The following is a 56352-nucleotide window of genomic DNA, read 5'->3' as shown; positions in this document are numbered from 1 at the left end:
ACGATCGTCAAGCACCTGGTCGCCGCCGCCCGCAAGCACGGCGCCGCCACGGTCGCCCACGGCTGCACCGGCAAGGGCAACGACCAGGTCCGCTTCGAGGCCGGCATCGCCGCCCTCGCCCCCGACCTCACCTGCATCGCCCCGGTCCGCGACTACGCGATGACCCGGGACAGGGCCATCGCCTTCTGCGAGGCCAAGCGCCTCCCGATCGCGACCACCAAGAAGTCCCCGTACTCCATCGACCAGAACGTCTTCGGCCGCGCCGTCGAGACCGGCTTCCTGGAAGACATCTGGAACGGCCCGATCGAGGACATCTACGAGTACACGCAGAACCCGGCCACCCCGCGCGAGGCCGACGAGGTGGTCATCACCTTCGAGGCGGGCGCCCCGGTCGCGATCGACGGCAGAGCGGTCACCGTCCTCCAGGCGATCCAGGAGCTCAACGAGCGCGCCGGAGCCCAGGGCGTCGGCCGCATCGACATGGTCGAGGACCGTCTCGTCGGCATCAAGTCCCGCGAGGTGTACGAGGCCCCCGGCGCGATCGCCCTCATCACGGCCCACCAGGAGCTGGAGAACGTCACCGTCGAGCGCGAACTCGCCCGCTACAAGCGGCAGGTGGAGCAGCGCTGGGGCGAACTCGTCTACGACGGCCAGTGGTTCTCCCCGCTCAAGCGCGCCCTGGACGGCTTCGTCGACGAGGCGAACCGGCATGTCACCGGCGACATCCGGATGACCCTGCACGGCGGCCGCGCGGTGGTCACCGGCCGCCGCTCCGACGCCTCCCTCTACGACTTCAACCTCGCCACCTACGACACCGGCGACTCGTTCGACCAGGCCGCGGCCAAGGGCTTCATCGACATCTACAGCCTGTCGTCGAAGATCGCCGCACAGCGCCAACTGCGGGCATAGCCCGACGTGACCCGTCCTGAGCAGTAACGTGACGACCGCCTCCCCGTTCATGGCCGGGGAGGCGGTGCCACATCCGTATCTCTTCTAGGAGCAACGCAAGTGAGCAGCAACAGCGGTGACGTACGGCTCTGGGGCGGCCGTTTCGCCGACGGTCCCGCCGAGGCCCTGGCGAAGCTGTCCGCGTCCGTCCACTTCGACTGGCGGCTCGCGCCCTACGACATCGCCGGCTCGCGTGCCCACGCACGCGTGCTGCACAAGGCGGGCCTGCTCACCGCGGACGAACTCCAGCGCATGATCGCCGGCCTCGACCAGCTGGAGGCCGATGTCGCCGACGGCTCCTTCGTGGGCACGATCGCCGACGAGGACGTGCACACCGCCCTGGAGCGCGGCCTCCTGGAGCGCCTCGGCCCCGACCTCGGCGGCAAGCTGCGCGCCGGCCGCTCCCGCAACGACCAGGTGGCGACCCTCTTCCGGATGTACCTCCGGGACCACGCCCGCGTCATCGGCGGTCTGATCGCCGACCTCCAGGACGCCCTGATCGGCCTCGCCGAGGCCCACCCGGACGTGGCGATGCCCGGGCGTACCCACCTCCAGCACGCCCAGCCGGTCCTGTTCGCCCACCATGTCCTGGCCCATGTCCAGTCCCTGTCCCGGGACGCGGAGCGGCTGCGCCAGTGGGACGAGCGCACGGCCGTCTCCCCGTACGGCTCCGGCGCGCTCGCGGGCTCCTCCCTCGGCCTGGACCCGGAGGCGGTGGCGAAGGACCTCGGCTTCGAGCACGGCAGTGTCGGCAACTCCATCGACGGCACGGCCTCCCGCGACTTCGTCGCCGAGTTCGCCTTCATCACCGCGATGATCGGCGTGAACCTCTCCCGGATCGCCGAGGAGGTCATCATCTGGAACACGAAGGAGTTCTCCTTCGTGACCCTGCACGACGCGTTCTCCACCGGCTCGTCGATCATGCCCCAGAAGAAGAACCCCGACATCGCGGAGCTGGCGCGCGGCAAGAGCGGCCGCCTGATCGGCAACCTCACCGGCCTGATGGCCACCCTCAAGGCGCTGCCCCTCGCCTACAACCGCGACCTCCAGGAGGACAAGGAGCCCGTCTTCGACTCCTGCGACCAGCTGGAGGTCCTGCTCCCCGCCTTCACCGGCATGATGGCCACCCTCACCGTCAACCGCGAGCGCATGGAGGAACTGGCCCCGGCCGGCTTCTCCCTCGCCACCGACATCGCCGAGTGGCTGGTCAAGCAGGGCGTACCCTTCCGGGTCGCCCACGAGGTGGCCGGCGAGTGCGTGAAGGCGGCGGAGGCCGAGGGCAAGGAGCTCGACGAGCTGACCGACGACCAGTTCGCGAAGATCAGCGCCCACCTGACCCCCGAGGTCCGCTCGGTCCTCAACGTCCCCGGCGCCCTCGCCTCCCGCGACGGCAGGGGCGGCACGGCCCCGAGCGCGGTGGCGGTCCAGCTGGCGGAGATCAGGACGAACGTGGCCCGGCAGCACGAGTGGGCCGACGCGAAGAAGTAGCACTTCCCGGCGCCCCCCCCGAGAGGTCGCTCCGCAAGAAGCAGGACCTTTCCGCGTCCCTGTGACGGCACTCCGCGCCGTGGTCGTCCGCCGCGCCGTCGTGGCCGGTCGCGCGGTTCCCCGCGCCCCTTCAGGGCGTGCCCGAAAGGGGCGCGGGGAACCGCGCGGGCAACCCCCACTCACCCGCACTCGCCGACGTACCGCACCCCCCGAGCTGAACGGCGAACCAAAGGCCATCGCGGGTTACGTTGGTCAACAGCCCGACGCAGCCGACCCCAACGGAGCCCGCGATGCCCTTCGCCCGCCTGGCGACCGCGACCACACCGACCTCCCACATCGGCCTCGGCCTCGCCGCAGTCGCCCGCCCCGGCTACATCAACCTCGGCCGCGAGACCGACCTCGGCGCGGACCGCAGCGTCGACGCCCTGCGCACCCGCACCCACGAACTCCTCGACGCCGCCTACGCCCAGGGCGTCCGCTACGTCGACGTGGCCCGCTCCTACGGCCGCTCCGAGGAGTTCCTCGCCGACTGGCTGACCGCCCGCCCCGACGCCGCCGACGTGGTCGTCGGCAGCAAGTGGGGCTACACGTACACCGCCGGCTGGTCCGCGGACGCGGCGACGCACGAGGTCAAGGACCACGGCGTCCAGACCTACGACCGGCAGCGCGCCGAGACCGCCGAACTCCTCGGCGACCGGCTCGACCTCTACCAGATCCACTCGGTGACCCCGGACAGTCCCGCCCTCACCGACAGGGAACTCCACGCCCGGCTCGCGGCGTCGGCGGCCACCGGCCTCACCGTCGGGTTCTCCACCAGCGGCCCCGCCCAGGCCGACGCCATCCGCGCCGCCCTCACGGTCACGGTCGACGGCGAGCCCCTCTTCCGTACCGTCCAGTCGACGTACAACGCCCTGGAGACCTCGGCCGGACCGGCCCTCGCCGAGGCGCACGACGCCGGACTGACGGTGATCGTGAAGGAGGGCATGGCCAACGGCCGGCTGGCCGCCCCGCACGCCCCTGCCGTCCTGAAGGACGTCGCCGAGGAGACCGGCCTGGGCGCCGACGCCGTCGCCCTCGCGATCGTCCTGCGCGAGCCCTGGGCCGGAGTGGTCCTCTCCGGCGCGGCCACCCTCGGCCAGCTCGCCTCGAACCTGCACGCCGCGGTGGTCGATCTCGACGACGACCAGCTCTCCCGCCTCGCCACCCTGGCCGAGGACCCGCGCGCCTACTGGGAGCGACGCGGACAGCTGCCCTGGCACTGAGGCCACCGGCACCGAGGCACCGACACGAGCGGTCGGCACCGGGCGGCCGGCACCGGGCGGTCGGCGCTCCGCGGGCCCACCCGACTGAGTCATCCATGCCCGCTGTGAGACAAAGATGTCTCACATGGGCTACTCTTGTCTCATGGCCCTCGATCGCGACCACGTCCTGCGCAGCGCAGCCACCCTGCTGACCCGTAAGTCCACCGCGACCATGGACGAGGTCGCCAGGGCCGCCGGAATCAGCCGGGCCACCCTGCACCGCCACTTCGCGGGCCGCGACGCGCTCGTCCGCGCGCTGGAGGCGCTCGGCATCGAGGAGTGCGAGGCGGCCCTGGACGCGGCCCGCCTGGACGAGGGCCCCGCGACCGACGCCGTACACCGCCTGGTCCGCGAGATCGAACCGGCCGCGGGCCTGCTCGCCTTCCTCTACACCGAGAACCAGCTGTTCGAGGGCGAGGTGCAGAACCAGGGCTGGACCCGGCTCGACGACCGCATCGCGGCCCTCTTCCGGCGCGGCCAGCAGACCGGCGAGTTCCGTATCGACCTGACGCCGGCCTGGCTCACCGAGGCGCTGTACGGCCTGCTGGCCTCCGCCGCCTGGGCGGTCTCCGAAGGCCGGGTCGCCCGCAAGGACTTCACCCACATGATCGTCGAGCTGTTGCTCGGCGGCGCACGACGAAGAGAGGAATCATGACCAGCACCGTGCAGCCGGCGCGCGTGGCGGAGGCGGAGGAGAGGCGGCCGGGCCGCTGGCTCGCGCTCTCCGCTCTCGTGCTCGCCGTGCTGCTGGTGGCCGTGGACGCGACCGTCCTCGGCCTCGCGACCCCCTACATCAGCGAGGACCTCGACCCCTCCGGCACCCAGCTGCTCTGGATCGGCGACGTCTACTCGTTCGTCATCGCGGGCCTGTTGGTGTCCATGGGCAGCCTCGGCGACCGCATCGGCCGCAAGCGGATCCTGCTCGTCGGCGCCACGGCGTTCGGCGCGATATCCGTCCTGAACGCGTACGCGACGACCCCCGGAATGCTGATCGCGGCCCGCGCCCTGCTGGGTGTCGCGGGCGCGACCCTGATGCCCGCGACCCTCGCCCTGATCCGCAACCTCTTCCACGACCCGCGCGAGCGCAGCCTCGCCGTCGGCATCTGGGGCGCGGCGGCCTCGGCCGGTACGGCCGTCGGCCCGATCGTGGGCGGTTTCCTGCTCGAACACTTCTGGTGGGGCTCGGTCTTCCTGATCAACCTGCCGGTGATGGTGGTCCTGGTCGTCGTCGGAAGCAGGACGCTCCCCGAGTCCCGCAACCCCGACCCGGGCCCCTGGGACCTGGTCAGCGTCGTGCTGTCACTGGTCGGCATGATCGCCGTCGTGTACGCGGTGAAGGAGGCCGCGACCCACGGCCTCACCGGCGTGACCGCGGTCACGGCGGTGCTCGGCAGCGCGGCCCTGTGGGGCTTCGTCCACCGTCAGCTCACCATGCCCAGGCCCCTGTTGGACATGCGGCTGTTCCGCAACCGCGGCTTCAGCGGCGCGGTGCTGGCCGACCTGCTGACCGTGCTCGGCATGTCCGGCCTGGTGTTCTTCCTCTCCCAGTACCTGCAACTGGTCCAGGGCAGGCGCCCGTTCGAGGCGGGTCTCGCCGAACTCCCGGCCGCGGTCGGCGCGGTGGCGGCGGGCCTGGTGGCCGGCCGGACGGCCCGCCGCCACTCGGTACGGGCGGTGGTCTCCGGCGGTCTGGCGGCGGTCGGCGTCGCCCTCGCGGCCCTGACCACCCTCGCGCAGTCCACCGGATACCCGGTCCTCGGCGCCGCGCTCCTGGTGGTCGGCGTCGGCGCGGGCTTCTCGTTCACCGTCACGGCGGACGTCATCCTCTCCAGCGTCCCCAAGGACCAGGCCGGCGCCGCCTCGGCGGTCTCCGAGACGGCGTACGAACTGGGCGCGGCGCTCGGCATCGCCCTGCTCGGCTCGATCGTGACGGGTGTCTACCGCGGCTTCCCGGCCCCGCCGGGCACCCCGGCCGCCGCCCACGAGTCCCTGGGCGCGGCACTGGAGGCCTCCAAGACCATGCCCACCCCCACCGCGACTGACATGCTGACCGCAGCCCGAGACTCCTTCGTCCATGGCCTCCACCTGGCCTCAGGCGCAGGCGCCGCGGTCCTCCTGGCAACAGCAGTGGCGGCGTGGTTCCTGCTCAAGGGACAGAAACTGGAAAGCGCCGCGTAGGCGCAACCCCTTGGGGGCGCGGGGAACTGCGCGACCAGCCCCCACCCACCCGCGCCCGAAAACCCACCGAACCCCTCAGAACATCACTTCTTATAGCCCAGCACCGTCATCATCCCGCTCTCCGAGTGGTACTGGTTGTGGCAGTGCAGCATCCACAACCCGGGGTTGTCGGCGTCGAAGTCGAGCACCAGCTTGCGATGGGGCAGCACGATCGTGGTGTCCTTGCGGGCCCCCGCCGAGCTGATCCCGTCGACCGCGAACGTGTGCCCGTGCAGGTGCATCGGATGCCACATGTCCGTCGCGTTGATGAGGGTCAGCCGGACCCGCTCACCGGCCCGCACCGCATGCCGCTCCCGCACGTCGTACAGCTTGTGGTCGAACCCCCAGTCGTACTTCTGCATCGTCCCCGTGATCCTGATCCGCAGATCGCGGTCGGGGTGCCGGTCGTCCAGGGCGACGGACTCGGCCGGCACCAGGCGGCGGGCCGGTACGATCTCGCGGTCCAGTTCGGCAGGCCGCACATCCGGCGCGGGAAGGTTTCTGCCCTTGTCGGTGCGGAGGATCGCGACCGCCTTGCCCTTCTTGCCCTCGGCGAGCGCGACGAGCGGGAAGACGCCGTCCTTGGCGGTGACGAGGACGTCGTACCGCTCGGCCATCCCGACGAGCAGCGCGTCGGTCCTCTTGTGCTGCACGGGATAGCCGTCGGTGTGGGTGACGGTCAGGGCGTGGCCGCCGAGCGCGACCCGGAAGGCCGTCTCGGAGCCCGCGTTGATGATGCGGATGCGGATCCGGTCGCCGGGGCGGCAGCGGAAGACGGAGGGGTCGGTACGCAGGCGCCCGTTGGCCAGGTAGTGCGGGTAGGCGACGTTGCCGCCCTCGCCGTGGAGCATGCTGCTGTGCGAGTTGCGCAGCACCCGGTCGGGGCCCGTCGGCTTCTTGGACCTGGACTTGGAGGGTGACGGGGACGCGTGTGCGGACGGGTGCGCGGACGGGTGCACGGACGGGTGCGCCGATCCGTGGGCGCTCGGGCTGCTGCGGCCGGGGCCCATGCCCATACCCATGTCCATGTCCATGGACCCGCCCGGTTTGAGCTGGTCGAGCACCTGCTCCGGGTTGGAACCGTCGATGTCGTCGACCCAGTCGTCCAGGACGACGATCCATTCCTGGTCGTAGGAGAGCGGCTCCTTCGGGTCGTCGACGACGAACGGCGCGTACAGGGCCCGGTCGGGCTGCATGCCGACGTGCGAGTGGAGCAGATACGTGCCCGGGTGGGAGGCGACGAACCGGTAGATGAAGTCCGTCCCCGGCGCGATGGGCGACTGGGTCAGGTCCGGAACGCCGTCCATGTCGCAGCGCAGCCGTACCCCGTGGGCGTGCAGTGTGGTCTTCTCGGGCAACTGGTTGGAGAGGGTCAGGCTGAGGACGTCACCGGCGGTGACGCGCACCAGCGGCCCCGGCACCGACTCGTTGTACGCCCAGCTGTGGACCGACCGTCCGCCCAGGTCCAGCATGCTCCTGGCCGCCGTGAACCTGATCATGCGGACAGGGCCGGACCCGCGCTTCCGCTCGGCCGCGAGCACCTCTGGGTCCGACGGGTTGACGAACCCCCTGGGCCCCTGCGGGACGAACGCCGCGGTGCCGGCCGTGTGCTGCGGTCCGGAACTGGGTTCGGAGCCGGAGTCGGAACATGCCGCAAGGAGCCCCGCCCCGGCGGCGGCGAACGGAGCGCGGAGCAGGGTACGCCGAGAAGGTTTCTGCATATCTGAATAAGACATGCTGTCTGCTCATATGGCCGGTAAATGCGGATGAATGACCGAAGTGTCGGGGCAGATTCCACCGGCAGGCGGACGCCGGACGGATGTCCGGCAGATGGCAGACAGAAGGGCACGGACCACCGGTCCGTGCCCGTCCGCCGAAAGAGTGTCAGCCGGTCCTCGTCGTCAGCCGGTCCTCGCCGTCAGGCGGCCTTCGCCTTCGTGGCGTACATGTCCACGTACTCCTGCCCGGACAGCCGCATCACCTCGGCCATCACCGAGTCGGTCACGGCCCGCAGCACATAGCGGTCCCGGTCCATCCCCTCGTACCGGGAGAACTCCATGGCCTCGCCGAACCGGACGGTGACCTTGCCGGGCCGCGGGATGCCCGCGCCGCCCGGCTGCAGCTTGTCCGTGCCGATCATCGCGAACGGCACCACCGGCGCGCCCGTCATCAGCGTCAGCCGCGCGATGCCGGTACGGCCCCGGTAGAGCCGGCCGTCGGGGGAGCGCGTGCCCTCCGGGTAGATCCCGAAGACCCTGCCCTCGTCCAGGACCCGCTTGCCGGTCATCAGCGCGGCGACCCCGCCGCTCGCGCCGTCCCGGTCCACCGGGATCATGCCGACGCCGGTGAAGAACCAGGCCATCAGCCGGCCCTTGAAGCCCTTCCCGGTGACGTACTCGTCCTTGCCGATGAAGAACACCTGCCGCTTGCTCACGAGCGGCAGGATCATCGAGTCGATGAACGTCAGGTGGTTGCCGGCGAGGATGACCGGACCGTCCCCCGGGATGTGCTCCACGCCCTCCACCTGCGGGCGGAACATCAGGCGCATGATCGGTCCGAGCACTGCCTTGATGAGCGCGAAGCGGGACAACGGGTCCTCCGATGTCGAGGGGCGGTATGAGTCTGTGCAGGTGAGGACATTACTCGCGGCTCGGTGGGAAGCGCACATCGAGTACGGCCGGTTCACCGAGGTCTTACGTACTGTTGACGCTGGTTTACCTGCGGTGACATTCCGGGGGCGGGCCGTAACCCGCCCGCGACGATGTGACGGAAGTCGCCGACGGACCCTCGTCGCCCGCCGTCCAGCAGCCATGCGGCGTCACCCGGCCGTTGGGCCGACGGTCTCCCCTCGGTCACGTCCGCAGCCCTACGATCAGCCGGCATCGAAGGGCGAAGGTCAGGAGAGCGCTCATGAACACGCACGACTCGGACGGGCGGACACAGCCGAACGGCACGACCGGACGGCGGGCGCTGCTCGGCGCCGCGGTGCTCGGCGCGGGCGGCGCGGTCCTCGGGCTGCCCGGCGCGGCCAGAGCGGCCGAGGCGAAGCCGGCCGGCCACGGCGGCGGCCTGAAGAGCCTGCCGAAGCCGACGATCATCGGCCACCGGGGCTCCAGCGGCTACCGCCCGGAGCACACCTTCGGCTCCTACGACCTGGCCCTGGACCTCGGCGCCGACGTCGTCGAGGCCGGCGACCTCGTCCCCACCAAGGACGGTCACCTGGTCTGCCGCCACGAGCCGGAGATCGGCGGCACCACGAACGTCGCCGACCACCCCGAGTTCGCCGACCGCAGGGCCACCAAGACGCTGGACGGCGTGCCCACCACCGGCTGGTTCACCGAGGACTTCACGCTCGCCGAGCTGAAGACGCTGCGCGCGGTCGAGCGCATCCCGGCCAACCGCCCGCACAACACGCTCTACAACGGCCGCTGGGAGATCCCCACCTTCGAGGAAGTCCTCAAGTGGCAGGACGAGCAGACCCGCAGGCGCGGCAAGCAGGTCTGGATCTACCCCGAGACCAAGCACCCCACCTACTTCCGCCGCCTGGGCCTCGGCCTTGAGGAGCGGGTCGCCAAGCTGCTGCGCAAGTACGGCAAGGACAAGCGGAACTCGCCGGTCATCCTGCAGTCCTTCGAGCCGAGCAGCATCCAGCGACTGAACACGCTGGTCGACAACCCGCTGGTGGTCCTGCTCTCCGGCGCGACCACCCAGCCCTACGACTTCGTCGCGACGGGCGACCCGCGCACGGTCGCCGACCTGATCACCCCGAAGGGCCTGCGGGAGATCGCCGGTTACGCGCAGGGCATCGGCCCGACCGTCGACCTGATCATCCCGAAGGACGCGAGCGGCAACCTCACCACGCCGAGCACGCTGGTCGCGGACGCCCACAAGGTGGGCCTGGTCCTGCACCCCTACACCATGCGCAACGAGAACCCCTTCCTGCCGCCGGCCTACCGCAACGGCACGGACCCGGACGCCTACGGCAACGTCTTCCCGGTGTTCCAGAAGTACTTCGAGACCGGCATCGACGGCGTCTTCACCGACAACGCCGACACCGCGCTGCTGGCCCGCGCCGACTTCGTCAACGGCTGAGCCACCGCACCCCGTTCGGGGTGTCTCCCGGCCGCCCCGGCAACCTCTGCCGGGGCGGCCGCGTCGTTCCGCACATGACGAACGACCTGGTCGCCGCCCTGCGTCCGCTGCTCACCGCGGAGGCCGCCGCGGAGGCGCATGCCTGCGGAAGCGACCCCCGCGACCTGGAGCAGACCGTGTGGCTGCGCCTTCTGGAGCACCTGGAGACCCACGGCCCGCCCCTGGCCCCCGAGGACTGGCTGCGCCGTGCGGTGCGCGCCGAGTCCCGCCGCACCCGACGCACCGCCCGCCGGGAACGCCCCTACACCGCCGACCCGGCCGACCCCTCCACCGCCACCCCCGAACAGCGCGTCCTCACCACCGCGCGCCACCGTGCCCTGCGCGAGGCGGTGGCCCGGCTGCCCGGCCGCTGCCCCCGTCTCCTCCAGGCCCTGCTCTCCCCGAAGGACCTGACATACCGGGAGATCGCGGGGGAGTTGGGTATCTCACAAGGCAGTCTCGGACCGGAACGTTCCAGATGTCTGGGTTGTCTGCGCCGATTGTTGACGCCGGAGGTTGCGCCCCGCGAAGCGCGGGGATAGGAGTGAGGACAACACGTGATCAGGTGAGCGGGAGGCGTGCGCACATGGGCATGAGCGTGACCATCTCGGTGGCGACCGAGCAGGATGCAGAGCAGATCTTCAGGCTCCAGTACCTGTGCTTCCAGAGCGAAGCGGCGCTGTACGGCAACTACCGCATCGACCCGCTCGTCCAGAGCCTCGACTCGGTCCGCCAGGAGCTCGCCGCCGACTGCGTCTTCGTCGCCCGCCTCGGCGAGGAGGTCGTCGGCTCGGTCCGCGGCTCGGTCACCGAGGACGGCGCCGCCGCCATCGGCAAGCTCTGCGTCCACCCCCGCCTCCAGGGCCACGGCATCGGCGCGAGGCTGCTCCGCGCGGCCGAGGAGGCCCTGGCCGAACAGCGCGGCGCCAAGAAGTTCCGTCTCTTCACCGGCCACCGCAGCGAGGGCAACCTCCGCCTCTACCGCCGGGTCGGCTACGAAACGGTAGGCACGTCAAAGGGCGCCGACGGCGTCCCGATGATCGTCCTGGAAAAGCCGGCCAGTACGTACGCGACAACGGCCTAGCTTTTCAACGCCCCCTGCCGAAGCGCCCCGCAAGGGGCGCGGGGAACTGCGCGACCAGCCACAACGCACCGTCAGCCGCGCACGTTCCTCAAGAGGCTGCCCCCTTGGCACCCTTCCGCAACCAGTACAACGCGGAAACCGGCAGCAGCACAGGGATGAACACGTACCCCATCCCGTAGTCCGACCACACGGTCGCGTCCGGGAACGCGGAAGAGTCCACGAGGGTCCACGTACCCACGATCAGCACCCCGGCGAGCTCGGCGGCGCAGCACACCTGCGCCACCCTGCGCGCGGTCTCACCGCCCCGCACCAGCGTGTACGTGATGAACGCGTACACCACCCCCGCCACCGCCGACAGCGAGTACGCGAGCGGCGCCCGGTCGAACTCCGTCGCGATCTGGTACGCGGACCGCGACACCGCCCCGACGACCATCACGCCGTAGAACCACACCAGCAGCGTCCCCGGCCCACTGGTCAGCCGCTTCGGCCTTTCTTCCACGGCCGTCATCTCACCCTCCCCAGATGTCATAGAGCCGCACCTCCAGCACGGCCAGCACCACACCGCCCGCGGCGACCGTCACGGAACCCCACCGCGTGCGCTCGGCGAGCGACATGAACCCCGCGGCCGGGACGCACGCGAACGCCCCCAGCAGATAGGCGACGAAGATCGTCGTCCCCTGGTCCGGCTTCTCGCCCCGCGCCAGCAGCACGATCCCGGCGATCAGCTGGATCAACGCCAGCACCGACACCACGGCCATCCCGATGAAGTGCCAGTCCTTCGTCGGCTGGTCCCGGTACGCGGCCCAGCCGCACCACGCGGCGAGCAGCAGCGCGGCGACTCCGGTCACCAGCAGCAGGGCATTGAGCATGCGGCGACCTTATTACGGCCGAAACGGCCCGACGCCGTCGCCCCTGCCGTACACCGTAGGGTCCAGACCATGACGATCCACGCACAAGCCCTTCTGTTCGACAATGACGGCACCCTGGTCTCCTCCCTCGAATCCGTCGAGCGCTGCTGGACCCTCTGGGCGGCGGAGTACGGCGTCACCGAGGAGTTCGCCCGAGTCGAACTGCACGGACGGCCCGCCGCGGACATCGTCGCCGATCTGCTTCCGGCGGCCCTGGTGCCGGCGGCGGTCGCCCGGGTCGAGCAGCTGGAGGTGGAGGACGTCCCCGACGACGGCGTCCACCTGCTCCCCGGCACCGCCGCCTTCCTCGCCGCCCTGCCCGCCGACCGCTGGGCCGTCGTCACCTCCGCCACCCGCCGCCTCGCCGAGGCCCGCCTGGAAGCGGTCGGGATCCGGCCGAAGACGCTGGTGTGCGCCGACGACATCACCCGCGGCAAGCCCGACCCCGAGCCCTACCTCCTCGCCGCCCGGCAGCTGGGCGTCGATCCGGCGCACTGCGTGGTCTTCGAGGACGCCCCCGCCGGGCTCCAGGCGGGCCGTGCGGCCGGCATGACCACCGTGGCGTTGGCCACAACCCACCAGGCCCACGAGCTGGACGCGGACCTCGTGGTGAAGGACCTCTCGGCCTTGTCCGCGCTGGTCACCGACCGCGGCGTCCAGATATCGACCCGCGGCTGAAAGGTGTCCGCCGCTGTCCGGCATGCGGACAGCGGCGGCCTGTCAGGACCGTAGGTCTGGTTTACTGATCGCATGACCACGACGAGCGACCGCACCCCTGCGACCGAGGCGACCATGACGCCCGGTGCTCGTTGTATGTGTCGAATGTGCGCCTTCTAGAGGGCCCCCGCACCACCCCAGAGCTCGCGCCCCGAAGCGAGACCGGTGGCATGTCCGTACGGCGCGACGACGCGCGTGCGTGACGCAAGCCGCCCCCCCCGCGCACATGTTCTCCCCGGTTCAGCGCCCTTGCGAGAACCGTGCCGCGTCCCTGAACGAACGCACCCGTGCGCCCGGGCACACCCACGCCCGCGCACTCGACAGTGACGGAAACCCACGTGATCACCACAACGGGCCTGACCAAGGTCTACCGCTCGCGCGGCCGAGAGGTCACCGCCCTCGACGGCGTCGATCTCCATGTCCGCGAAGGCGAGGTGTACGGCGTCATCGGCCAGTCCGGCGCCGGCAAGTCCTCGCTCATCCGCTGCGTCAACCTGCTGGAGCGCCCCACCGCCGGCACCGTGACCGTCGACGGCCGGGACCTCACCGCCCTCGCCGGGCGCGGATCCCGGGCCGGCCGGGAACTGCGGCAGGCGCGCAGCCGGATCGGCATGGTCTTCCAGCACTTCAACCTGCTGTCCTCCCGGACCGTCCAGGACAATGTCGAGCTGCCGCTGGAAATCCTCGGAAAGTCGGGGAAGGAACGTTCCCGCAAGGCAGTTGAGCTGCTCGACCTGGTCGGGCTCGCCGACAAGGCGAAGGCCTACCCGGCCCAGCTCTCCGGCGGTCAGAAGCAGCGCGTCGGCATCGCCCGCGCCCTCGCCGGCGACCCCAGGGTGCTGCTCTCCGACGAGGCCACCAGCGCCCTCGACCCGGAGACCACCCGCTCCATCCTCCAGCTGCTGCGCGACCTGAACCGGCAGCTGGGCCTGACCGTGCTGCTCATCACGCACGAGATGGACGTCGTGAAGACGATCTGCGACTCGGCCGCGCTGATGGAGCAGGGGCGGATCGTCGAACACGGCACCGTCAGCGAGCTGCTCGCGACCCCGGGCTCCGCACTGGCCGCCGCGCTCTTCCCGGTCGGCGGCGAGGCCTCCGGCGACGACCGTACCGTCCTCGACGTCACCTTCCACGGCGAGTCCGCCACCCAGCCGGTCATCTCGCAGCTCTCCCGCACCTACAACATCGACATATCGATCCTCGGCGCCGCCATCGACACCGTCGGCGGCCTCCAGATCGGCCGGATGCGCATCGAACTGCCCGGCCGCTACGAGGACAACGTGGTGCCCATCGGCTTCCTGCGCGAGCAGGGCCTCCAGATCGACGTACTGGGCCGGGAGGCCCTGCTGGTGAAGGACGGTGCCCGGTGACCTGGTCCGAGATGCAGCCGCTGCTGTCCCAGGCGTGTTGGGACACGCTCTACATGGTCGGCTGGTCCACGCTGATCGCCGTCCTCGGCGGCCTTCCGCTCGGTGTCCTGCTGGTCCTCACCGACCGGGGCGGCCTGCTCCAGAACGTGCTGGCCAACAAGGTCATCGGGCAGATCGTGAACATCGCCCGCTCGATGCCCTTCATCATCCTGATGGTCGCGCTGATGAACTTCACCCGCTGGATCACCGGGACCACCATCGGCCGCGAGGCCGCCATCGTGCCGCTCGCGATCGGCGCCATTCCCTTCTTCGCCCGCCTGGTCGAGACGGCTGTCCGCGAAGTGGACGGCGGGCTGGTCGAGGCCGTGCAGTCGATGGGCGGCAACACCTGGACCGTCGTCCGCAAGGTTCTCGTACCCGAGTCGCTGCCCTCGCTCATCTCCTCCACCACGACCACGATCGTCGCGCTCATCGGCTACTCCGCCATGGCCGGCACGGTCGGCGCCGGCGGACTCGGCGACATCGCCATCCGCTACGGCTACCAGCGGTTCGAGACCGAGCTGATGTGGATCACGGTCGCCATCCTCGCGGTCGTCATCTCGCTCATCCAGTTCGCCGGCGACTACGCGGCCCGCACGCTGCACCGCCGTGGCGGCCACTCCGGCCCGGTCCCCAAGCTGCGGCTGCTCAAGGCGTCCGCCGCGACGAGCGACACCGTCTGAGCCACCCTCCCCAGAACTCCCCGCACCACCCACCGCGGGGTCGCTCCACCCTTAAGGAAAGGCACTTTTCGTGCGTAACACCGTAAAGCTCACCGCCGCTGTCCTCGCCGCCGGAGCCCTCACCTTCGGGCTCACCGCCTGCGGCTCGGACAAGGACTCCGCCTCCGGCTCCTCCGACTACAGCGGACCGCTGGTCGTCGCCGCGAGCCCGACCCCGCACGCCGAGATCCTCGACTACATCAAGGACAACCTGGCGAAGAAGGCCGGACTCGACCTGGAGGTCAAGGAGTTCACCGACTACATCACGCCGAACACGGCGACCGAGGACGGCTCGGTGGACGCCAACTACTTCCAGAACAAGCCGTACCTCGACGACTTCAACAAGAAGCGCGGCACCCACATCGTGCCCGTCGTCACGGTGCACCTGGAGCCGCTCGGTCTCTACTCCCACAAGGTCAAGAGCGTCGACGCGCTGAAGAGCGGCGCGACGGTCGCCGTCCCCAACGACGCCGTGAACGAGGCCCGCGCCCTCAAGCTGCTCGCCGCCAACGGGCTCATCACCCTCAAGGCCGACGCCGGCAGCGAGGCGACCCCGCAGGACATCGCCAAGAACCCCAAGAACCTCCGGTTCAAGGAGGTCGAGGCGGCCCAGACCGCGCGCTCCCTGGACGACGTGGACGCCGCGGTGATCAACGGCAACTACGCCATCTCGGCCGGCATCAAGCCCGCGAAGGACGCCCTCGTCCTGGAGTCCGCGAAGAACAGCCCGTACGGCAACTTCCTCGCGGTGAAGAAGGGCAACGAGAAGGACCCGCGGGTGAAGAAGCTCGCCAAGCTCCTCACCTCGCCCGAGGTGAAGAAGTTCATCGAGGACAAGTACCAGGGCTCGGTCATCCCGTCCTTCTGACGGCCCCGCCCCTCCCTTGGGCGGCACGTATACGGCGTATCGCCACGCACGGGGTCCACTCGGTCACCACGGGTGGACCCCGTCGTGCGGTTCGGTGGTTTCATGCTGCATGCTGGGCAGTTCGCAGGCCCGGCAGGTTCGGGCCTGAAGGATTTCCGAAGGTTACGGAGCGGCGCATGACTAGCACCTTCCCCAACATCTCCATCAGCACGGAGCGGTTGGTGCTGCGTGCCCTCGACGAGGACGACGTGCCCGCACTGGCCGAGATGATGAACGACGAGCAGGTGGGAGCCTGGACCGGCGTCCCCCAGCCGTACGGCGAGGACCGCGCCCGGCGCTGGATCACCGAGTACGCGCCGTCCGAACGGCTCGCCGGCCGGGGCCTGGACCTCGCGGTCACCGAGTTCCTCACCCAGCGCCTGGTCGGTGTCATCCAGCTCGCCAGGACCAACTGGTACATCAGGTCGACCGAGTTGTCGTACATCATCGCCCCCTGGGCACGCGGAGAGGGCTACGCCTCCGAGGCGGCGCTCGCCACCGCCCAATGGCTCTTCGGCGACCAGAAGTTCGAGCGCATCGAGCTGCGCACCGCCGCCGACAACACCGCCGCCCAGCAGGTGGCCCAGAAGATCGGCTGTATCAGCGAGGGCGTGCTGCGCAACGCCTGCATAGTCCACGTCCGCACCGAGGACGGCACCTGGGCGGACATGCGGACCGACTACATCGTGTGGAGTCTGCTCCCGGAGGATCTGGAGGGCGCGGGCGGGGAACTCGCCGGCGACGACGGCTTCACCTCCTGGAACTGACGGCGACGGGACGCGTCCCGGCACCCGCCGGACAGCTCCACCGGGTACCCTCACGGAGCCCGCCCCCGGGCCCCGACCCTGACGACCTGCGAAAACCCTGGAGACTGAGGACGATGGCCGACCGGGTCACGGTGATCGGCTGGGACGGCTCGCCCCTGACCGCCGCGGCACGCGGCGCGCTCGGCGCCGCCACCCTCGTCGCGGGCGCGGCCCACCATCTCGACCTTCCCGAGGTGCCGCCCCGCGCCGAACGCATCCGCCTCGGCAGCGTCGCCCTCGCCGCCCGTCGCATCACCGGCCACCGCGGTACCGCCGTGGTGCTCGCCGACGGCGACCCCGGCTTCTTCGGCGTGGTGCGGACCCTGCGCGCCCCGGAGTTCGGTCTGGAGGTCGAGGTCGTGCCCGCCGTCTCCTCGGTGGCCGCCGCCTTCGCCCGAGCCGGCATGCCCTGGGACGACGCACAGGTGGTCGTGGCACACCGGCGCACCCTGCGACGCGCGGTGAATGTGTGCCGCGCCCACACCAAGGTCGCCGTCCTGACCTCACCGGGCGCCGGCCCCGCCGAACTCGGCCTGCTTCTGGAGGGGGTCCCGCGCACCTTCGTCATCTGCGAGGAACTCGGCACCGACCGCGAACAGGTCTCCGTGGTCACCTCCGACAAGGCCCCCGACCACACCTGGCGCGACCCCAACGTCGTCATCGTCATCGGAGGACCGGCCGGACCGGTGGCCGCGGGCGAGGGCGGCGGCTGGATCGCCGGCCGGGATCCGGCGGCCGGCCCGCGCGGCTGGGTGCGGCCCGACACGGAGTACGGCGAGGGAGCCGCGCTCGGCGAAGGGGAGACGGAGCTGCTACGCGCCGCCCAACTCGCCCGCCTGGGGCCCCGGATGGGGGACCTGGTCTGGGACATCGGCTGCGGCAGCGGCGCGTTCGCCACCGAGGCCGCGCGCGCCGGCGCCGCCGTCCTCGCCGTCGACCGGGATCTCGCGGCCTGCGTCCGCAGCGAGGCGGCCGGCCGCAGGTTCGGGGTGCAGCTCCACATCGTGCACGGCAGCGCCCCGCACGTGCTGGAGAACCTGCCCGAGCCCGATGTCGTCCGGGTCGGCGGCGGGGGAGCCGCGGTGGTCTCCGCGGTCGCCGACCGCCGGCCGCAGCGCATCGTCACGCACGCCGCCACCCGGGACGCGGCGGAACTCATCGGCCGCGACCTGACCGAGCACGGATACGACGTCGAGTGCGCCCTGCTGCAGTCCGTCGAACTCGACACCAGGGCCTGGACGGAGACCGAGCGGAACGTCGCGTTCCTGCTCAGCGGCGTTCTACCTGAGCGCGCCCCGTGATCCTGTTGTCATACTGCGCGCGGTAGGCTGGCCGATCGCTGCACTGCACCGGTGGCCCGGACATTCGTTCGTCAATGTCCGGAAAACACGCCCCTTTTGGAGCGGGTGTGGTACGGCAGAACCGGGGACGCGCAACGTGGCGCAGTCCACAGCGGGCTGTCGCGGATCACGCTGTCGCGACGGTCGAACGGCCGGGACAATGCCACTGAATGGCTTTGTCGCCTTTTCCGGCGGGTCGTTCGTGCCGCTGGGCGTGCACGCTCGTTCTTCACTGCGGGACGGTCGGTGCGCCGTCCCGGGCGAGCTGGTCGTGGAAGGCACTAACCGATGGGCGAGGGGTACGCATGACGGACACCGGCCAGGTCCCGGGCGAGGGACTGCCGGAGAGCGCAGGCATGGTGGAGCAGCCGGGCGTTCCCGCGCACGGCGCGTACACCTACCTCTCCGAGTCTCCTGCCGAGGACGAGGACCTGCTCCTTCCCGGCGCCCAGGGTGCCTGGGGCAACGAAGTGCCGCCGCCGGCCCCGGAGCCGGTCGTCGAGACCGTTCACGAGCCCGGCCCGCACGAGACGGACGGCCGGGACAGCGGCTCGGTGGACCTCACCGCCGTCCGGCTGCCCAGCTCGGTACCGGCGTCCCCGATCCTCTCCGTGCCGCACGACCCGGCGGCCGCCCCGGCGCCGCGCCGACCGCTGCACCTCGGGCCGCCGATCCCGGACTCCTCCACCAGCATGGTCCGCTCCCTCGCCGACCGCGGCCCGGCCGGTGCGCCGGTACGGCAGCCGGGTCCGCCGACGGCCGGTCCCGAGTACCTCGACGTCCAGCCGCTGCACGAGGCCGTACCGCAGTCCGCCGCGCCCTGGGGTGCGCCGCAGAGCGTGCCGCAGACGGCACCGCAGGCCGTTCCGGTGGCCCAGGTGGTCGCACAGGCCCCGGCTGCCGAAACGGTTGTTCCGGTTTCGGAGACGGTTGCCGTCGCGGCTTCCGCTGCCCCTGCCCCTGTCGCTGTTCCGGAGCCGCAGCTCGCGGTCGGCCACGAGTTCCACACGCCCGAGCCGTCCGGCGCCGCCCAGGCGGCCGTCGCCCGGCTCGTCACCGCGGCCGTGGTCACGGATGTCGCGCCGGAGCCGCAGGCACCGGCGGCCGGCGTCGCCGTGCGGCCCGAGAACGCGTACGGTCCGCAGGGCGCGGCCCGGCCGGTCGAGGCGGGCGTTCCCGCGCCGGCGGCCGAGCCCGGGGGCGACCTGGGGCCCGAGGGCCCGGTGGCGCCGCAGGTCGCGCAGGACGCACAGCTGTCGGACGCCCCCCCGGCGCCGCGGTTCCCGGAGGTCGCGCAGGGGCCGGAGGCGGTACAGGTTCCCGGCGCCGACCCGGCACCCGGTGGGCCTGTCGAACCCGAGGCCGCGCCCGTGGTGGCGGAGGCCGGTCAGCAGTTCGCCGTACCGGAGTCGGCCGCCGCCGAGGCGATGCCGACCGGGCCGGGGCAGCAGGCGCAGCCAGTCGTGCCGGAGCAGCACGCCGTGCCGCCGGCCGTCGTGCCAGAGCAGGTCACGGAGACCGTCGCCGCCGAGTCCGGCCCGGCACCGGAAGCGGTCGTACCGGAAGCGGCTGTACCGGAAGCGGTTGTGCCGGAATCCGTCGTACCAGAAGCGGTCGCACACGAAGTCACCGCACCGGAAACCGTCCTGCCCGAGTCCGTCCTGCCCGAGTCCGTCCTGTCCGAGTCCGTCGTGGCCGGGGCCGTTCCGGTCCTGGAGGCCGTCGTGGCCGGGTCCGCCCAGCCGGTGCCCGCCGTGCCGCCCGTGCCGGTGCGGCCCGAGGAGGCTGCCGCCGAGGAGTCCGCCCCGGCCGCCCCCGTGCCCGTCGCCGCCGAGTTGCCGCAGCTCCCCCAGCCGCCGGAGCCCCTCGCCCCGGCCGCACCGGAGGCCGAGCAGGTCGCCCCGGCCGTCCCGGCAGCCCAGGCCGAGGTCCCCGCCCCGGCCGCCGTCCCCTTGGCCGAGACCCCCCAGGCACAGTCCGCCCAGCTGGTCGAGGTCCCCCTCGCCGGTCCGCAGACCCAGGGCACCGCGCCCGCCCCCGCCGCCGAGGAGACCCCGGCGGTCCCGGAGCCCCTGGCGGCGGCCACCGTCCCGGCGGAACCCGCGCCGGAGCAGCCCCTGGGCGAGTTCGTCCCCGTCGACGGCCAGCTGCCGACCACCCCGCACCTCGCCCCCACCCCGCCCCACCCGCTGGTCCTCCCCGCGCAGGACCAGGGCGGCGAGCCGTCGCCCGAGCAGGCGGCGACGGTCCCCGGGCCCCGCGAGGCCGAACCCGCTCCGCTGCCGGAGCACCCCGACGTCGTACAGCAAGCGGAGGACCTGGACACCAGGGCCGCCGACCAGGAAGAGAGCACGGCCCCCGTGGCAGAAGCACGTCAGTCCACCGGCCCGGCCGCGCCCGCCTACGACGACGCCGAACGCGAGGCCGTCCTCAAGGTCATGCGCGAACGCCGTGACATCCGCAACGGCTTCCGCAGCGACCCCATCCCGCACGAGGTGCTGCTGCGCGTCCTGGAGGCCGCCCACACCGCGCCCTCCGTCGGCCACTCCCAGCCCTGGGACTTCGTCGTCATCCGCTCGGCCGACACCCGCCGCTCGATGCACGAACTGGCCATGCGCCAGCGCGACGCCTACGCCAAGTCCCTCCCCAAGGGCCGCGCGAAGCAGTTCAAGGAACTGAAGATCGAGGCCATCCTCGACACCCCGGTGAACATCGTCGTCACCGCCGACCCGACCCGCGGCGGCCGCCACACCCTCGGCCGGCACACCCAGCCGCAGATGGCGCCCTACTCCGCAGCGCTCGCCGTCGAGAACCTCTGGCTCGCCGCCCGCGCCGAGGGCCTCGGCGTCGGCTGGGTCAGCTTCTTCGACGAGCGCGAGATGGTCCGCGCGCTGGGGCTGCCCGAGCATCTCGAAGTCATCGCGTACCTGTGCGTGGGCTACGTCGACGAGTTCCCGGACGAGCCCGAGCTGATGCAGGCCGGCTGGTCCAAGCGCCGCCCGCTGTCCTGGGTGGTCCACGAGGAGACGTACGGTCGTCGCGCGCTGCCCGGCGAGGACCCGCACGACCTGCTCGCCGAGACCGTCGCCAGCGTCCGTCCGCTGGACGCCAAGGCGCTCGGCGAGGCCTGGGAGCGGCAGAAGCGGATGACCAAGCCGGCCGGTGCGCTCGGCATGCTGGAGATCATCTCCGCCCAGCTGTCCGGACTGTCCCGGCAGTGCCCGCCGCCGATCCCGGAGCCCGCGGCGGTCGCGATCTTCGCCGGTGACCACGGGGTGCACGCCCAGGGCGTCACGCCGTGGCCGCAGGAGGTCACCGCCCAGATGGTGGCCAACTTCCTCGGCGGCGGAGCGGTCTGCAACGCGTTCGCCGGCCAGGTGGGCGCCGAGGTGTGCGTGGTGGACGTCGGTGTCGCGTCCGAGCTGCCGGCCACGCCGGGGCTGCTGCCGCGCAAGGTCCGCGCGGGCACGTCCGACATGACGACGGGCGCCGCGATGACCCGCGAGGAGGCCAAGCAGGCCATCGAGGTGGGCATCGAGACGGCCAGGGACCTGGTGGCCGCGGGCAACAAGGCGCTGCTCACCGGTGAGATGGGCATCGCGAACACGACCGCGTCCGCCGCGTTGATCTCCGTCTTCACGGGCGCCGACCCCGCCGAGGTCACCGGCCGCGGCACCGGCATCAACGACGAGACCCTCGCCCGCAAGACCGAGGTGGTCCGCCGCGCCCTGGAACTCCACCAGCCGGACCCGGCCGACCCGATCGGCGTCCTCGCCGCGGTCGGCGGCTTCGAACACGCGGCGATGGTGGGCCTGTTGCTGGGCGGCGCGTCCCTGCGTACGCCGGTGATCCTCGACGGCGTCAGCGCGGGCGCCGCCGCCCTCGTGGCCCGCGCGATCGCCCCCGAGGTCCTGGCCGCCTGCATCGCCGGCCACCGCAGCGCGGAACCGGGCCACGTGGCAGCCCTGAACAAGCTGGGCCTGCGCCCCCTGGTCGACCTGGACCTGCGTCTGGGCGAGGGCACGGGCGCGCTGCTGGCGCTCCCGCTGGTCCAGAGCACGGCGAGGGCGATGCACGAGGTGGCGACGTTCGACTCGGCGGGCGTGACGGAGAAGTAGGGACCGCGTCCCGCGTTCCCGCAGCGGCCGGCTGGTCGTTGCCTGCGGGCTGCGGGCTGCGGGCTGCGGGCTGCGGGCTGCGGGCTGCGGGCTGCGGGCTGCGGGCTGCGGGCTGCGGGCTGCGGGCTGCGGGCTGCGGGACGGCCGACCGGGTTCCTGTTCGGCCGACCGGTGGTTGCCGGCCGCGGTCCGCCGCGCCGGGTTTCCCTCTGGCCGACCCAGCGGTTGTGGGCAGGCGTTCCGCACGGCGGAACGGGTGGGCACAACCACCCGCAGCCGCGCACCCGGCACGCGATGCCCAGCCCCCGGACACCTGAGCCGCCCAAAACCCCCGCCCCGTAAAATCTGCACGTCAGGGCTACCCCACCGCCGCCGAAAGAGGAGCCGCACCTCATGGCCGAACACCCCGCCTACCCCGTAGGCCTCCGCCTCTCAGGCCGCCGCGTGGTCGTCCTCGGCGGTGGCCAGGTGGCCCAGCGCCGTCTCCCGGCTCTCATCGCAGCGGGCGCCGACATCACCCTCGTATCGCCGGAAGCCACCCCCTCCGTCGAGGCGATGGCCGACGCCGGCGAGATCACCTGGGCCCGGCGCCCCTACCAGGACGGCGACCTCGCCGAGGCCTGGTACGCCCTCATCGCCACCAGCGACCCCGCCGCCAACACCGCTGCCTCCGCGGAAGCGGACCGGCATCGGGTCTGGTGCGTGCGTTCCGACGACGCCGACCAGGCCACCGCCTGGACCCCGGCGACCGGCCACAGCGAGGGCGTCACGGTCGCGGTCCTCACCACGGACGCGCGCGGCCGCGACCCCCGCCACACCGCCGCCATCCGGGACGCGGTCGTCGAGGGACTGCGCGACGGCACCCTCGTCGCCCCCCACCACCGCACCCGCGCCCCCGGCGTCGCCCTGGTCGGCGGCGGACCCGGCGACCCCGACCTCATCACGGTCCGCGGCCGCCGGCTGCTCGCCGCGGCCGACGTCGTCATCGCCGACCGCCTCGGCCCCCGCGACCTCCTCGCCGAACTCCCGCCGCACGTCGAGGTGATCGACGCGGCGAAGATCCCGTACGGCAGGTACATGGCCCAGGAGGCCATCAACAACGCCCTCATCGAGCATGCCAAGCAGGGCAAGTCGGTCGTACGGCTGAAGGGCGGCGACCCCTACGTCTTCGGCCGGGGCATGGAGGAGGTCCAGGCGCTCGCCGAGGCCGGGATCCCGTGCACGGTCGTCCCCGGTATCTCCAGCTCGATCTCCGTGCCGTCCGCCGCCGGCATCCCGGTCACCCACCGGGGCGTCGCACACGAGTTCACGGTGGTCAGCGGACACGTCGCGCCGGACGACGAGCGGTCGCTGGCCGACTGGCCGTCCCTCGCGAAGCTGACCGGGACGCTCGTCGTCCTCATGGGCGTCGACAAGATCGGGAAGATCGCCGAGACGCTCGTCGCGCACGGCAAGTCCCCGGACACCCCTGTCGCGCTCGTCCAGGAAGGCACGACGGCCGCGCAGCGCCGGGTCGACGCGACCCTCGCCACGGTCGCGGAGGTCGTCCGCGCCGAGGAGGTGAAACCCCCGGCGGTCATCGTGATCGGCGCGGTCGTGAACGTCGGCCCGAGCCCGGCGGCCTGAAAGGGCACCCACGCGGGCACTGACGTAACCCCGGGTAACACAACCCGTCCCAGACCATTGGCACCCCACCCAGGACAAGGCAGTATCACCCTGTGGCCGATCTCATCACCGTTGAGGATCCCGACGACCCGCGCCTCCGTGACTACACGGGCCTGACCGACGTCGAGTTGCGCCGCAAGCGCGAACCGGCCGAGGGCCTGTTCATCGCCGAGGGCGAGAAGGTCATCCGCAGGGCGAAGGACGCGGGCTACGAGATGCGTTCCATGCTGCTGTCCGCCAAGTGGGTCGACGTCATGCGCGACGTCATCGACGAACTCCCGGCGCCCGTCTACGCGGTCAGCCCGGAGCTCGCCGAGAAGGTCACCGGCTACCACGTGCACCGTGGCGCGCTCGCCTCCATGCAGCGCAAACCGCTGCCGACGGCGACCGACCTGCTGCGCACCGCCCGCCGGGTCGTCGTCATGGAGTCGGTCAACGACCACACCAACATCGGCGCGATCTTCCGCTCGGCGGCCGCCCTCGGCATGGACGCGGTACTGCTCTCCCCGGACTGTGCCGACCCGCTCTACCGCCGCAGCGTGAAGGTCTCGATGGGCGCGGTCTTCTCCGTGCCGTACGCCCGGCTCGACACCTGGCCCAAGGGCCTGGACTCGGTCCGCGAGGCCGGGTTCACGCTGCTCGCCCTCACCCCGGACGAGAAGGCCCGCAGCCTGGACGAGGCCGCCCCGCACCGGATGGACAGGGTCGCCCTGATGCTCGGCGCGGAGGGCGACGGACTCTCCACCCAGGCCCTGGTCGCCGCCGACGAATGGGTGCGCATCCCGATGTCCCACGGCGTCGACTCCCTCAACGTGGGCGCGGCCGCCGCGGTCGCCTTCTACGCGGTGACCGCCGGCCGCCCGGAGAACTGACCGTGCGGGACGCGATCGTCGCCGTCCTGCGGCGCGGCGACCCGCCGTCCTGCGGCGCGGCGACCGGCTGCTGGTCATCCGGCGCGGACCGGCGACCCCGGCCCCGACCAGGACGTGGTCCCGGACCCCGGCGAGGCCGCCGGCTTCCGCTGGGTCACGGCGGCGGAGTTCCTCGCCCTGACCCCGGTCTTCGACCGCGACCGGGAGTTCTTCGAGCGCGTCCTGCCCGGCCTGGGCCGGCGCGCTACTCCCTGAGGGCCGGCGCGGACTTCGCCGGTACGCCACCGCCGGGCACGCCCATCCCGTGCGCGGGCCCGGAACAGCCCTGGGCCAGCGCGATGCCGAGCGCCACCAGCAGGGTCACCACGACGAACACGAACAGCCGCTGGCGCAGCAGCCGCGGATTGGCCGGCCGCCGTCCGGTACCGGTGGGGCGCGGTGCCGGCCGCCCGCCACCACCACGCGACGTGGACCGGCTCCCGGTTCCGGGCCGGGTGCCGTTGCCGCGCGGAGCGGGCGTGGGACGCGAGCCGTTCGGCCGCGACGGCACCCCGCCGGTCGGGCGCGGGCCGCTGCCGCCGCGTGCGGGGGCGCCGCCCCGCACCGGCGTGCCCGGCGAGGACTGCGTCCGGCGCTGGGTGCGCTGCGGCTCCGGGTAGGTCTCGGTGAGCCGCCCGGTGGGCCGGTCCGCCTCCGAGGCACGCGGCGCGGGCGGCCGTACGTCGGCCAGGCCCTGGGCCTCGCGTGCGGCGATCTCCTTCAGCCGCAGCGACAGCTGGAGCGTGCTCGGCCGCTCCTCGGGGTCCTTGGCCAGGCAGGCCCGCACCAGCGGTGCGAGTGCGTCCGGCACCCCCTGCAGATGGGGCTCCTCGTGGACGACCCGGTAGAGCATCACCTCGGAACTGCCGTGCCCGAAGGGCGAGTCGCCGGTCGAGGAGTAGGCGAGGGTCGCGCCGAGCGAGAAGACGTCCGTGGCGGGGGTCACGGCCGCCCCGCGCACCTGCTCGGGCGCGAGGAACCCGGGGGAGCCGACCGCGGTACCGACGTGGGTGAGGGTGGAGGCCCCGGTGGCCCAGGCGATGCCGAAGTCGATGATCCGCGGCCCCTTCGGGGACAGCAGGATGTTGGACGGCTTGAGGTCCCGGTGCACGACCCCGGCCTCGTGCACGGCGACCAGGCCCTCGGACAGCGCCGCCCCGACCGCCGCCGCCTCGGCCGCGCCGAGCGGGCCCTCGTCGGCGACCTTGTCGTGCAGCGAGGGGCCGGGCACGTACTGGGTGGCGAACCACGGCCGCTCGGCGTCCAGATCCGCCGCGACCAGCCGTGCCGTGCAACCGCCCCTGATCCGCCGGGCCGCCGAGACCTCGCGGGCGAACCGGGACCGGAACTCCTGGTCCTCCGCCAGATCGGGCCGGATCACCTTCAGCGCGACCCGCTGCCCCTTCTTGTCGGAGCCGAGGTAGACCACGCCCATGCCGCCGGCGCCGAGCCTTCTGTGAAGCCTGAACGAGCCGACGACGCGCGGGTCCTCGCGCCTCAGGCGCATCATCGCCATGTTCATCCCCGCTGCCCGGTCCGTTTGACGTGGCACAGCTTACGTTTACCGGGCCGCCCGTGCGCAGAGGCCGCGCCCTCTCGGATCGATGGATTGTCAGTGCCGGGTGCGAGACTTGAGAAGTGGTCAGGAAGGCGCCGTTATCGGCTCCTTTGAGCATCTGTCTGCTCCAACAAGCCGTCACAGAAGGGGGATTGATGCTGTGAAGGGTGACCGCGTGGAGATAGTCGTCGACGCCGGCGACACGACCCGTACCTACGAGGTGGTGGCGAGCAGGGCGGGCCGCCGGGTGGAGACAGCGGTACGACGAGGGGTGGTGGAAGTGAGCGAAGTCACGCGAAACGGCAGCGTCGTCCGTACCGCCCGCTTCATGGCGACCCGGGTCCTGGCCCTCGTCGAGCAGCCGGTGCCCCGCGAGGACAGCTCGGAAAAACCGGGAAGGACCGGGCACCCCCTCCGGGAAGACCCCGAGGGGTAGGACCAGACGTAGGACCCGTCTCCACCCAGGGGAGTAGACCGCAGGTCACGGCTCATCCTCTCGGAGGCCCGTGATTCGGTACGAGGGCATGACGTCCGCGAGCCGCCCCGCGCCTAGATTTGAGGTCAAGCGGCGGGTGCAGCACTCGTCCCCCGAGGTCAGACACCCGCCGCTGCCAACGACAACTGAGCACGGTCAGGAGAGGGACCATGGCCCTTACGGCACAGCGGACACACACCACCCGCCCCCGCCGACAGGGCCGTCGCCACCCGCTGGTGGCGACACTGATGGCCCTTCCCCTGGCGGCCCTGCTCCTCCTCGTCTTCGACGGCTGGGAGACAGTGGCCACACAGGCGTCGTCCGTGGGAGTGATGCTGGGGCGCTGAGCGGCGACCCCAGGCCCGGAAGAGCGGTCCGGGCGGGGACATCCACCCATGAAACCCCGTGGGGACGGGGGTGCGGCGGACGGCAAAATGCCGGCGCAGCTGGGGAGCTGCGCCGGCATTGCTCTTTTCCCGGACGGCGGTCGCTTTTCCTCTGCCGACCGGCGGGGGCTGATCGCGCAGTTCCCCGTGCCCCTACGGGGCGCTACTCAGCTGCGGGCAGGCGTGCCGCAGGGCGGCACGGGTGGGCGCAGCGGCACCCCGCGAGCGCGGGCGAGTGAAACGCCGGTACCCCGGCCCCGTCCCGGTCGCGTGTGAACCCCGGTCCACCGCACCCACGTACCCTCACCGCAGCACAGCCGCACCTCCCGGGGGACCCCATGACCGCAGACGTAGTACCCCAACTGACCGCCAGGGTCACCGCCGCCGCCCACCCCGACGCGGCCCCCTGCCACGGCACCTGCGGCACCGCCACCCTCGCCCACCGCCCCGACACCACGGTCCTGCGCCACGCGGACACCGTCGCGAAGGCCCACGCCCCCGGCACCGACTCCACCGCCCTCACCCGCCGCCTGGCCATCGCCGCCCGACTCCCCGACGTCTTCCTCCCGCCCCTCACCCCGGCCCCCGCCGCCTTCGTCGACGACCGTCCGGTCACCCTCTGGCCGTACGGCGTCCCCCTGGACCCCGACGTCCCGGACACCGCCCCCTGGGAAGCCGCCGCCACCCTGCTCGCCCGGCTCCACCGCACTCCGCCCACCCCTGCCGCACCCTGGATGCGCGGCCCCGCCAAGGCGGCCCAGGCGGTGACCAGGCTCCATGCGGCACTCGACGGCACCGGCACCGCCCATCCCGCCGCCCCGCCCGTCCTGCGTGCCTGGTCCGCGCTGCCCGCCTGGGCCCGCGCCGAGGCCCCGATGCCGGGCCCTCGCACCCTCTGCCATGGCGACCTGCACCTCGGCCAGCTGGTCCGGCACCCGGCGCCGGACGGTCCGTGGCGGCTCATCGACGTCGATGATCTCGGCGTCGGCGTCCCCGCCTGGGACCTCGCCCGCCCCGCCTCCTGGTACGCCTGCGGACTCCTGCCGCCGGACGAGTGGGCCCGCTTCCTCGCCGCCTACCGCGCGGCCGGCGGTCCGGCGGTTCCGGAGGACGGCGACCCCTGGCCCGCCCTGGACGTCCCGGCCCGCGCCCTCACCGTCCAGACCGGTGCGCGCTACCTCGCCAAGGCGCTCGCGGCGGACCGGCCCCTGGACGAGGTCGAGCAGTCCCTGATCGATGCTTGTGCCCGGATGGCCCCGGAATGACACCCGGCGCGGTCCTGGAGGGACCTCGGGCTCCGTCCGGTTGACGCACGATTTCCCGAAGTAGGCTGCAACCGGCCAGGGTCGGACGGAGTCTGTCCTGGAAGAACGTGAAGCAGTTTTTACCGGCGAGGAGTTGAGCCGACCATGCAGTGTCCGAAGTGTCATGCGCCGATGCACACCTACAACCGCAACGGCGTCCAGATCGAGCAGTGCAGCGGCTGCCGGGGCATCTTCCTCGACTACGGCGAGCTGGAGGCGCTGACCCAGCTGGAGGCACAGTGGTCCAAGCCGGTCCCGCCGCCGGCTCCGCAGGCCTACCCGGCCCCGCCCGCGCCGGCCTGGGGCGCCCCGCAGCACGGTGGCGGCCACCACGGCGGCGGCCACGGTCACTACGGCGGCCACGGCGGCCATCACGGCCACAACAAGAGCTGGGCGCACATGCTCTTCTCCAGCTGACCGCACGAAGAAGCCCCGGCCGTGGAGACGGCCGGGGCTCTTTGCTGTGTGGACGATACTGGGATTGAACCAGTGACCTCTTCCGTGTCAGGGAAGCGCTCTCCCGCTGAGCTAATCGTCCTCGGGATCATGATTCGAAGATCATGAGCGGTGCGTGCGCGATACTGGGATTGAACCAGTGACCTCTTCCGTGTCAGGGAAGCGCTCTCCCGCTGAGCTAATCGCGCGGGGCAGATCTCAGGCCCTCCGGCCAGGATCCAGTGGACGATACTGGGATTGAACCAGTGACCTCTTCCGTGTCAGGGAAGCGCTCTCCCGCTGAGCTAATCGTCCTTGGAGGTGGAGACGGGATTTGAACCCGTGTAGACGGCTTTGCAGGCCGTTGCCTCGCCTCTCGGCCACTCCACCAGGAGTGTAGGGGATCGGGAAGACCCCTCATTCCTTCGAGCGGACGACGAGGCTCGAACTCGCGACCTCAACCTTGGCAAGGTTGCGCTCTACCAACTGAGCTACGTCCGCCTGTCGTTTCGGTCCGCTCTCGCGTCCCGGCGACGTGTTGAACTCTAGCGGATTCCCCGGCCAGCACAAAAACGCGTTTGCGCAGCGTGCTGCGCCTCACCCGACGGACGAGGTGGTCAGGACCCCCTTGACGACATGCCCGGGTCACCCCGAGGACACCCGCCATAGACTCGACGACGTGCTCCATCACCCTCCTCTCGCCCGGTTCGGCGACCGCGTCGCCACCGGGCTGCTCGACGTCACCAGTGATCCCGCGGCCCTGGAGTCCTCCGGATTCTGGGCCGTCTGCGCGGATTTCGAGGGCCGGCTGACCTGCGCGCGGTTCGGCGACGTACGGGAGGAACCGGTGCCCGCGCCGGTGCCGGGGGAGTGGCGGGGACCGGCGACCGGTGACTGGACGTCGTCCCTCGACCGCGCCGCGTACACGGCGGCGGTGCGGCGGATCCGCGAGCACATCGCGGCCGGCGAGGTCTACCAGGCCAACCTGTGCCGCGTGCTGTCCGCCCCGGTCGCCCCGGACGCCGACGTGGACGCCCTGACCGCACTGCTGGCCCGCGGCAACCCGGCGCCGTATGCCGGAACGATTCGCCTGCCAGAACACGGGGTGGAGACCGCCACCGCATCGCCCGAGCTGTTCCTGCGCCGGACGGGGCGGACCGTCGAGAGCGGACCCATCAAGGGCACCGGCCGTACCGAGGCGGACCTCCTGGAGAAGGACTACGCCGAGAACGTGATGATCGTCGACCTGGTCCGCAACGACATCGGGCGGGTCTGCGCCACCGGCACGGTGACCGTCCCCGACCTGTGCGCCGTCGAGAAGCACCCGGGGCTCGTCCACCTCGTCTCGACCGTCCGGGGCGAGCTGGACGCGGACGCCGGCTGGCCCGAGCTGCTCGCCGCGGCCTTCCCGCCCGGCTCGGTCACCGGCGCGCCGAAGTCGAGCGCGCTGCGGATCATCGAGGCCCTGGAGACCGCGCCGCGCGGCCCGTACTGCGGCGGCATCGGCTGGGTGGACGCGGACCGGGGCGTCGGCGAGCTGGCCGTCGGCATCCGCACCTTCTGGATCGACCGGTCCGGCGACGGTGACGTGCTCCGGTTCGGCACCGGCGCCGGGATCACCTGGGGTTCCGACCCCGACGGCGAATGGCGGGAGACCGAGCTGAAGGCCGCCCGGCTGCTCGCGGTAGCGTCGGGTGCGTACGACATGAAAGAAGGGGGTCTCAGGTGAGGATCTGGCTGGACGGCGGGCTGCAGGACGTCGAGTCCGCGCGCGTCTCGGTCTTCGACCACGGGCTGACCGTGGGGGACGGCATCTTCGAGACGGTGAAGGCGACGGAGGGCCGGCTCTTCGCGCTCACCCGCCATCTCGACCGGCTGACCCGCTCGGCCCGGGGCCTCGGCCTGCCGGACCCCGACCACGACGAGGTCCGCCGGGCCTGCGAGGCGGTCCTCGCGGCCAACCCGATGCCGCTGGGCCGGCTGCGCATCACCTACACGGGCGGCCACGGCCCCCTCGGCTCCGACCGCGGCGACCAGGGCCCGACCCTCGTCGTCGCCCTCGGCGAGACCGGCCGGCGCGCCGACTCCACCGCCGTGATCACGGTCCCCTGGACCCGCAACGAGCGCGGCGCGCTCACCGGACTCAAGACCACCTCGTACGCCGAGAACGTCGTCGCCCTCGCCCGAGCGAACCAACACGGAGCCTCCGAGGCCCTGTTCGCCAACACCGTCGGGCAGCTCTGCGAGGGCACCGGCTCCAACGTCTTCGTCGTCCTCGACGGCGAGATCCACACCCCGCCGGTCGCCTCGGGCTGCCTGGCCGGCATCACCCGGGCCCTCGCCGTCGAGTGGACCGGCGCCCACGAGACCGACCTGCCCCTGGACGTGCTGGAGCGGGCCGACGAGATCTTCCTCACCTCCACCCTGCGCGACGTCCAGGCCGTGCACCGCGTCGACGACCGCGAACTCCCCGGCGCCCCCGGCCCGGTGACCGCCAAGGCCATGCGCGTCTTCGACGAGCGGTCGGGCCAGGACCTGGACCCGTAAAAGCCCGCTTTGTTGGGCAGACGTGGTGCGCCCTTGGCGGGTAGAACACCCCTGATGACCACGACCCTGCGGCCGACCGAGCCGCTTCAGCACGGCGCCGACGGAGCGCTGTCCCGCCGCTTCCAGGTGTGCGTGAACAGCAGGCCCGTCGGCACCCTCCATCTCGGCACCTCGCTCAGTCTCGGCCCCCGGGTGGCCCGGATCGTCGACCTGCGCATCGAGGAGCCCGACCGCCGCCGGGGCCGGGGCACGGTGGCCGCGCTCGCCGCGGAGGAGGTGGCGCGCGGCTGGGGCTGCCGGCAGGTCGAGCTGAGCGTCCCCGCCGCCGCGGAGCCCGCGCGGCGGCTCGTCGACGCGCTCGGCTACGTCCCGCGCAACCGGGGCATGGAGAAGCGGCTCGGCGACACCCCGCCCGCCCTGCCGACGGGCAGCCTGGGCCGTTCCATGACCGAGGTGGAGTACGAGGAGTGGCTCGCGTACGAGTCCGAGTCGTACACGCGCACGTGGACCGAGCGGGGCCTGCCCGAGGCCGAGGCGCGGGAGAAGTCCCGGCGCGACCACGAGCGGCTGCTGCCGCGGGGGCTCGGCACGGAGGACATGCGGTTCAGCATCCTCGAACACGAGGGGACCCGCGTCGGCACCCTGTGGGTGGCCTTCCGGGAGAACGAGGCCTGGGTGTACGACGTCAGGGCCGGCGCCGCCCACCGCGGCCGGGGGCACGGCCGCACCCTGATGCTGCTGGCGGAGAACCAGACGATCGCCGCCGGCAGACGCGTCCTCGGCCTCAACGTCTTCGCCGGCAACACCCCGGCCGAACGGCTCTACGAGTCGCTCGGGTACGTCACCGTGTCGTACGTCCTCTACAAGAACCTGATCTGAGGTCCGGTCACTCCGGCCCGGCCAGCAACCGGTCCGCGATCTCCTGCACCCGCTCGCGGAGCCCTTCCTGGCTCTTGCCGCCGTCGAGACGCTCACCGCCGACGACATAGGTGGGCGTACCGGTGACACCGATGGCCTTGCCCTCGGCCTGGTCGGCGTCCACGATCAGGATGTGCCGGCCGTCGATCAGGGCGGTGTCGAACTCCTCGGCGTCCAGGCCGAGTTCACCGGCCACCTCGACCAGGAACGGCTCGCCCCCGCGGTCCAGCTCCTCGACCCGGCCGAGGACCGCTTCGACGTACTCCCAGCCCTTGCCCTGCTCCAGCGCCTCCTCGGCGGCCTGCGCGGCGGCGAAGGAGTGCCGGTGCTTCTCCAGCGGGAAGTGCCGCAAGCGGAGCTCCAGCCGGTCGCCGTACCGGGCACGCAGGGCACGGAGGTCGTCCAGGGCACTGCGGCAGTCGGGGCACTGCAGTTCACACCAGACGTCGAGGACCAGGGCGTCGGTGCGCACAGGGGAGTCGTTCATGACCCCCAGTCTTCCAGCCCACACCCCGCCAACCCAATCGACCCGACACTCGCCCGGCGTCGGCGTCGGCGTCGGCGTCGGCGCCGGCACCGACGGGGGCGGGGGCGAAGGCGGGGGGCGAGGGGCGAGGGTGGGTGTGGGCGTGGCTCGTACCTGGGGTGGAGGTGACCCGGAGAGGACCCCGAGATGCCCCTGATTGTCGGGCCTGGGCATGGATCGGACGGGCCGGGCGGTGCACGATGGAAGGGGCGGAGCGGCGTGCGCACGCCGCCCCTGCTCCTCGCCCCGACCGACCCTGCCCGCAGGAGGACCGGATGATCGCCGAGACAGTCTGTTCCGCCGTGTCCGCGGCCGGCCTGGGTATCGCCGTGGTCACCGCCTATCGCAAGCGGTACCTGGCAGCGGCCCGCATCGCCGCCTACTCCCTCGTCCCCATCGGCCTGGTCATGACCGGCGTGGTCGGCTGGCTCGCCGACACCGCCTTCAGTCCCACCGCCTGGGCGGGCTTCGGCGTGCTCGGCGCGGCCTGGGCCCTGTTCGCCACCACCCGCGCAGTGGAGCGCCGGCGCGGCGGCACCCGGGGCACCAGAGCCGAGCGCAAGGCGGCCGCCCGGGGCACTCAGCGCGACGCCGTCGCCCCCGCCGCGTCGGCACCGTCCCTGGGACCGGCCACCCGCCCGGCGGCCAGGCCGACGGCGGCGCCCCGCGGCACCGGCTCGGGCGACGACTTCAGCGACATCGAGGCCATCCTCAAGAAGCACGGCATATGACAGTCACATGAGGCATTGAAACGACACAGTGCGTCCGTGGCGTGCGCGGAAGTGATCAAGGGGTGGGCGGAAGCGAAACGGACATCACGGAATTCGGCGAACTCTCGCCTATTCCGGGCGTGTTGATCGCGCGGCGGGTCCTCGCTGGGACATCATCACCGCGAGATGCTGGACACGAAACAGAGCGAGGCCGCGTCGCCGGAGGACGAGCCGCGCGGGTGCCTCTTCGCCCTTTCCCAGCCACCGCTGATGATCTTCCTAGCGGTGATCGGGTGTCTGATTCTCATGGCTGCGCTGCACGACCTGCTGTGGCTGTGAGCCGTACCCGCCCGTCCCGGCGTCACCCGCCGGGACCGGCGTCGGCATCGACACCTCCGGCACTCCCGCTACGGGCGGCCCGCTCGCGGCGTCTTCCCGGTCAGCCCGCCGCTTCCTTGCGGCGCGCCCGGTACGCGGCGACATGCAGGCGGTTTCCACAGGTCCGGCTGTCGCAGTAACGGCGCGAACGGTTACGGGAGAGGTCGACGAAGGCGCGCCGGCAGTCCGGAGCCTCACAGCGCCGCAGCCGCTCCTGCTCCCCGGCGACGACGAAGAACGCCAGCGCCATTCCGCAGTCGGCGGCGAGATGGTCGGCCACCGAGGCGCCTGGCGCGAAGTAGTGCACGTGCCAGTCGTAGCCGTCGTGGTCCGTGAGCCGGGGCGTGGTGCCCGCGGCCGCGACCAGCTCGTTGATCATCCCGGCGGCGATCCGGGGGTCCGGGGCGGCGAAGATCCCCGCGAACCGTCCGCGGATCTTGCGCACCGCCGACAGATCGAACTCCGACAGCATGCCCACATCGCTGATGTCGTGGTTTCGTACAAAATCCTGGAGAGCCGCGACATCGGCCAGTCCGTCCGCCGCCGTGTCGTCCTCCGGTGCGGTGTTCACCAGATCCACCACGGCGTCGAGAGAACACCGGGTGTCGTGGGTGATCAGCACGTTTCGCTCCCTGGCCTGAGGGTCGGGCGGGCGCCCGCCGATGGTGGCCGATGGTAGCGACATACGGCGACCCGGCACCGTGCCCTGTCCCACTCGGGACTGTCCAGTAGAACGCTCGCCGCCCCCGGGCGGTTCCAGGGGCACGGACACGCGGACACACCGGTGCCGCCCCGTGACCGAACACGGTGGCGGCGTCGGTGCTGCCGTATGCGGTTGTTCTGGCCCGAGCCGTCTCCCCGAGTGGACGGCGCCGGGCGGCTTGTCAGGGGCGGTGGCCTAGCTCTCCGCCAGAATGTGCGAGAGCTCCTGGTCGAGATCGAAGTGCCGGTGCTCCGTGCCGGGCGGCACGGCGGCGTCTGTTCGCTTCAGGAAGGATTCCAGGGCCCGCGCCGGGGCTTCGAGCAGAGCTTCCCCCTCCGGGGAGCTCAGGGCGATGCACACGACGCCCTGACCGTGACTGCGGGACGGCCAGACGCGGACGTCGCCGGTGCCGGTGGGGCGGTGCAGCCCCTCGGCGAGGAGGTCGCGGGCGAACACCCACTCGACGGTCTCCTCGGCTCCGGTGTGGAAGGTGGCGTGCACGGCGTAGGGGTCGGCCGTGTCGTACCGCAGGCCTGCGGGGACAGGCAGGGAGGACTCGCTCGACACAACGAGGCGCAGGTGCAGCTCGCAGCTGACCGTGGTGTTCATAAGCGCCAGGGCCTTTCGCTCAGTGTGCGCTCGGGGATTCGCACGTCGGCGAAATCGACATGCCACCTACGGTGCCGTTGTAAACCCCTCTGAGTGTTTTGCGTGCCTTTACGTAACTCTTCCGGCCGAGAACCTGGACGCGATCTACGACCATTCCGGTGACCGGAATCGCTCAGGTAGGGTTTGGTCGTATGAATACGGGGAGTAACGAACCGGGCGAGGTCGCCGTGGCCTCGGACGGGAGCGAGGTGGACGGGACGACGACGGACCGGGCGCGTGCCGAGCGGGGGCTCGGATCGCGGGCGCCCGCGTTCATCAAGGCGCGCCGGGTGCTGCACCTGAGCTGGCAGGCCGGGGTCTTCACGGTCGGCCTCGCGGTCGTGGCGGTGGGCATCGTGATGCTGCCGCTGCCCGGGCCGGGCTGGGTGGTCATCTTCGGCGGCATGGCGATCTGGGCGACCGAGTTCGTCTGGGCCCAGCTGGTGCTGCGCTGGACGAAACGCAAGGTCACGGAGGCGGCCCAGAAGGCCCTGGACCCCAGGGTGCGCCGCCGCAACATCACGCTCACGACGGTCGGCCTGGTGATCGTGGCCGCCGGGGTCGGGACCTACCTCTCCAGGTTCGGGGTCGTGATGCCCTGGAAGATCGAGGAGTGATCCGACCGCCGCTCACGGACCCCGGCGACTGGTCGGGGGCACCCCCTGACATGGGGTAATGTTCTCCCTGCGTCCGGGCGATTAGCTCAGTGGGAGAGCGCTTCGTTCACACCGAAGAGGTCACTGGTTCGAACCCAGTATCGCCCACCCGGAACCTCGGCCCACCTGCGAGACTGCAGGTGGGCCGAGGTCGTTCCCGGGCCTCGCGGGCGGCATCCGCGGGGCGAGGACCGGCGCGAGCCGCACGACGGTCGCCGAGCCCTTCGAGCGCGGCACCGACAAGCCGGCAAGCCCCGACGCGCCTCGCCACCACCACACCAACCCCCGAACAACCACCCGGCCACCCCCACGAGCCCCGCCCCGCCCCCGTCACCCGCACTGACGCCCCGGCACCCGTCACCTTCCGCCGCTGCCGGCCCCTGCCCGCCCCGGCCTCCCCGGAGGCTCCCCCATCCCCGCGCCCTCGCCACGCCGGTCGATGCAGGTGGACGGCGTGAGCAGTGTCCCTGCCCTGTCTGCCCTGCCCGTCCTGACCCGTGCGGTGCCGGGCGGGGCAAGTCACTCTTCGTCGGCAGTGGCGGGGTGAACACGGTCGGTGTGCGGGCTCCGTCGCGGCTCGACCCCGCTGCGTGGCCGCACGGTCACCTTCGGTCGGCAGATTGCGGACGGTGATCTCCGCGGCGGAACCCGTCGGCCGCGACGTACCCGGCCGTAGTGGTCGGAGGTATCCGCCCCGGGTCCCGAGCCGACGTACGCGTCCCGCCCCGCCGGGAGCCGCCGGGAGCCGCCGGGAGCCGTCGGGAGCCGTCGGTCGGCGGTTGTCGGCCGCGGACGGGCGAGGCCCCGCCCGCACCGCCCCGCTCGTCGAAGCCAACCCGTAACTCCCGTCTTCCCTAAGCGACTTCACGTTCGACCCGTCGATCGCGCGCCCGTCACCTGCGACGTCATCCGCCCCGCGGCACCCGCACCCTCGCCCCGCCGCCCTGCCCCGTCACCCCCGCCCACAAGAAATTCCTGTGCGAATCATTGACGCCTCACCGGCCCCTCCGTAACTTGTGCCAGCAAGCGCTTACTTGAAACGATTCATGCGGGCGTCGGCGACGCCGCGGGGAGGGGCCCGACTGTGGGAACCGGCAGGAACGTGGAGCGGCGGACCATCCTGAAGGCGGCCGGAGCGTCGGCGGCCGCGCTCGGGCTCGGCGCGACGGCGGGGTGTGGCGGCGGGAGTGGTTCCGGGGACGGGACGGTGACGATCCGTTACTCGTGGTGGGGTGCCGAGGAGCGCGCGCAGAAGATCAACAAGACCGTCGCGCTCTTCGAGAAGAAGTACCCGAAGATCAAGGTCAAGACCGACTTTCAGACGTATGCGTCGTTCTGGGAGAAGTTCCAGACGCAGGCTGCCGGTGGAAATCCCCCGGACGTTTTCCAAAATGCCGTCACCTTTCTTCGGAAGTACGACAAGCGAGGAATTCTGCTCGACCTCAAGTCACAGGTTCAGGCGGGAAATCTGAGCCTGGATCACTTCCGGGCCGGGGTGACGAAGGTCGGCGAGGTCGACGGAAAGCAGCTCGGAATCCCCGTCGGCTCCAACACCATGGCGCTGGTCATCGACAAGAAGGTCTACGAGAAGGCCGGTGTCGAGCCGCACGCGGGCTGGACCTGGGACGACTACTTCAAGGCCCTGAAGACCATCCACGACCGGACCAAGGTCGCGGGGGACACCGGCTACTTCGGCATCATGTACCTGTACGACATCTACCTCCGCCAGAACGGCAAGGCCTTCTACACGAAGGACGGGCTCGGTTTCGACAAGGCCGACCTGACGGAGTGGTGGGCCGACGGCTACAGCCGCGTCAAGGCCGGCATCGTCACCGACCCGAAGGTCGTGGCCCAGGACTTCCCCAAGTCCTCCCTCTCCGCAGGCCACGGCGCCTCGGAGTTCACCTGGGACAACTTCACCGTCCGCTACTCGGCGGAAGGCGACAGCACCTACGGCCTGGCGCCGATCCCGACCATGGACGGCAAGCACACCGGGCAGTACCTCGCCTCCCTGATGCTCAGCGCCTCCGCCCGTACCGCGCACCCGAAGGAGGTCGCGCAGTTCATCGACTTCATGGTCCACGATCCCGAGGTCGGCACGATCATGGGCTACGACCGGGGCATTCTCGCGAGCACCGAGCAGTACGCGGCGTTCAGGCCCACGGACGCGGTGAACAAGGAGATCGCGCAGTACGAGGCGGACACCGCCAAGGCCGGTGTCCTCGGCACGATCACCCCGCACCCCTCCGGTGCCGACACCATCGAGGCCGCCTTCCTGCGGATCGGCGGTGACCTCGGCCAGGGCAAGACCAAGGTCGCGGACGCGGTGAAGCAGTTCTTCACCGAGTCCGAGGCCGCCTTCCAGGCCTGATGGGACCCGCTGTGACGCTCGTCAAGGACTCCCCGCCCGCAGCGCGCGGGACGCGTTCGGCCGCCTCCGCCACCGGGCGGCGGCCGGGCCGCCGGCGCGAGAACCTCGCCGGCTACCTCTTCATGTCCCCGTGGATCGCGGGTTTCCTGCTGCTGACCGCGGGCCCGATGGCCGCCTCGCTCTACTTCGCGTTCACCGACTACAACCTCTTCAACACCCCGAAGTGGGTCGGGTTCGACAACTTCACCCAGATGTTCGACGACCCCCGCTGGCAGAGGTCGGTGGAGGTGACCGCGAAGTACGTGGTCATCGGCACCCCGCTGAAGCTGCTTCTCGCGCTCGGGGTGGCGATGCTGCTGGCCCAGAGCCGGCGCGGCCAGGCCTTCTACCGGGCCGCCTTCTACGCCCCCTCGCTCATCGGCGCGAGCGTCTCGGTCGGCTTCGTCTGGCGGTCCCTGTTCTCCGACGGCGCGATCGTGGACCGTACCCAGACCTTCTTCGGCTGGCACGTCGGCGGCTGGGTCGGCAACGCCGACTGGGTGCTGTACTGCCTGGTCGCCCTGACCGTGTGGCAGTTCGGTGCGCCCATGGTCATCTTCCTGGCGGGGCTGAAGCAGGTACCGAGGGAGCTCTACGAGGCGGCCGAGATGGACGGCGCCGGGCCGCTGCGCAGGTTCTGGAACATCACCCTGCCGATGATCTCCCCGGTGCTGTTCTTCAACGTGCTCCTGGAGACCATCCACTCCTTCCAGATCTTCGGATCGGCCTACGTCGTCTCCAACGCCACCTGCGGACCGGCCGACGCCACGCTCGTCTACACCTGCTACCTGTACCAGCAGGGCTTCCAGAACGCCCGGATGGGCTTCGCCGCCGCGATGGCCTGGATGCTGCTGCTGGCCGTGGCCCTGGTGACGGCCGTCCTCTTCTGGTCCCAGAAGAAGTGGGTGCACTACGAGGAGGACGCCCGATGAGCGCGACCACCACCCGGCCGCCCCTGCTGAGCCGCCGCCGGACCGGGTCCCTCGGCTGGCACCTCGGCGCCCTGGCGATCCTCGCGGTCATCCTCTACCCGGTGGTCTGGGTGATCGGGGCGTCCTTCAAGCCGAGCAAGGACATCATCAACAGCCTCCGGCTGTTCCCGTCCCACCCGATCCTGTCCAACTTCAAGGGCCTCGCCGACGGCATAGCGGACATCAGCATCTGGACGTTCTTCCAGAACTCCCTCTTCTACGCCGTCGGTGCCGTCGTCGGTGTGCTGGTCTCCTGTTCGCTCACCGCCTACGCCTTCGCCCGTATCCGCTTCGCCGGCCGCAACCTGCTCTTCTCCCTGATGATCGGCACGCTGCTGCTGCCGTACCACGTGCTGCTGATCCCGCAGTACGTGATGTTCCAGAAGCTGGGCTGGATCAACACCTACGTCCCGCTGCTGATCGGCAAGTACCTCGCCACCGAGGCGTTCTTCGTCTTCCTGATGGTGCAGTTCATGCGGAACCTGCCCCGGGAACTCGACGAGGCGGCCCGGCTCGACGGGTGCGGGCACTTCCGTATCTACTGGTCGATCGTGCTGCCGCTGTGCCGGCCCGCCCTCATCACCAGCGCGATCTTCACCTTCATCAACGCCTGGAACGACTTCATGGGGCCGTTGATCTATCTCAACGAGCCCGGCAAGTACACGGTCTCCCTGGGCCTGATGATGTTCCGCGACTCGGACGGCGTGGCCGCCAACTACGGCGGGATGATCGCCATGTCCCTGGTCGCGCTGCTGCCGGTGCTGCTGTTCTTCCTCGCCTTCCAGCGCTATCTGATCGACGGAATGGCGACCTCCGGACTGAAGGGCTGATGACGTCGTGGCCGACGTGCGCGCAAAGCCGTCCGTCTTCGCGGAGCGGTTCGGGGTCTTCGCCGAGTGCCTGCTCACCGGGGTGTGGATCGCGGTCGCGTCCCTGGGGGTGGTGACCTACCCGGCCGCCTTCGCCGCCGGCGCCCGGCACCTGCGCCGCCGTACCGGGCAGGTGGGCGGCGGCTGGCGGGAGTTCGCCGGGGACTTCCGGGCCGCCCTGCGCGGCGGCTGGCTCGTCGGGTTCGCCGGATGGGGTGCGCTCGTGGCCGCCTGGGTGGACGTCCGGGCGGTGCGCGCCGGGCTGCCGGGCGGGCCGCCCGTCGGGGCGGTGGGGCTGTTCGCGGTGCTGGGTCTCGTGGTCGCGGGGCTGCGCGCGGCGGCTGTCTGGGCGCCGGGCGACCGCTGGCGTCCGCTGCTCGCGGCGGCCGGCCGGCGTACCGTCCTCGACCCCGGCGGTTCCTTCCTGCTCGTCGGGGGAGCGGTCCTCGTGGCCTGTTCCGCCCTGCTCATCGCACCGCTGGCGGTGCCCGTGCTCGGTGCCGTGGCGGCGGCGGCCGTGGCCGTTGAGGAGCGGTACCGGCGCCGTCGCTGAGCCGCCGTGCCCCGAACCCAGGGCGGTGCCCCGGCACCGTACCTCTTTCTGTCATGTCCCTGACCAGCAAGCGCATGGAAAGGAACGGTCATGTCTCCCATTCCCCGCAGGTCCCTCCTCAAGGCGGCCGCCGTGGCCGGCGCCGCCGCCCAGTTCAGCTGGGTGCTGGGGGCGAAGGACGCCGAGGCCGCGCCCGGAGCCGAGGCCGCCGACGCGGACCCGGTGACCCTGGACTGGCTGGAGGACGGCGGCCTCGGCGCCGCGCCCGGCTCGACCGTCGGCGTGCCCTGGCCGATGGGGGCCTTCCAGGAGGACCAGACCTTCGCGCTCACCGACGAGGACGGCAAGGACGTGCCCGTCCAGTCCTGGCCGCTCGCCTACTGGCCGGACGGCTCCCTCAAGTGGACCGCCCACGCGGCCAGTTCGGGCAACGGCAAGCTCACCCTCGCGGCCGGCGATCCGGCCGCCCCCGCCCAGCGGGTCACCGTGGACAAACACGGCGGCACGATCGACGTGTCGACCGGCGTGATCTCCGTGAAGATCGGCAAGAACGGCTCGACGCTCGTCAGGTCCGTCACCCGGGGTGCTACGGAGATCGCCAGGAACGGGCGGCTGGTCCTCATCCGCCAGCCCGAGATCGAGGACGAGGACCAGGGCCAGGTCAGAACCGAGCGCTTCGACGGCGCGATCGACTCCGTCACCGTCGAACAGGAGGGCCCGGTCCGCGCGGTCGTCCGCATCGACGGCAAGCACCGCAAGGGGAGCCGCAGTTGGCTGCCGTTCTCGATCCGGCTCTACTTCTACGCGGGCGCCGACTCGTTCCGGATGGTCCACACGATCACCTACGACGGCACCCAGGAACCGGGCAGGGCGAGCGGTGACTTCATCCGCGGGCTCGGCGTGCGCTTCAGCGTGCCGATGCGCGACGAGGCGTACGACCGGCACGTGCGGATCGGCGGCGAGGGAACCGGCCTGCTGCGGGAGGCGGTCCAGGGCATCACCGGCCTGCGCCGCGATCCGGGCGCGACCGTCCAGGCGGCCCAGTACGCGGGGCAGAAGCTGGCCGACCCCGCCACCTGGGACCAGCGGGTGACGACCCGGTTGCAGTACATCCCGCACTGGGGCGACTACACCCTCGCCCAGCTCTCCGCCGACGGCTTCACCCTGCGCAAGCGCACCAGGAAGGGGTACGGCTGGATCGCGGCCGGCGGCGGCAAGCGGGCCTCCGGCTTCGGTTACGTCGGCGGGGCGAGCGGCGGACTCTCCTTCGGCCTGCGGGACTTCTGGGAGAAGTTCCCGGCCCAGCTCGACATCCGGGACGCCCACACCGACACGGCCGAGGTCACCCTCTGGCTCTGGTCGCCCGAGGCCCAGCCGATGGACCTGCGCTTCTACCACGACGGCATGGGCCAGGACACGTACGCCGAACAGCTCGAAGGCCTCAATATCACCTACGAGGACTACGAGCCGGAGTTCGGCACCCCCTACGGCATCGCCCGCACCTCCGAACTCCTCTTCTGGGCCAACGAGTCGACCCCCTCGGCGGAGGCCCTGGCCGAACAGGTCACGGCCGTGAGGGCGCTGCCGCAGCTCACGGCCCCGCCGAAGCAGCTCATCAAGGCCAAGGTCTTCGGCCCCGGCCTCTACTCCGAGCCCGACCGCTCCACCGCCGCCAAGGCGAAGATCGAGGACCATCTCGACTTCCTCTTCACCTACTACAAGGACCAGGTGGAGCAACGCCGTTGGTACGGCTTCTGGGACTACGGCGACTTCATGCACACCTACGACACCGTGCGCCACCAGTGGCGGTACGACGTCGGCGGCTACGCCTGGGACAACTCCGAGCTCTCGCCCGACCTGTGGCTCTGGTACGCGTACCTCAGAAGCGGTCGCTCGGACATCTTCCGGTTCGCGGAGGCGCTCACCCGGCACACCGGCGAGGTCGACGTCTACCACATCGGCCAGTGGGCCGGCCTCGGCACCCGGCACGGCATCCAGCACTACGCGGACAGCGCCAAGCAGCAGCGCATCTCCAACACCACCTACCGGCGCTTCTACTACTTCCTCACCGGCGACGAACGCGTCGGCGACCTGATGGCCGCGAACGTCGACTCCGACGAGACCTTCCTCGTCCTCGACCCGCAGCGCAAGGTCCGCACCGACCCGTACACGCCCGACCGGCACGCCCTGTCCATCGGCTTCGGCACCGACTGGAGCGGTCTGGTGTCGGCCTGGCTGACCGAGTGGGAGCGCAAGGGCCCGAAGTGGGAGAAGGCCAAGGCCCGCGTCCTGTCCACCATGGCGGGCATCGCCGCCCAGCCCAACGGCTTCGTCCAGGGCAGCGGGCTGTACGACCTGGACACCGGCGAGTTCGCCACGGCGACCACCCCGGTCGTCTCGGTCTCGCACCTCTCGGCCGTCTTCGGCCTCAACGAACTCTGCGCCGAACTCATCTACTTGATCGACATGCCGGAGTTCAACGACGTCTACTTCGACTACTGCCGCTATTTCAACGCCACCAAGACGGAACAGGCGGCACGCTACGGGTCCAACTTCGGCACCCTGCTGCTCTTCCAGGGCCACTCGCGGCTCGACGCGTACGCCGCGGTGCAGACGGGTGACGCAGCGCTCGCCACGCGCGCGTGGACGAAGTTCTACAGCTCCGACGGGTACACGGAGTCCTCGCCGTGGAAGACCGAGCCGCTCTCCGGCCCGGTCACGCTCGTCGCGGGTGCCGAGGCGAGCTGGGTGTCCTCCAACGACACCGCGCTCTACGGGCTCGCCGCCATCGAGAACCTGGCCCTGCTCGGCGACCGGATGCCGTCGTAGCAGGTGGGAGGGGGAGCGCCGTCGCACGGGCGGCGGCGCTCGTACCGACGAGTGTGGGCCAGGTCACTTCGTACGGGCATGAGTACGCGTACTCAGACGCAGGGTCTGCGACAGACTGCGGCCATGGACTGGAACCACTACCGCTTCCGCAGCCTGTGGCCCCTCCCGGTGCCGTCCAGCACCGTCTACGAGGCGCTGCGGAAGGTGGAGGAATACCCCCACTGGTGGCCCCAGGTCCGTTCGGTGCACCGGCTGGACGACTCCGCCGCCGAGCTCACCGTCCGTTCCTTCCTCCCGTACGACCTCGCGTTCACCGCACGCGAGGCACGGCGCGACGCGGCCGCCGGTGTGCTGGAGATCTCGATGACCGGTGACATCGAGGGCTGGGCCCGGTGGACGATCACCCCGGACGGCACCGGCACCCTCGCGCGCTACGAACAGGTCGTCGACGTCGGCAAGCCGCTGCTGCGACGACTCGCCCTGCTGGGACGGCCGTTCTTCCGGCTCAACCACCGGCTGATGATGAGCTCCGGACGACGCGGACTGCTCAGGCACCTCCAAGCGGTTTGAACGGAACCCGGCGGTACCTGTATCGTTCACTGCGTTCCCGGGCGATTAGCTCAGTGGAAGAGCGCTTCGTTCACACCGAAGAGGTCACTGGTTCGAACCCAGTATCGCCCACCACCGGGAAGGCCGGTCCGCCTGATGCGGACCGGTCTTTTTGTCGTCCCGTGATCCGGCCGAACGGTGGACCCGGCAGGGCCGCGCCCGCCTGCCCGTCGGCCGGGCGCGGCGGAAGTGCCTAGGCTGGCACCGCCACGGAAGGGCGGTGCCATGGATGCTGACTCCCGGATCAGGGCCGCGATCGAGGAGCACTGGCGGGCCTCGGAGCGCGGGGACGTCGAAGCCGAGCACGCCCTCTACGCCGCGGACGCGATCCTCGACTACCCGCAGTCCGGTGAGCGTTTCCGGCCTCGCGAGACGATCGCGGCGCAACGCGGCGGGCATCCGGCCGACCGTCACTTCACCGTCCTGCGGATCACCGGCCACGCGCAGACGTGGGTGAGCGAATGCGTCATCACCTATGACGGGGTGCCGTCGTACTCGGTGAGCATCATGGAGTTCGCCGACGAGCGGGTGGTGCACGAGACCCAGTACTTCGCGGGCCCGTTCGGCTCGCCGGCCTGGCGGGCGGAGCTCGCGGAGCCGATGCCGGGACGGACCGTCACGAGCGCCTGACGGCCGCCGGCCGCCGCGCAGCCCAGGGCGTCAGCGGAAGGCCGCCGCCACGAGGGCCTGCTGCTCCAGGGCGTGCCGGCGGGCGGATCCGACCGCGGGGGCGGGCGCCTCGGGCCGGCTGACGCAGTCCACCGGGCGTCCCGCCGACCGGAACAGACGCGGCGCGACGAAGGACCACGCACCCTGGTTCTCGTGTTCCTCCTGCACCCACCGCACCTCCGCCGCGGCGGGGAAGCGGGCGAGTTCCGCCGTGAGCTCCGCCTCGGGGAACGGGTAGAGGCGCTCCACACGGATGATCGCGGTGTCCGTCGCGCCCGAGTCGCGCCGGTGGGTGCCGAGGTCGTGGCAGACCTTGCCCGAGCACAGCAGCACGCGCGTGACCAGGTCGGGATCCGCCGTGTCGTCCGGCAGCACCGGGCGGAAGCCGCCCGTGGTGAACTCCGCCAGGGCGGAGACGGCCGCCTTCGACCGCAGCATCGACTTCGGGGTGAAGACCACCAGCGGTCGCCCGCGGCCGTCCAGCGCCTGCGCCCTGAGCAGATGGAAGTAGTTGCTCGGCAGGGTGGGCATGGCCACGGTCATGTTGTGCTGCGCGCACAGCTGGAGGAAGCGTTCGATCCGGGCGGAGGAGTGGTCCGGGCCCTGCCCCTCCAGGCCGTGGGGCAGCAGCAGTGTCACCGCGGAGCGCTGGCCCCACTTCTGCTCCGACGACGCGATGTACTCGTCGACGACCGTCTGGGCGCCGTTGGCGAAGTCGCCGAACTGGGCCTCCCACAGCACCAGGGCCCCCGGCCGGGCCAGCGCGTAGCCGTACTCGAAGGCCAGCGCGGCCAGTTCGGACAGCATCGAGTCGTACGGCGTGAAGCTCGCGGCCCGCGGGCCCAGGAACTTCAGCGGCGTGTACTCCGCGCCGGTGTGCCGGTCGATCAGGACGGCGTGGCGCTGGCCGAAGGTGCCGCGCCGCGAGTCCTGCCCGGCCAGCCGCACCGGCACGCCCTCCAGCAGCAGCGAACCGATCGCCAGCGTCTCGGCGGTGGCCCAGTCGACCGAGCCGGTCCCGAGCATCGCCGCACGCCGCTGGAGCTGCGGCAGGACGCGCGGGTGCACGGTGAACCCCGGCGGCAGGTCGGTCTGCGACGCGATGACCCGCCGGGCGGTCGGCTCGTCGATCGCGGTCGCCGTGCGGCGGGCGGTCCCGGGCCCGGCGTCGGTGCCGGTGCCGGTGCCGGTGCCGGGAACGTCCTCGGCGCCGGAAGGGTCTCCGGCGGCGGGAAGGCCTTCGGCGGGTTCGGGGGCGGACAGCCCGCGGGTCTCGGTGAAGGCCCGCTCCAGGTGCTCCCGGTAGGCGTGCCGGGCGCCCTGCACCTGCTCCTCGGTGAGGTCCCCGCGGCCCACCAGCGCCTCCGCGTAGAGCGCGCGCACCGAGGCCCTGGCGTCGATGCGGTCGTACATCACCGGCTGCGTGACGGACGGGTCGTCGACCTCGCTGTGCCCGTGGCGCCGGTAACAGACCAGATCGATCACCACGTCCTTGCGGAACGTCCGGCGGTAGTCGAAGGCCAGCCGCGCAACGCGGTCGACGGCCTCCGGGTCGTCGCCGTTGACGTGGAAGACCGGCGCCTCGACCATGCGTGCCACATCGGTGGCGTAGGTGCTGGAGCGGCCGTTGGCGGGCAGGGTGGTGAAGCCCACCTGGTTGTTGACGACCACGTGGACCGTCCCGCCCGTGCGGTAACCGGGGAGCTGCGACATGTTCAGGGTCTCGGCGACCACGCCCTGGCCGGCGAAGGCCGCGTCGCCGTGGACGACGACCGGGAGGACGGGGAAGGCGGCGCCGCGGCCCGTGGCCAGGTCCTGCTTGGCACGCACCACTCCCTGGGCGACCGGCCCCACGACCTCCAGGTGCGAGGGGTTCGCCACGACCGAGACGGCGATGGTGCCGCCGTGCAGGTCGTGGTAGGTGCCCTCGGCGCCGAGGTGGTACTTCACGTCTCCCGAACCCTGGACCGACCCGAGGTCCTCCGCGTCCTCGAACTCGCCGAAGATCTGGGCGTAGGACTTGCCGATGATGTTGGCCAGCACGTTGAGCCGGCCGCGGTGCGCCATTGCGAGGACGGCCTCCGCGACGCCGTCCTCGATGGCCCGCAGCAGCAGCGCGTCGAGCAGGACGACGGCCGACTCGCCGCCTTCGAGCGAGTACCGCTTGTGGCCCACGTACTTGGTCTGCAGGAACGTCTCGAACGCCTCCGCGACTCCCAGCCGGTACAGGATCCGCAGTTGCCGGGCCCGGTCCGGCCGGCCCTGCGCGCTCTCGACGCGCTGCTGGATCCAGCGGCGTTCACGGGAGTCCTGGATGTGCATGTACTCGAACCCGGCGGTACGGCAGTAGAACTCCCGCAGCGCACCGAGGACTTCGTCGAGCGTCATCGTGGTGTGCCCGGCGAACCCGGCCACGGCGAACTCCGCCGCCCGGTCCGCGTCGTGCAGCCCGAAGGCGGCGAGATCCAGCTCGGGATGGGCCGCGGCGGGCCACGGTGCGAGCGGGTTCGTGTCCGCCATCAGGTGGCCGCGCACCCGGTACGCGTGGATGAGGGCCGCGACCCGGACCGCCTCGGCCGCCGCCTCGGCGCTGTCCCGGTGCCCGGGGACGGCGCGGGGAGCCGTGACGGTCGCGGCCGACGGGAGTGCGAAGAAGTCCCGCCACGTCTCGTCGACCGAGCCCGGGTCGTGCAGGAAACGCTGCCGCTGTTCGTCCACGACCCATTGGTTGAGCCCGAAATCCAGTCCGTGCACCGCCGCTCGGGCGGTGTCTGATTGCGAGGTCATGGCACGGAACGCCTTCTTCCCTGTGTGGAGCCCTCGGTTCCCGGCGCGGCCCGGCGGCCGCCTGACCGCGTCGGACTCTCGACGCTAGAACGCGTGGAGCGCGGGGACGGACGGTCCCCATGGCCACATCGGCCTCACATCGGGACATCGGGAGACCGGGAGACCGGGACACCTGGACACCGGCCGGCGCGCGCGGGGGACCGGGCCGTGTCCTGATCCGAGGGCCTTCCGTCCACCCGGTGGGCGATCGGTGCCGAACGGGATGCGGTTGTGAGTGTCCGGTCGCGGACCCGCGGCCGGAGGATCCACCCCTGGGGACGAAGATGATCGACCGCGGTCCGTCGGACACCACCCGGCAGCAGCCCCCGCCCGTCCTGCGGACGCTGGGTCTCCTCCACGGTGAGCTGCGGGCACAGCACGGCCTGTCGCTCCACGACTACCTCGTCCTCGGCGCCCTGGCCGAAGCCGAAGCCGAAGCCGAAACCGGCGGTGGACCCGTGCCCGCGCCCATGCCCGTGGCCCGGCTGACCGCGATCCTCCGGGAACCGGGAAACCGGATGTCCTTCCTCCTGAAGGGGCTCCAGGCGGCCGGACTCGTCGAACGCGATCGCCGGGCCGCCGACCGCAGGACGGTCGAGGTCACCCTGACCGACGCGGGACGCGCCCGTTTCACGGGCGCCGAGAGCACGGCGCGGGCGCTGCTGCGCCGGCACCTGGTGACATCGGAACGGGGCGCCGGCACCGGCGCCCCGTCCGTCACGCCGCCGTCGGCAGTTCCGGCCGCAACGGCCAGTCCGGGTTCACCGTCTCCGGTGTGCCGCTGCGGTTGAACCACGCCTGCAGACCCCGCGCCTGCGCCGCGTGCCAGGTCGTCTGCAGGGTGTGCAGCTCGGCCGGGGTCAGACGCTCCAGCCGGGCCGCGAAACGACGGCCCAGCGCCCGTACGACCTCCAGGGACGCGAGCGCGTCCGCGCCCGCGTCGTGCGCGCCTTCGAGGGTGACCTCGTAGTGCGCGCACAGGTCGGTCAGGGTGCGGCGGCCCTTGCGGTAGCGGTCCAGATGTTTGTCCAGGACCCGGGGGTCGAGGACGAGCAGCGGGCTCGCCTCGAACCAGCGGTCCAGCGCGGACGCCCGGTGCCGCCGCAACTCGCGGTCCAGCAGCGTCAGATCGAACGGCGCGTTCATCACCACCAACGGGCGGTGCATCGCCGCGTGCTCGGCCAGTTCCTCGGCTATCTCGTACATCACCGGCGCCGGCCAACGGCCGTTGCGCTGCAGGTGTTCGTCCGTCAGCCCGTGCACCGCCGTCGCCGCTTCCGGCACCGGCACGCCCGGGTTGACCAGCCAGCGGGTCACCCGGGGGCGGGTGCCCGGGGCGTCCTGGACGACGACCGCGGCGGACACGATGCGGTCGGTCTCCACGTCCACGCCCGTGGTCTCCGTGTCGAAGGCCGCCAAGGGCCCCTCGTACCAGCACGTCATGCCAATACAACTCCTCGTTCACCCACGGCAGGTGACGTTCCGTCTTCTGCCTGTTTGGTGATACCCGGGCCGTTTGCGACGTACGCCGGAAGGACACAACAGGAGTGCGGGTCTTTGCAGTTCAGCGGCCCGTCACGGGGAAACTCTTGGCTGGGAAGGCTGTTGGCCATGGCGATAGCGCAGCCCGAGCGGGGCGGGCTGCTGCCCGAACGCACGGGCCCCCATCGCGGCACGCTCGCGACCACCGCCTGCATGGAGACACTGCAGGTGGGCTATCTGCACGCCGTCGCGGCGGCGGCCGGCTGCTCGCTCTCGCAGCCGTTCCCGGACAACGGCATCGACTGGCACGTCAGCCATGGCTCGCCCGGACACACCGTCGACGACGAGGTGACCATAAAGGTGCAGCTCAAGTGCACGTACCAGATCGCGCCCAACCCGCCGGGACGTTTCTTCTCCTTCACGCTCGACAACGACCACCTGCGCAAGCTCGCCCGCACACCGGTGTCGGTGCACAAGATCCTGGTGGTGATGCTGGTCCCGCGCTCCCAGGACGACTGGCTGCGCGCCAGCCACGACCGGCTCGATCTGCGCCACTGCTGCTACTGGGTCAACCTGGCAGGGCACCCGATCACCGGCCGGCACCGCACCACCGTGCGGATCCCGACCTCGCGCATCTTCGACGACCGGGCGCTCTGCGAGATCATGACGCGGGTCGGGACGGGAGGACGACCATGAGGCACCGTCCGTACGACGAGCAGCTGCGGGAGGTCCGGCCGCATCCCGACGACCTCCACGGGCCCCACTGGAGCCGTCCGCCCGAGCCCGCCGAGGTCGACCCGGCCGTGCTCGGTGCCCTGCTGCGGCGGCACGGCTGGCAGCGGCGCGGGGGAGCGCCGGGCCGCTACGGCCGCTGGACCCCACCCGGGCCGGGCAGCACCGGCACCAGCCTGCTGGTACCCGAGAGCCGCGCCTTCCCGGACAGCGACGACCTGCTCGGGGAGGCGCTCACGGCTCTGGTGCGCAGCGGTACGCCCGCCGCGCGCGAGGTGCTGGTCGGGCTCGCCGTGCCCAGTGACGAGATCCGCTGGTGGCGGGATGTCCCGGGCGGACCGGCCGACACCGCGTCCTGGACGGTCGAGGAGCAACTGCGCACCGCGGCCCGGCAGACCCTGCTGGCCGGCGCGCTCGCCACCCGCGCGCGTGCCGGGTACTACGGCGCCCGGCACCGGCGCGCGGCCGCCGCCCTGCTGGAGTCCGTCCTCGTCGGCTCGGCGGAGGGCGGCCGCGGCCTGACCGCCTTCGTGCCGGTCGGCACCGGCCGGCCGCTCGCCGTACGCCTGCACCAGGCCCTGTACGCGGCCCGCGAGGCCATCGACTACCAGCGGGCCACCGGCGGCATGGACGCCTTCGACGGAGCCGTCGAGGCGGGCGTGAGCCGGGAGCTGACCGACGCCCTGGTCACCCTCGTACGCGGCACCGAAGGCGCCCGGATCTCCGTCGAGTGGGCGCCGGCCGCCGGGGTCCCCGACGACTGCGCGGCCACCACCGAGCCCGTCGAGTTCTCACCCGGCGACCTGGCCGTGCTGCGCGAGGCCGGCGCCCGCTATCTGCGCGACGAACCCTCCGTCGCGGTCCGGGTCACCGGCACCGTGGTGCGGATGCGCCGCTCGGAGCCGCGCGGTGACGGCGCGGTACGGCTGCGGGTGATCGCCGGCGCCGAGGTGCCGTACGTCCGGGTCACCCTCGACGAGGAGGACTACCGGATCGCCGGGCAGGCCCACCTCGTCGGACTCCCGGTGCGGCTGCACGGGCGGCTGGAGAGCCGGGGCGGCTTCCGGCGGCTGACCGGTGCCTACGGGGTCGCGCCGGTCCAGGTGGAGGAGGCCGAGCGGGACCGGCTGATGAAGTCCCTCCAGGAGAATCTCGACTTCTTCGAGGAGGCGTGCACCGGCGACGACTGCGACTGACCGGGGACTGTCGGTAACCGTTTCGCGGACGGAGGGCCGGGGTCGGTACGATCCCGTAATGCGCGCGCTCCTGGTATGGCGCCGCACCCACCTTCAGTCAGGAGAGACCGGTGTCAGACGTCCGTGTGATCATCCAACGCGATTCCGAGCGGGACGAGCGCGTGGTGACGACGGGCACTACGGCCGCCGAGCTCTTCACCGGCGAGCGCTCGGTCATCGCCGTCCGGGTGGCCGGTGAGCTCAGGGACCTCGCGTACGAAGTACGGGACGGCGAGACCGTCGAGGGCGTCGAGATCTCCTCCGAGGACGGCCTCAACATCCTGCGCCACTCCACCGCGCACGTCATGGCCCAGGCCGTCCAGGAGCTCTTCCCCGAGGCCAAGCTGGGCATCGGCCCGCCGGTCAAGGACGGCTTCTACTACGACTTCGACGTGGCCAAGCCGTTCACGCCGGAGGATCTCAAGGCCGTCGAGAAGAAGATGCAGGAGATCCAGAAGCGGGGGCAGAAGTTCTCCCGCCGCGTGGTCACCGACGAGGCGGCCCGCGAGGAGCTGGCGGACGAGCCGTACAAGCTGGAGCTGATCGGTCTGAAGGGCTCGGCGTCCTCGGACGACGGCGCGGACGTCGAGGTCGGCGCCGGCGAGCTGACGATCTACGACAACCTGGACGCCAAGACCGGCGAGCTGTGCTGGAAGGACCTCTGCCGCGGCCCGCACCTGCCGTCCACCCGTCTGATCCCGGCGTTCAAGCTGATGCGCAACGCGGCCGCCTACTGGCGCGGCAGCGAGAAGAACCCGATGCTCCAGCGCATCTACGGGACCGCCTGGCCGTCCAAGGAGGAGCTCAAGGAGTACCTGGACTTCCTCGTCGAGGCCGAGAAGCGCGACCACCGCAAGCTGGGCAGCGAGCTGGACCTGTTCTCCATCCCGGAGCAGATCGGCTCCGGCCTCGCCGTCTTCCACCCCAAGGGCGGCGTCGTCCGCCGCGTGATGGAGGACTACTCGCGCCGCCGGCACGAGGAGGAGGGCTACGAGTTCGTCTACACCCCGCACGCCACCAAGGGGAAGCTCTTCGAGACGTCCGGGCACCTGGACTGGTACGCCGACGGCATGTACCCGCCCATGCAGCTCGACGAGGGCGTGGACTACTACCTCAAGCCCATGAACTGCCCGATGCACAACCTGATCTTCGACGCGCGCGGCCGCTCCTACCGCGAACTGCCGCTGCGGCTCTTCGAGTTCGGGACCGTGTACCGGTACGAGAAGTCGGGTGTCGTGCACGGCCTGACCCGGGCCCGCGGCTTCACCCAGGACGACGCGCACATCTACTGCACCAAGGAGCAGATGGCGGAGGAGCTCGACAAGACGCTCACCTTCGTGCTGAACCTGCTGCGCGACTACGGCCTCACCGACTTCTACCTGGAGCTCTCCACCAAGGACCCGGAGAAGTTCGTCGGCTCGGACGAGGTCTGGGAGGAGGCCACGGAGACGCTCCGCGCGGTCGCCGAGAAGCAGGGTCTGCCGCTGGTCCCCGACCCGGGCGGCGCCGCCTTCTACGGCCCGAAGATCTCCGTGCAGACCAAGGACGCCATCGGCCGCACCTGGCAGATGTCGACCGTCCAGCTCGACTTCAACCTGCCCGAGCGCTTCGACCTGGAGTACACCTCCGCCGACGGCTCCAAGCAGCGCCCGGTGATGATCCACCGCGCCCTGTTCGGCTCCATCGAGCGGTTCTTCGCGGTGCTCCTGGAGCACTACGCGGGCGCCTTCCCGGCGTGGCTGGCCCCGGTCCAGGCGGTCGGCATCCCGATCGGCGACGGGCACGTCGAGTACCTGCAGAAGTTCGCCGCCGAGGCGAAGAAGCAGGGCCTGCGGGTCGAGGTGGACGCGTCCTCGGACCGGATGCAGAAGAAAATCCGCAACGCCCAGAAGCAGAAGGTGCCCTTCATGGTCATCGCGGGCGACGAGGACATGACGGCCGGCTCGGTCTCCTTCCGCTACCGCGACGGCTCGCAGGAGAACGGCATCCCGTTCGACGAGGCCATCGCCAAGATCCTGAAGGTGGTCGAGGAGCGGACCCAGGTCTGATCCGCCTCCGCCAGGGCCCCCGGGGATCAGTTCTCCGGGGGCCTTCTCTCGTCTTCGCCCAGTGAGAAGCGCTGCAGCATCCAGGACGAGAACGACCCGGTGACCGTGCCCAGCAGGGCCAGGCCGCAGGCCATCAGCCCCGCGGCGATGAACCGTCCCAGGGTGGTCACCGGGACGTAGTCGCCGTAGCCGACCGTGGAGAGGGTCGAGCAGGTCCACCAGAGGGAGTCGCCGAAGGTGCGGATGCTGGCGTTCGGGGCGGAGCGTTCCACCTGGTAGACGGCGAGGGCGCCGGAGAAGCCCAGCAGCGAGATCGACAGCGCCGAGTAGGCCGCCACGCGTGCGTGCAGCGGGAGCCGGGGTTCCCCGTGCCGCCGCTGGATCGACTCGTAGGTCCGTACCACCCGCACCGGCCGCAGCAGGGGCAGCACCAGGACGACCGTGTCCAGCCAGTGCCGCCGTACGAACCCCGGTCCCTCGCCGCTGAGCCGCCAGCGCACCGCGTAGTCGACGCCGAACATCGCCCAGGCCGTGTACATCAGGGACAGGAAAAAGGCGTGCGCGGCCTTCGGCATCCCGGGCGCCAGCACATGCACCGCGTACGAGCCGAGGAAGACCAGTGACGCGATGCCGAGCGCCAGGTCGGTCCTGCGGTCCCAGCGGGTCAGCCGGCTGTCGTCGTCCATCCACCCAGCTTCGCCGCCGATCGCTTTGCCCCGGCCCCGGCGACACGCCGCGAACGGGCGAAGCCATATGCTGCGTAGCATGACGAGTGAGCCGGAGCAGCAGATCGGAGTGGGGACGCAGGACGCGTTCCAGCGCCTGTGGACGCCCCACCGGATGGCCTACATCCAGGGTGAGAACAAGCCGAGCGGTCCGGGGGCCGACGACGGCTGTCCCTTCTGCTCGATCCCGGCCAAGTCCGACGAGGACGGCCTGGTCGTCCGGCGCGGCGAGCACGTCTACGCGGTGCTCAACCTCTACCCGTACAACGGCGGTCACCTGATGACGGTCCCGTACCGCCATGTCGCCGACTACACGGACCTGACCGGCCCGGAGACCACCGAGCTGGCCGAGCTCACCAAGCAGGCGATGACCGCGCTGCGCACGGCGTCCGGGGCCCACGGCTTCAACATCGGAATGAACCAGGGCTCGGTGGCGGGCGCGGGCATCGCGGCCCACCTGCACCAGCACATCGTCCCGCGCTGGGGCGGCGACACGAACTTCATGCCGGTGGTGGGCCACACCCGGGTGCTGCCGCAACTGCTGGCGGACACACGGAAGATGCTGGCCGAGGCCTGGCCGACGGCCCATTGAGCAGCCCGTCCGGCGGTTGAGCTCCGGCCTTCGGCCGGACCGCCGGAGGCTCACGCGTCGTAGGTGTCGGCCTTCTTCGGTGACGCCTCCTGGACCGCCCCGCTGAGCGCTCCCGCCCGCGAGTTGAACTTGTCCATGTTGACGTCGTGCTCCTTGAGCACGGTGAACGCGGCCCGGTGCACGGCCCGGAGCACCGGGGTGGCCGCGCGCAGCGCGTCGTCGGCCATGAAGCGGTGGCTCCAGGGCTGGTCGGCCCAGGCGTGCCGGAGGCCGAACGGCTCGGGCAGGCCTATGGAGCCGCCGAGCCACTTCAGCAGCGGCGGGTACCAGCTGATCAGCGCCCGCGCGGAGAGCCGGACCACCTCGTCCGGGGTGACCAGGGGCAGCTTGATGGTCCGGGTCTCCCAGAACCGGACGGTCTTGGCGACCGTCCTGGTGGGGGCCTCGGGCTTGCCGCTGAACAGGCCGTTGACCGGGCCGAGGGCGTGACCGGTGACCTCGATGCGCAGGGTCTCCTTCAGCACGGTCACGGTGGTCATCATGGTGATGATCAGGCCGCCGTCCCACAGGTAGGGCCACTGCACGCCCAGGTAGTGCCGTTCACCCTTGTCGAAGTGGTTGCTGTTGCAGATCCGCTCCACGTCGGAGGGGCCGACCTTGTAGTCGGTCCCCTCGGGCCGGGACACGGCCTTGGCGCCCGCGCCGACATGGCTGACGATCCAGTGCTTGACCTGCGGTTCCGGGAAGCCGCCGGTCTTCAGGTGCTGCCGGTGCAGCACGCTCAGCTCCTTCTCGATCTCCCGGACGACGGTCCAGGCGCGGAACTCGTGGATGCCCTTGACCGGATCGAGCGGGACCAGCTCCTCCGCGAGGTGCCAGGAGCCCCAGCGGGTGCCCATGCCGAGTATGCCCTTGGGGCCGGCGTAGAAGACCGCGTTGGACTGCTGCTCGGCGCTGAGCCGGGCCAGGGACTGGCGCAGCTGCTCGGCGGCGGCCTGGTCGGGGCTGGTCGGCACCGCCTCGGGGACCTTCGCGCCGACGCTGCCGCCGGAGAGCAGGCCGTCCCAGGCCTCGCGCAGGTTGTTCGCGGTGCTCTCGCAGAGCCGTTTGGCCAGATACCAGCCGACGACGGGGAGCACGATGCAGCCGCGCGCGTACCACCCCCAGAAGCCGGTGAGCGGCATCCGGATCAGGAAGACGACCGCGACCACGCCGACGGCGGCCAGCAGGGCGCTGCCGAGGCCGGAGACCCGCTTGTTGTCGGCCTTCAGCATGGTGGCCCGGAGCTGGAAGACCAGCAGCCAGACGAGCAGGCCGGGCAGGAAGAGCACGCCGCACAGGAACATGATCGCGGTCAGCCGCTGGTCGCGTTCCTTTCGGATGCGGTTGGCCGCGAGGCAGTGCTCGACGACCATCTGGGGTTCGCTGCCGAAGGACTGGATGAGGGGCTTGCGGCCGACGCCCAGCATGCGGTCGATGACCGCCTGGGAGTACGCCTCACCGAAGTTGGGCCGGAAGATCTTCGCCCAGCTGCGGCCCTCGCTGACCGTGGACTGGTGCCATTCGTTGTCGGCCTTCTTGATCTCCTCCATGGGTGTGTCCCGGTAGGCCGCCGAGGCCAGGGCGTAGGTCGGTGCCTGCGCCTCGCCGCCCGGCCTGGGCACCTGTGGCCCGAAGAAGTCCTCGAAGCTCATTCCCGCCCCCACTTGCCGCCGTCCCGCTTCTGCGGCCTTCCCGACTTCCGTACTCCGCACACCTGTTGATCAAGTACTCAGGGTATCTCCAGCCACCGACAAGCGTCGGCGGACGGCCGAAGCCGTCCGCCGGACACTCCTGTTGCCGACTGTTCTCGATCGTTGCCGTCCCCCGTTGTGTGCTTTGGA

The 56352-nt window shown here is 71.4% G+C and carries 52 protein-coding genes and 7 tRNA genes (1 of these 59 cut by a window edge); 42 read left to right on the top strand and 17 right to left on the bottom strand.

All coding sequences use genetic code 11. The features are described 5' to 3' along the window. The 5 genes from IEZ11_RS22845 to IEZ11_RS22825 all read left to right on the top strand — a co-directional run. Positions 1–909, top strand: partial view of an argininosuccinate synthase gene (locus tag IEZ11_RS22845; protein WP_189264703.1) — the 3' portion only. Its footprint begins 288 nt before the window's first position; the window shows 909 of its 1197 coding nt (coding positions 289–1197); its start codon lies beyond the left edge, outside the window; the stop codon is at positions 907–909. A 99-nt stretch (positions 910–1008) separates the two neighbouring features. Next, the gene (gene argH, locus IEZ11_RS22840) at positions 1009–2436 is read left to right on the top strand and encodes an argininosuccinate lyase (protein WP_189264702.1); all 1428 of its coding nucleotides are present in this window, start codon (positions 1009–1011) and stop codon (positions 2434–2436) included. A gap of 290 nt (positions 2437–2726) precedes the next feature. Then, complete coding sequence (locus IEZ11_RS22835) at positions 2727–3698, top strand: aldo/keto reductase (protein ID WP_189264701.1); 972 nt, start codon at positions 2727–2729, stop codon at positions 3696–3698. Positions 3699–3840: 142 nt separating this feature from the next. Further along, a complete protein-coding gene (locus tag IEZ11_RS22830) occupies positions 3841–4392 on the top strand; it encodes a TetR/AcrR family transcriptional regulator (protein ID WP_229713290.1) in 552 nt (183 codons plus the stop codon). Next, on the top strand, positions 4389–5915 hold the full coding sequence (locus IEZ11_RS22825; protein ID WP_189264699.1) for an MFS transporter: 1527 nt from the start codon (positions 4389–4391) through the stop codon (positions 5913–5915). Before IEZ11_RS22830 ends, IEZ11_RS22825 begins: the two co-directional genes overlap by 4 nt. Positions 5916–5998: 83 nt before the next feature. Here the strand turns inward: IEZ11_RS22825 and IEZ11_RS22820 are convergent, their stop codons facing one another. Continuing rightward, positions 5999–7675 (bottom strand): multicopper oxidase family protein, encoded by a 1677-nt coding sequence (locus IEZ11_RS22820; RefSeq protein WP_189264698.1) that lies wholly within the window; start codon positions 7673–7675, stop codon positions 5999–6001. 197 nt (positions 7676–7872) lie between these two features. Then, positions 7873–8544: a lysophospholipid acyltransferase family protein gene (locus IEZ11_RS22815; RefSeq protein ID WP_189264697.1), complete on the bottom strand. Its 672-nt coding sequence runs from the start codon at positions 8542–8544 to the stop codon at positions 7873–7875. A gap of 320 nt (positions 8545–8864) precedes the next feature. On the opposite strand from IEZ11_RS22815, the gene IEZ11_RS22810 reads away from it, so the two are divergent. The 3 genes from IEZ11_RS22810 (at position 8865) to IEZ11_RS22800 (ending at position 11169) form a co-directional block, all read left to right on the top strand. Further along, the gene (locus IEZ11_RS22810; RefSeq protein WP_189264696.1) at positions 8865–10046 is read left to right on the top strand and encodes a glycerophosphodiester phosphodiesterase; all 1182 of its coding nucleotides are present in this window, start codon (positions 8865–8867) and stop codon (positions 10044–10046) included. 74 nt (positions 10047–10120) lie between these two features. Next, positions 10121–10627, top strand: coding sequence for a sigma-70 family RNA polymerase sigma factor (locus IEZ11_RS22805; RefSeq protein WP_189264695.1), 507 nt, complete (start codon positions 10121–10123; stop codon positions 10625–10627). A 44-nt stretch (positions 10628–10671) separates the two neighbouring features. Next, positions 10672–11169 (top strand): GNAT family N-acetyltransferase, encoded by a 498-nt coding sequence (locus IEZ11_RS22800; RefSeq protein WP_189264694.1) that lies wholly within the window; start codon positions 10672–10674, stop codon positions 11167–11169. Positions 11170–11257: 88 nt separating this feature from the next. Here IEZ11_RS22800 and IEZ11_RS22795 read toward each other — a convergent pair whose 3' ends face one another. Both IEZ11_RS22795 and IEZ11_RS22790 read right to left on the bottom strand, forming a co-directional pair. Then, positions 11258–11677 (bottom strand): hypothetical protein, encoded by a 420-nt coding sequence (locus tag IEZ11_RS22795; protein WP_189264693.1) that lies wholly within the window; start codon positions 11675–11677, stop codon positions 11258–11260. 1 nt (position 11678) lies between these two features. Next, positions 11679–12038 (bottom strand): hypothetical protein, encoded by a 360-nt coding sequence (locus tag IEZ11_RS22790; RefSeq protein WP_189264692.1) that lies wholly within the window; start codon positions 12036–12038, stop codon positions 11679–11681. A 69-nt stretch (positions 12039–12107) separates the two neighbouring features. Between IEZ11_RS22790 and IEZ11_RS22785 the strand changes: the two genes are divergently transcribed. From IEZ11_RS22785 to IEZ11_RS22740, 10 genes are all read left to right on the top strand, one after another. Further along, positions 12108–12755 carry an HAD family hydrolase gene (locus IEZ11_RS22785; RefSeq protein WP_189264691.1) on the top strand — a complete coding sequence of 216 codons (648 nt, stop codon included), beginning with the start codon at positions 12108–12110 and terminating at the stop codon, positions 12753–12755. Between the two features lie 377 nt (positions 12756–13132). Next, positions 13133–14167 (top strand): methionine ABC transporter ATP-binding protein, encoded by a 1035-nt coding sequence (locus IEZ11_RS22780; protein ID WP_189264690.1) that lies wholly within the window; start codon positions 13133–13135, stop codon positions 14165–14167. After that, complete coding sequence (locus IEZ11_RS22775) at positions 14164–14889, top strand: methionine ABC transporter permease (RefSeq protein ID WP_189264689.1); 726 nt, start codon at positions 14164–14166, stop codon at positions 14887–14889. The genes IEZ11_RS22780 and IEZ11_RS22775 overlap by 4 nt, the downstream gene beginning before the upstream one ends. A gap of 70 nt (positions 14890–14959) precedes the next feature. Continuing rightward, positions 14960–15796 carry a MetQ/NlpA family ABC transporter substrate-binding protein gene (locus IEZ11_RS22770; protein ID WP_189264688.1) on the top strand — a complete coding sequence of 279 codons (837 nt, stop codon included), beginning with the start codon at positions 14960–14962 and terminating at the stop codon, positions 15794–15796. A 176-nt stretch (positions 15797–15972) separates the two neighbouring features. Further along, entirely contained in the window at positions 15973–16602 is a 630-nt protein-coding gene (locus IEZ11_RS22765) for a GNAT family N-acetyltransferase (protein ID WP_189264687.1), read from the top strand. A gap of 113 nt (positions 16603–16715) precedes the next feature. Further along, entirely contained in the window at positions 16716–17942 is a 1227-nt protein-coding gene (gene cbiE / locus IEZ11_RS22760) for a precorrin-6y C5,15-methyltransferase (decarboxylating) subunit CbiE (protein WP_189264686.1), read from the top strand. 344 nt (positions 17943–18286) lie between these two features. Then, a complete protein-coding gene (gene cobT / locus IEZ11_RS22755; protein WP_189264685.1) occupies positions 18287–22099 on the top strand; it encodes a nicotinate-nucleotide--dimethylbenzimidazole phosphoribosyltransferase in 3813 nt (1270 codons plus the stop codon). Between the two features lie 393 nt (positions 22100–22492). After that, complete coding sequence (gene cobA, locus IEZ11_RS22750; protein ID WP_189264684.1) at positions 22493–23725, top strand: uroporphyrinogen-III C-methyltransferase; 1233 nt, start codon at positions 22493–22495, stop codon at positions 23723–23725. A 92-nt stretch (positions 23726–23817) separates the two neighbouring features. Continuing rightward, positions 23818–24636: a TrmH family RNA methyltransferase gene (locus tag IEZ11_RS22745; protein ID WP_189264683.1), complete on the top strand. Its 819-nt coding sequence runs from the start codon at positions 23818–23820 to the stop codon at positions 24634–24636. Positions 24637–24750: 114 nt separating this feature from the next. Then, positions 24751–24891 (top strand): hypothetical protein, encoded by a 141-nt coding sequence (locus IEZ11_RS22740; protein ID WP_229713289.1) that lies wholly within the window; start codon positions 24751–24753, stop codon positions 24889–24891. On the opposite strand, the gene IEZ11_RS22735 is transcribed toward IEZ11_RS22740, so the two are convergent. Beyond that, positions 24881–26197: a serine/threonine-protein kinase gene (locus IEZ11_RS22735; protein ID WP_189264908.1), complete on the bottom strand. Its 1317-nt coding sequence runs from the start codon at positions 26195–26197 to the stop codon at positions 24881–24883. The two genes, IEZ11_RS22740 and IEZ11_RS22735, sit on opposite strands and share 11 nt — an antisense overlap. Before the next feature lie 196 nt (positions 26198–26393). On the opposite strand from IEZ11_RS22735, the gene IEZ11_RS22730 reads away from it, so the two are divergent. The 4 genes from IEZ11_RS22730 (at position 26394) to IEZ11_RS22715 (ending at position 28815) form a co-directional block, all read left to right on the top strand. Further along, positions 26394–26669, top strand: a complete 276-nt coding sequence (locus tag IEZ11_RS22730) for a DUF8836 family protein (RefSeq protein WP_189264682.1) — start codon at positions 26394–26396, stop codon at positions 26667–26669. Positions 26670–26878: 209 nt separating this feature from the next. Next, complete coding sequence (locus IEZ11_RS22725) at positions 26879–27055, top strand: hypothetical protein (protein ID WP_046726640.1); 177 nt, start codon at positions 26879–26881, stop codon at positions 27053–27055. Positions 27056–27432: 377 nt separating this feature from the next. Further along, complete coding sequence (locus IEZ11_RS22720; protein ID WP_189264681.1) at positions 27433–28359, top strand: phosphotransferase family protein; 927 nt, start codon at positions 27433–27435, stop codon at positions 28357–28359. Positions 28360–28503: 144 nt separating this feature from the next. After that, positions 28504–28815, top strand: coding sequence for a TFIIB-type zinc ribbon-containing protein (locus IEZ11_RS22715; protein ID WP_089103196.1), 312 nt, complete (start codon positions 28504–28506; stop codon positions 28813–28815). 49 nt (positions 28816–28864) lie between these two features. Here IEZ11_RS22715 and IEZ11_RS22710 read toward each other — a convergent pair. The 5 genes from IEZ11_RS22710 to IEZ11_RS22690 all read right to left on the bottom strand — a co-directional run bounded on the left by IEZ11_RS22710 (position 28865) and on the right by IEZ11_RS22690 (position 29334). Beyond that, a tRNA-Val gene (locus tag IEZ11_RS22710) sits at positions 28865–28936 on the bottom strand. A 34-nt stretch (positions 28937–28970) separates the two neighbouring features. Then, positions 28971–29042, bottom strand: a tRNA-Val gene (locus IEZ11_RS22705). Positions 29043–29076: 34 nt separating this feature from the next. Further along, a tRNA-Val gene (locus tag IEZ11_RS22700) sits at positions 29077–29148 on the bottom strand. Between the two features lies 1 nt (position 29149). Continuing rightward, positions 29150–29223 (bottom strand) — tRNA-Cys (locus tag IEZ11_RS22695). A 38-nt stretch (positions 29224–29261) separates the two neighbouring features. Continuing rightward, a tRNA-Gly gene (locus IEZ11_RS22690) sits at positions 29262–29334 on the bottom strand. 178 nt (positions 29335–29512) lie between these two features. On the opposite strand from IEZ11_RS22690, the gene IEZ11_RS22685 reads away from it, so the two are divergent. Genes IEZ11_RS22685 through IEZ11_RS22675 form a run of 3 tightly spaced genes read left to right on the top strand, consistent with a single transcriptional unit; the run spans position 29513 to position 32259 of the window. Next, positions 29513–30562, top strand: coding sequence for a chorismate-binding protein (locus IEZ11_RS22685; RefSeq protein ID WP_189264680.1), 1050 nt, complete (start codon positions 29513–29515; stop codon positions 30560–30562). Continuing rightward, complete coding sequence (locus tag IEZ11_RS22680; protein WP_189264679.1) at positions 30559–31380, top strand: aminotransferase class IV; 822 nt, start codon at positions 30559–30561, stop codon at positions 31378–31380. The genes IEZ11_RS22685 and IEZ11_RS22680 overlap by 4 nt, the downstream gene beginning before the upstream one ends. Before the next feature lie 54 nt (positions 31381–31434). Then, positions 31435–32259 carry a GNAT family N-acetyltransferase gene (locus IEZ11_RS22675; protein ID WP_189264678.1) on the top strand — a complete coding sequence of 275 codons (825 nt, stop codon included), beginning with the start codon at positions 31435–31437 and terminating at the stop codon, positions 32257–32259. Between the two features lie 7 nt (positions 32260–32266). Here IEZ11_RS22675 and IEZ11_RS22670 read toward each other — a convergent pair whose 3' ends face one another. After that, positions 32267–32785: a DsbA family protein gene (locus tag IEZ11_RS22670; protein WP_189264677.1), complete on the bottom strand. Its 519-nt coding sequence runs from the start codon at positions 32783–32785 to the stop codon at positions 32267–32269. 314 nt (positions 32786–33099) lie between these two features. Here IEZ11_RS22670 and IEZ11_RS22665 point away from each other — a divergent pair, with 314 nt between their 5' ends. Both IEZ11_RS22665 and IEZ11_RS22660 read left to right on the top strand, forming a co-directional pair. Next, entirely contained in the window at positions 33100–33555 is a 456-nt protein-coding gene (locus IEZ11_RS22665; RefSeq protein ID WP_189264676.1) for a hypothetical protein, read from the top strand. Positions 33556–33720: 165 nt separating this feature from the next. Beyond that, complete coding sequence (locus IEZ11_RS22660; RefSeq protein WP_189264675.1) at positions 33721–33873, top strand: hypothetical protein; 153 nt, start codon at positions 33721–33723, stop codon at positions 33871–33873. A gap of 100 nt (positions 33874–33973) precedes the next feature. Here IEZ11_RS22660 and IEZ11_RS22655 read toward each other — a convergent pair whose 3' ends face one another. Then, positions 33974–34534, bottom strand: coding sequence for a CGNR zinc finger domain-containing protein (locus IEZ11_RS22655; protein ID WP_189264674.1), 561 nt, complete (start codon positions 34532–34534; stop codon positions 33974–33976). 276 nt (positions 34535–34810) lie between these two features. Further along, a complete protein-coding gene (locus IEZ11_RS22650; RefSeq protein WP_004002642.1) occupies positions 34811–35224 on the bottom strand; it encodes an SsgA family sporulation/cell division regulator in 414 nt (137 codons plus the stop codon). Positions 35225–35415: 191 nt separating this feature from the next. On the opposite strand from IEZ11_RS22650, the gene IEZ11_RS22645 reads away from it, so the two are divergent. The 10 genes from IEZ11_RS22645 to IEZ11_RS22600 all read left to right on the top strand — a co-directional run bounded on the left by IEZ11_RS22645 (position 35416) and on the right by IEZ11_RS22600 (position 44790). Continuing rightward, the gene (locus IEZ11_RS22645) at positions 35416–35880 is read left to right on the top strand and encodes a TIGR02611 family protein (protein ID WP_189264673.1); all 465 of its coding nucleotides are present in this window, start codon (positions 35416–35418) and stop codon (positions 35878–35880) included. A 75-nt stretch (positions 35881–35955) separates the two neighbouring features. Beyond that, a tRNA-Val gene (locus IEZ11_RS22640) sits at positions 35956–36027 on the top strand. A 976-nt stretch (positions 36028–37003) separates the two neighbouring features. Further along, entirely contained in the window at positions 37004–38290 is a 1287-nt protein-coding gene (locus tag IEZ11_RS22635; RefSeq protein ID WP_189264672.1) for an ABC transporter substrate-binding protein, read from the top strand. Between the two features lie 11 nt (positions 38291–38301). Then, positions 38302–39261, top strand: a complete 960-nt coding sequence (locus IEZ11_RS22630) for a carbohydrate ABC transporter permease (RefSeq protein WP_189264671.1) — start codon at positions 38302–38304, stop codon at positions 39259–39261. After that, a complete protein-coding gene (locus tag IEZ11_RS22625) occupies positions 39258–40130 on the top strand; it encodes a carbohydrate ABC transporter permease (protein WP_189264670.1) in 873 nt (290 codons plus the stop codon). The genes IEZ11_RS22630 and IEZ11_RS22625 overlap by 4 nt, the downstream gene beginning before the upstream one ends. Before the next feature lie 7 nt (positions 40131–40137). Next, on the top strand, positions 40138–40722 hold the full coding sequence (locus IEZ11_RS22620) for a hypothetical protein (protein WP_373294955.1): 585 nt from the start codon (positions 40138–40140) through the stop codon (positions 40720–40722). Positions 40723–40812: 90 nt separating this feature from the next. Next, positions 40813–43551 (top strand): exo-rhamnogalacturonan lyase family protein, encoded by a 2739-nt coding sequence (locus IEZ11_RS22615; RefSeq protein ID WP_189264669.1) that lies wholly within the window; start codon positions 40813–40815, stop codon positions 43549–43551. A 123-nt stretch (positions 43552–43674) separates the two neighbouring features. Further along, positions 43675–44121: an SRPBCC family protein gene (locus tag IEZ11_RS22610; RefSeq protein WP_189264668.1), complete on the top strand. Its 447-nt coding sequence runs from the start codon at positions 43675–43677 to the stop codon at positions 44119–44121. Between the two features lie 39 nt (positions 44122–44160). Next, positions 44161–44235: transfer RNA gene (locus IEZ11_RS22605), tRNA-Val, on the top strand. A 150-nt stretch (positions 44236–44385) separates the two neighbouring features. Continuing rightward, positions 44386–44790 (top strand): nuclear transport factor 2 family protein, encoded by a 405-nt coding sequence (locus IEZ11_RS22600; RefSeq protein WP_189264667.1) that lies wholly within the window; start codon positions 44386–44388, stop codon positions 44788–44790. A 30-nt stretch (positions 44791–44820) separates the two neighbouring features. On the opposite strand, the gene IEZ11_RS22595 is transcribed toward IEZ11_RS22600, so the two are convergent. After that, positions 44821–47616 carry a multifunctional oxoglutarate decarboxylase/oxoglutarate dehydrogenase thiamine pyrophosphate-binding subunit/dihydrolipoyllysine-residue succinyltransferase subunit gene (locus tag IEZ11_RS22595; protein WP_189264666.1) on the bottom strand — a complete coding sequence of 932 codons (2796 nt, stop codon included), beginning with the start codon at positions 47614–47616 and terminating at the stop codon, positions 44821–44823. A gap of 323 nt (positions 47617–47939) precedes the next feature. On the opposite strand from IEZ11_RS22595, the gene IEZ11_RS51005 reads away from it, so the two are divergent. Then, complete coding sequence (locus tag IEZ11_RS51005; RefSeq protein WP_229713288.1) at positions 47940–48446, top strand: winged helix DNA-binding protein; 507 nt, start codon at positions 47940–47942, stop codon at positions 48444–48446. Here IEZ11_RS51005 and IEZ11_RS22585 read toward each other — a convergent pair. Continuing rightward, positions 48373–49098, bottom strand: a complete 726-nt coding sequence (locus IEZ11_RS22585; RefSeq protein WP_189264665.1) for a 3'-5' exonuclease — start codon at positions 49096–49098, stop codon at positions 48373–48375. The genes IEZ11_RS51005 and IEZ11_RS22585 overlap by 74 nt on opposite strands. A gap of 168 nt (positions 49099–49266) precedes the next feature. Here IEZ11_RS22585 and IEZ11_RS22580 point away from each other — a divergent pair, with 168 nt between their 5' ends. The 3 genes from IEZ11_RS22580 (at position 49267) to thrS (ending at position 53152) form a co-directional block, all read left to right on the top strand. Continuing rightward, positions 49267–49833, top strand: a complete 567-nt coding sequence (locus IEZ11_RS22580) for a DUF4365 domain-containing protein (protein WP_189264664.1) — start codon at positions 49267–49269, stop codon at positions 49831–49833. After that, a complete protein-coding gene (locus IEZ11_RS22575; protein WP_189264663.1) occupies positions 49830–51065 on the top strand; it encodes a hypothetical protein in 1236 nt (411 codons plus the stop codon). The genes IEZ11_RS22580 and IEZ11_RS22575 overlap by 4 nt, the downstream gene beginning before the upstream one ends. Before the next feature lie 110 nt (positions 51066–51175). After that, entirely contained in the window at positions 51176–53152 is a 1977-nt protein-coding gene (thrS, locus tag IEZ11_RS22570; protein ID WP_189264662.1) for a threonine--tRNA ligase, read from the top strand. A 26-nt stretch (positions 53153–53178) separates the two neighbouring features. On the opposite strand, the gene IEZ11_RS22565 is transcribed toward thrS, so the two are convergent. Further along, positions 53179–53838, bottom strand: a complete 660-nt coding sequence (locus IEZ11_RS22565; protein WP_189264661.1) for a potassium channel family protein — start codon at positions 53836–53838, stop codon at positions 53179–53181. A 67-nt stretch (positions 53839–53905) separates the two neighbouring features. Between IEZ11_RS22565 and IEZ11_RS22560 the strand changes: the two genes are divergently transcribed. After that, positions 53906–54469, top strand: coding sequence for an HIT family protein (locus IEZ11_RS22560; protein WP_189264660.1), 564 nt, complete (start codon positions 53906–53908; stop codon positions 54467–54469). A gap of 50 nt (positions 54470–54519) precedes the next feature. On the opposite strand, the gene IEZ11_RS22555 is transcribed toward IEZ11_RS22560, so the two are convergent. Beyond that, complete coding sequence (locus IEZ11_RS22555) at positions 54520–56163, bottom strand: AbeC-like domain-containing protein (protein WP_189264659.1); 1644 nt, start codon at positions 56161–56163, stop codon at positions 54520–54522. Positions 56164–56352: the final 189 nt, after the last annotated feature.

This window comes from Streptomyces fuscichromogenes, assembly GCF_014645815.1.
Lineage (GTDB): Bacteria > Actinomycetota > Actinomycetes > Streptomycetales > Streptomycetaceae > Streptomyces > Streptomyces fuscichromogenes.
The sequence above is the reverse complement of the archived record's forward strand: the minus strand, read 5'-3'. Positions and strand labels throughout refer to the sequence as shown.

Excerpts from the sequence above, each read along its gene's own strand:
- IEZ11_RS22835 (WP_189264701.1), top strand. The coding sequence starts at position 2,727 with ATGCCCTTCGCCCGCCTGGCGACCGCGACCACACCGACCTCCCACATC.
- IEZ11_RS22830 (WP_229713290.1), top strand. The coding sequence starts at position 3,841 with ATGGCCCTCGATCGCGACCACGTCCTGCGCAGCGCAGCCACCCTGCTG.
- IEZ11_RS22825 (WP_189264699.1), top strand. The coding sequence starts at position 4,389 with ATGACCAGCACCGTGCAGCCGGCGCGCGTGGCGGAGGCGGAGGAGAGG.
- IEZ11_RS22820 (WP_189264698.1), bottom strand. The coding sequence starts at position 7,675 with ATGCAGAAACCTTCTCGGCGTACCCTGCTCCGCGCTCCGTTCGCCGCC.
- IEZ11_RS22810 (WP_189264696.1), top strand. The coding sequence starts at position 8,865 with ATGAACACGCACGACTCGGACGGGCGGACACAGCCGAACGGCACGACC.
- IEZ11_RS22805 (WP_189264695.1), top strand. The coding sequence starts at position 10,121 with ATGACGAACGACCTGGTCGCCGCCCTGCGTCCGCTGCTCACCGCGGAG.
- IEZ11_RS22800 (WP_189264694.1), top strand. The coding sequence starts at position 10,672 with ATGGGCATGAGCGTGACCATCTCGGTGGCGACCGAGCAGGATGCAGAG.
- IEZ11_RS22795 (WP_189264693.1), bottom strand. The coding sequence starts at position 11,677 with ATGACGGCCGTGGAAGAAAGGCCGAAGCGGCTGACCAGTGGGCCGGGG.
- IEZ11_RS22790 (WP_189264692.1), bottom strand. The coding sequence starts at position 12,038 with ATGCTCAATGCCCTGCTGCTGGTGACCGGAGTCGCCGCGCTGCTGCTC.
- IEZ11_RS22785 (WP_189264691.1), top strand. The coding sequence starts at position 12,108 with ATGACGATCCACGCACAAGCCCTTCTGTTCGACAATGACGGCACCCTG.
- IEZ11_RS22765 (WP_189264687.1), top strand. The coding sequence starts at position 15,973 with ATGACTAGCACCTTCCCCAACATCTCCATCAGCACGGAGCGGTTGGTG.
- cbiE (WP_189264686.1), top strand. The coding sequence starts at position 16,716 with ATGGCCGACCGGGTCACGGTGATCGGCTGGGACGGCTCGCCCCTGACC.
- cobT (WP_189264685.1), top strand. The coding sequence starts at position 18,287 with ATGACGGACACCGGCCAGGTCCCGGGCGAGGGACTGCCGGAGAGCGCA.
- cobA (WP_189264684.1), top strand. The coding sequence starts at position 22,493 with ATGGCCGAACACCCCGCCTACCCCGTAGGCCTCCGCCTCTCAGGCCGC.
- IEZ11_RS22735 (WP_189264908.1), bottom strand. The coding sequence starts at position 26,197 with ATGAACATGGCGATGATGCGCCTGAGGCGCGAGGACCCGCGCGTCGTC.
- IEZ11_RS22725 (WP_046726640.1), top strand. The coding sequence starts at position 26,879 with ATGGCCCTTACGGCACAGCGGACACACACCACCCGCCCCCGCCGACAG.
- IEZ11_RS22720 (WP_189264681.1), top strand. The coding sequence starts at position 27,433 with ATGACCGCAGACGTAGTACCCCAACTGACCGCCAGGGTCACCGCCGCC.
- IEZ11_RS22715 (WP_089103196.1), top strand. The coding sequence starts at position 28,504 with ATGCAGTGTCCGAAGTGTCATGCGCCGATGCACACCTACAACCGCAAC.
- IEZ11_RS22675 (WP_189264678.1), top strand. The coding sequence starts at position 31,435 with ATGACCACGACCCTGCGGCCGACCGAGCCGCTTCAGCACGGCGCCGAC.
- IEZ11_RS22670 (WP_189264677.1), bottom strand. The coding sequence starts at position 32,785 with ATGAACGACTCCCCTGTGCGCACCGACGCCCTGGTCCTCGACGTCTGG.
- IEZ11_RS22665 (WP_189264676.1), top strand. The coding sequence starts at position 33,100 with ATGATCGCCGAGACAGTCTGTTCCGCCGTGTCCGCGGCCGGCCTGGGT.
- IEZ11_RS22660 (WP_189264675.1), top strand. The coding sequence starts at position 33,721 with ATGCTGGACACGAAACAGAGCGAGGCCGCGTCGCCGGAGGACGAGCCG.
- IEZ11_RS22650 (WP_004002642.1), bottom strand. The coding sequence starts at position 35,224 with ATGAACACCACGGTCAGCTGCGAGCTGCACCTGCGCCTCGTTGTGTCG.
- IEZ11_RS22645 (WP_189264673.1), top strand. The coding sequence starts at position 35,416 with ATGAATACGGGGAGTAACGAACCGGGCGAGGTCGCCGTGGCCTCGGAC.
- IEZ11_RS22625 (WP_189264670.1), top strand. The coding sequence starts at position 39,258 with ATGAGCGCGACCACCACCCGGCCGCCCCTGCTGAGCCGCCGCCGGACC.
- IEZ11_RS22615 (WP_189264669.1), top strand. The coding sequence starts at position 40,813 with ATGTCTCCCATTCCCCGCAGGTCCCTCCTCAAGGCGGCCGCCGTGGCC.
- IEZ11_RS22610 (WP_189264668.1), top strand. The coding sequence starts at position 43,675 with ATGGACTGGAACCACTACCGCTTCCGCAGCCTGTGGCCCCTCCCGGTG.
- IEZ11_RS22600 (WP_189264667.1), top strand. The coding sequence starts at position 44,386 with ATGGATGCTGACTCCCGGATCAGGGCCGCGATCGAGGAGCACTGGCGG.
- IEZ11_RS22595 (WP_189264666.1), bottom strand. The coding sequence starts at position 47,616 with ATGACCTCGCAATCAGACACCGCCCGAGCGGCGGTGCACGGACTGGAT.
- IEZ11_RS51005 (WP_229713288.1), top strand. The coding sequence starts at position 47,940 with ATGATCGACCGCGGTCCGTCGGACACCACCCGGCAGCAGCCCCCGCCC.
- IEZ11_RS22585 (WP_189264665.1), bottom strand. The coding sequence starts at position 49,098 with ATGACGTGCTGGTACGAGGGGCCCTTGGCGGCCTTCGACACGGAGACC.
- IEZ11_RS22580 (WP_189264664.1), top strand. The coding sequence starts at position 49,267 with ATGGCGATAGCGCAGCCCGAGCGGGGCGGGCTGCTGCCCGAACGCACG.
- IEZ11_RS22575 (WP_189264663.1), top strand. The coding sequence starts at position 49,830 with ATGAGGCACCGTCCGTACGACGAGCAGCTGCGGGAGGTCCGGCCGCAT.
- IEZ11_RS22565 (WP_189264661.1), bottom strand. The coding sequence starts at position 53,838 with ATGGACGACGACAGCCGGCTGACCCGCTGGGACCGCAGGACCGACCTG.
- IEZ11_RS22560 (WP_189264660.1), top strand. The coding sequence starts at position 53,906 with ATGCTGCGTAGCATGACGAGTGAGCCGGAGCAGCAGATCGGAGTGGGG.
- IEZ11_RS22555 (WP_189264659.1), bottom strand. The coding sequence starts at position 56,163 with ATGAGCTTCGAGGACTTCTTCGGGCCACAGGTGCCCAGGCCGGGCGGC.